The organism is Nocardia wallacei (assembly GCF_029868745.1).
GTDB classification, from domain to species: domain Bacteria; phylum Actinomycetota; class Actinomycetes; order Mycobacteriales; family Mycobacteriaceae; genus Nocardia; species Nocardia wallacei_B.
The window spans coordinates 1-40,986 of record NZ_JARWOP010000291.1 but is presented as its reverse complement, the minus strand read 5'-3'; the positions used below and the strand labels follow the sequence as shown (position 1 = coordinate 40,986).

Annotated in this window: 33 protein-coding genes; 16 read left to right on the top strand and 17 right to left on the bottom strand. The window is 71.5% G+C overall.

Annotation, left to right across the window (positions count from 1 at the left end):
* Positions 1-496 precede the first annotated feature (496 nt).
* Complete coding sequence (locus QH470_RS26430) at positions 497-1,462, bottom strand: 5'-3' exonuclease (RefSeq protein ID WP_280275056.1); 966 nt, start codon at positions 1,460-1,462, stop codon at positions 497-499.
* 112 nt (positions 1,463-1,574) lie between these two features.
* On the opposite strand from QH470_RS26430, the gene QH470_RS26425 reads away from it, so the two are divergent.
* The gene (locus QH470_RS26425; protein ID WP_280275055.1) at positions 1,575-2,702 is read left to right on the top strand and encodes a M24 family metallopeptidase; all 1,128 of its coding nucleotides are present in this window, start codon (positions 1,575-1,577) and stop codon (positions 2,700-2,702) included.
* A gap of 192 nt (positions 2,703-2,894) precedes the next feature.
* On the opposite strand, the gene QH470_RS26420 is transcribed toward QH470_RS26425, so the two are convergent.
* Positions 2,895-3,302, bottom strand: a complete 408-nt coding sequence (locus QH470_RS26420; RefSeq protein ID WP_280275054.1) for a PPOX class F420-dependent oxidoreductase — start codon at positions 3,300-3,302, stop codon at positions 2,895-2,897.
* 70 nt (positions 3,303-3,372) lie between these two features.
* Between QH470_RS26420 and dprE2 the strand changes: the two genes are divergently transcribed.
* The 4 genes from dprE2 to QH470_RS26400 all read left to right on the top strand — a co-directional run bounded on the left by dprE2 (position 3,373) and on the right by QH470_RS26400 (position 7,124).
* Positions 3,373-4,134 (top strand): decaprenylphospho-beta-D-erythro-pentofuranosid-2-ulose 2-reductase, encoded by a 762-nt coding sequence (gene dprE2 / locus QH470_RS26415; RefSeq protein WP_280275053.1) that lies wholly within the window; start codon positions 3,373-3,375, stop codon positions 4,132-4,134.
* Between the two features lie 304 nt (positions 4,135-4,438).
* Positions 4,439-5,671, top strand: coding sequence for a precorrin-6y C5,15-methyltransferase (decarboxylating) subunit CbiE (cbiE, locus tag QH470_RS26410; RefSeq protein WP_280275058.1), 1,233 nt, complete (start codon positions 4,439-4,441; stop codon positions 5,669-5,671).
* A 110-nt stretch (positions 5,672-5,781) separates the two neighbouring features.
* Positions 5,782-6,384: a DUF456 domain-containing protein gene (locus tag QH470_RS26405; protein WP_280275052.1), complete on the top strand. Its 603-nt coding sequence runs from the start codon at positions 5,782-5,784 to the stop codon at positions 6,382-6,384.
* Positions 6,385-6,386: 2 nt separating this feature from the next.
* Entirely contained in the window at positions 6,387-7,124 is a 738-nt protein-coding gene (locus QH470_RS26400) for a cobalt-precorrin-6A reductase (protein ID WP_280275057.1), read from the top strand.
* Here the strand turns inward: QH470_RS26400 and QH470_RS26395 are convergent.
* The 5 genes from QH470_RS26395 to QH470_RS26375 all read right to left on the bottom strand — a co-directional run bounded on the left by QH470_RS26395 (position 7,115) and on the right by QH470_RS26375 (position 12,110).
* On the bottom strand, positions 7,115-7,657 hold the full coding sequence (locus tag QH470_RS26395; protein WP_280275051.1) for a PadR family transcriptional regulator: 543 nt from the start codon (positions 7,655-7,657) through the stop codon (positions 7,115-7,117). The genes QH470_RS26400 and QH470_RS26395 overlap by 10 nt on opposite strands.
* A 393-nt stretch (positions 7,658-8,050) precedes the next feature.
* Complete coding sequence (locus QH470_RS26390) at positions 8,051-9,853, bottom strand: precorrin-2 C(20)-methyltransferase (RefSeq protein WP_280275050.1); 1,803 nt, start codon at positions 9,851-9,853, stop codon at positions 8,051-8,053.
* Positions 9,850-10,485 (bottom strand): precorrin-8X methylmutase, encoded by a 636-nt coding sequence (locus QH470_RS26385; RefSeq protein WP_280275049.1) that lies wholly within the window; start codon positions 10,483-10,485, stop codon positions 9,850-9,852. Before QH470_RS26385 ends, QH470_RS26390 begins: the two co-directional genes overlap by 4 nt.
* Positions 10,486-10,545: 60 nt before the next feature.
* Positions 10,546-11,736 (bottom strand): precorrin-3B synthase, encoded by a 1,191-nt coding sequence (gene cobG, locus QH470_RS26380; RefSeq protein WP_280275048.1) that lies wholly within the window; start codon positions 11,734-11,736, stop codon positions 10,546-10,548.
* 125 nt (positions 11,737-11,861) lie between these two features.
* On the bottom strand, positions 11,862-12,110 hold the full coding sequence (locus QH470_RS26375) for a hypothetical protein (RefSeq protein WP_280275047.1): 249 nt from the start codon (positions 12,108-12,110) through the stop codon (positions 11,862-11,864).
* A gap of 101 nt (positions 12,111-12,211) precedes the next feature.
* On the opposite strand from QH470_RS26375, the gene QH470_RS26370 reads away from it, so the two are divergent.
* Positions 12,212-16,408: a cobaltochelatase subunit CobN gene (locus QH470_RS26370; RefSeq protein WP_425302786.1), complete on the top strand. Its 4,197-nt coding sequence runs from the start codon at positions 12,212-12,214 to the stop codon at positions 16,406-16,408.
* Between the two features lie 124 nt (positions 16,409-16,532).
* Complete coding sequence (locus QH470_RS26365) at positions 16,533-16,922, top strand: PPOX class F420-dependent oxidoreductase (protein ID WP_280275045.1); 390 nt, start codon at positions 16,533-16,535, stop codon at positions 16,920-16,922.
* Positions 16,923-16,937: 15 nt separating this feature from the next.
* On the opposite strand, the gene QH470_RS26360 is transcribed toward QH470_RS26365, so the two are convergent.
* Both QH470_RS26360 and QH470_RS26355 read right to left on the bottom strand, forming a co-directional pair.
* Positions 16,938-17,321, bottom strand: a complete 384-nt coding sequence (locus QH470_RS26360; protein WP_280275044.1) for a PPOX class F420-dependent oxidoreductase — start codon at positions 17,319-17,321, stop codon at positions 16,938-16,940.
* A gap of 9 nt (positions 17,322-17,330) precedes the next feature.
* Positions 17,331-17,921, bottom strand: a complete 591-nt coding sequence (locus QH470_RS26355; protein WP_280275043.1) for a PadR family transcriptional regulator — start codon at positions 17,919-17,921, stop codon at positions 17,331-17,333.
* A gap of 107 nt (positions 17,922-18,028) precedes the next feature.
* Between QH470_RS26355 and QH470_RS26350 the strand changes: the two genes are divergently transcribed.
* Entirely contained in the window at positions 18,029-18,724 is a 696-nt protein-coding gene (locus QH470_RS26350; protein ID WP_280275042.1) for a VOC family protein, read from the top strand.
* Between the two features lie 11 nt (positions 18,725-18,735).
* On the opposite strand, the gene map is transcribed toward QH470_RS26350, so the two are convergent.
* Positions 18,736-19,503: a type I methionyl aminopeptidase gene (map, locus tag QH470_RS26345; RefSeq protein ID WP_280275041.1), complete on the bottom strand. Its 768-nt coding sequence runs from the start codon at positions 19,501-19,503 to the stop codon at positions 18,736-18,738.
* Positions 19,504-19,579: 76 nt separating this feature from the next.
* Between map and QH470_RS26340 the strand changes: the two genes are divergently transcribed.
* A complete protein-coding gene (locus QH470_RS26340) occupies positions 19,580-19,843 on the top strand; it encodes a helix-turn-helix transcriptional regulator (RefSeq protein ID WP_280275040.1) in 264 nt (87 codons plus the stop codon).
* Between the two features lie 28 nt (positions 19,844-19,871).
* On the opposite strand, the gene QH470_RS26335 is transcribed toward QH470_RS26340, so the two are convergent.
* The 6 genes from QH470_RS26335 to QH470_RS26310 form a co-directional block, all read right to left on the bottom strand.
* Positions 19,872-20,912, bottom strand: coding sequence for a S1C family serine protease (locus QH470_RS26335; RefSeq protein WP_280275039.1), 1,041 nt, complete (start codon positions 20,910-20,912; stop codon positions 19,872-19,874).
* A gap of 329 nt (positions 20,913-21,241) precedes the next feature.
* On the bottom strand, positions 21,242-22,066 hold the full coding sequence (locus QH470_RS26330) for an ESX secretion-associated protein EspG (RefSeq protein ID WP_280275038.1): 825 nt from the start codon (positions 22,064-22,066) through the stop codon (positions 21,242-21,244).
* Entirely contained in the window at positions 22,066-24,666 is a 2,601-nt protein-coding gene (locus QH470_RS26325) for a hypothetical protein (RefSeq protein WP_280275037.1), read from the bottom strand. The genes QH470_RS26330 and QH470_RS26325 overlap by 1 nt, the downstream gene beginning before the upstream one ends.
* Positions 24,663-25,085: a hypothetical protein gene (locus QH470_RS26320; RefSeq protein WP_280275036.1), complete on the bottom strand. Its 423-nt coding sequence runs from the start codon at positions 25,083-25,085 to the stop codon at positions 24,663-24,665. The genes QH470_RS26325 and QH470_RS26320 overlap by 4 nt, the downstream gene beginning before the upstream one ends.
* A gap of 147 nt (positions 25,086-25,232) precedes the next feature.
* A complete protein-coding gene (locus QH470_RS26315) occupies positions 25,233-26,645 on the bottom strand; it encodes a TldD/PmbA family protein (RefSeq protein ID WP_280275035.1) in 1,413 nt (470 codons plus the stop codon).
* A gap of 55 nt (positions 26,646-26,700) precedes the next feature.
* Complete coding sequence (locus QH470_RS26310; protein ID WP_280275034.1) at positions 26,701-28,230, bottom strand: TldD/PmbA family protein; 1,530 nt, start codon at positions 28,228-28,230, stop codon at positions 26,701-26,703.
* A 196-nt stretch (positions 28,231-28,426) separates the two neighbouring features.
* Between QH470_RS26310 and QH470_RS26305 the strand changes: the two genes are divergently transcribed.
* Positions 28,427-29,107, top strand: a complete 681-nt coding sequence (locus tag QH470_RS26305) for a TetR/AcrR family transcriptional regulator (protein WP_280275033.1) — start codon at positions 28,427-28,429, stop codon at positions 29,105-29,107.
* A gap of 15 nt (positions 29,108-29,122) precedes the next feature.
* On the opposite strand, the gene QH470_RS26300 is transcribed toward QH470_RS26305, so the two are convergent.
* Positions 29,123-29,890, bottom strand: a complete 768-nt coding sequence (locus tag QH470_RS26300; RefSeq protein WP_280275032.1) for a TSUP family transporter — start codon at positions 29,888-29,890, stop codon at positions 29,123-29,125.
* 61 nt (positions 29,891-29,951) lie between these two features.
* Here QH470_RS26300 and QH470_RS26295 point away from each other — a divergent pair, with 61 nt between their 5' ends.
* The 6 genes from QH470_RS26295 to QH470_RS26270 all read left to right on the top strand — a co-directional run.
* Positions 29,952-31,160 carry a sensor histidine kinase gene (locus tag QH470_RS26295; RefSeq protein ID WP_280275031.1) on the top strand — a complete coding sequence of 403 codons (1,209 nt, stop codon included), beginning with the start codon at positions 29,952-29,954 and terminating at the stop codon, positions 31,158-31,160.
* Between the two features lie 28 nt (positions 31,161-31,188).
* Entirely contained in the window at positions 31,189-31,848 is a 660-nt protein-coding gene (locus tag QH470_RS26290) for a response regulator (RefSeq protein ID WP_280275030.1), read from the top strand.
* A 97-nt stretch (positions 31,849-31,945) separates the two neighbouring features.
* Complete coding sequence (locus QH470_RS26285) at positions 31,946-32,428, top strand: FxsA family protein (protein ID WP_280275029.1); 483 nt, start codon at positions 31,946-31,948, stop codon at positions 32,426-32,428.
* A 57-nt stretch (positions 32,429-32,485) separates the two neighbouring features.
* On the top strand, positions 32,486-34,081 hold the full coding sequence (locus QH470_RS26280; RefSeq protein ID WP_280275028.1) for an amidohydrolase: 1,596 nt from the start codon (positions 32,486-32,488) through the stop codon (positions 34,079-34,081).
* A gap of 480 nt (positions 34,082-34,561) precedes the next feature.
* Complete coding sequence (gene lnt, locus QH470_RS26275; protein ID WP_425302787.1) at positions 34,562-36,265, top strand: apolipoprotein N-acyltransferase; 1,704 nt, start codon at positions 34,562-34,564, stop codon at positions 36,263-36,265.
* A gap of 350 nt (positions 36,266-36,615) precedes the next feature.
* Positions 36,616-40,986: amino acid adenylation domain-containing protein (locus QH470_RS26270; protein WP_280275026.1), on the top strand; the 4,371-nt coding region annotated here is incomplete at its 3' end.

Here is a 40,986-nt window from a genome sequence, read left to right as displayed (position 1 = left end):
GCCGCGCCGGTGGTGGAGGCCCGCGCCCACGGCGCCCCCAGCGGCGGCGGGCGGGGGGGGAGCCACGAAGTGCCCCCCCGGCGGCCCAGGGCGCCCCCCCCCACCTTCGGGGGGGCCCCCCTCTCTCGCCCCCCCCGCCCCCCCCGCCCCCGGGGGGCCCCGCGAACTGTCATGAGCCCCTTGCCCTTTTCCGATCCGCCGCTGACCGACGGCACCGTGATGCTGCGCCCGTGGCGCGCCGCGGACCTGCCCTGGCGATTCGAGTCGTTCTCCGATCCGCAGTGCCTGCGCTTCTCCTGGCCGCTGACACGGGTCATAGCCTGGCCGTCGTGCGGGATGGGGTGCGACGACGCTTGTGTTCGGGCGCGCAGGATGGTGGCGAGTAGCCGCTCCGTGCAGAGCACGGTCGGAGCGAGCGACGCGAAGAGGTTGCGGGGACCGGGTATTCAGGCCGGTGCGGCGGGCGATGACCTTCGCGGGTGCGGGCGGGAGACTGTCACACGGGGCGGGTCTCCAAGGCTTTGACCAGGCGCTTGATCGGGCTTTCGGCGTTGTAGGCGGCGGCCAGGGTGTGCAAGCCCTCGGGGTCGGCGGGGGCGGTGGGGAGCAGGTCGGAGCCGGAGAGGTGGACATCCGCGTCGCGGACGACACGGACGACCGGCGCCGCCGCCTTCAGGTAGTCGTCGGCGGCGCGGAGTTTGGCCCGGATTCCCTGTGCCAGATCGGCATTCGGGTCGTGGACGGCGGCTATCAGGGCGTCGAGGCTGCCGAAGCGGGAGATCAGGGTGGCGGCGGACTTGTCGCCGATGCCCGCGACACCGGGCAGGCCGTCGGACGCGTCGCCGCGCAGGGTCGCCATATCGGCGTAGGCGGGACCGGCATTCTGTTGCGGCACACCGTACTTCGCCGCCACCTCGGCCGGGCCCCACAGCTCCGCCTTGGCCAGGCCGCGGCCTACATAGAACACCCGGACCGGCGGTGCGGGCTCGTCGCGGACCAACTGCAGCAGGTCGCGGTCGCCGCTGACCACGATGGTCGGGTCGGTGCGCTCGCGGCTGGCGAGGGTGCCGATCACGTCGTCGGCCTCCAACCCGTCGGCGCCGCCGGTCGCGATGCCCGCCGCCGCGAGCACGCCGAGGATCATGTCCACCTGCGGGGTGAGGGTGTCGGGCACCTCCTCCGCGCCGGGCTCGGCATCGTCCGCGGCGTCGAGGCGGTGCGCCTTGTACGACGGCAGCAGGTCGACCCGGAACTGCGGCCGCCAGTCCAGATCCAGGCACACCACCAGCCGTGCCGGGCGGTGCCGGGTGATCAGCGCCGCGACCATATCGGTGAATCCGCGCAGCGCGTTGACCGGCTGCCCGTCGGGCGCGGTGATCTTCTCCGGGATGGCGTGGAAGGCCCGGAACCACAGGCTGGCCCCGTCGAGCAGCAGCAGCGGACCGGCGGCAGGTGAGCTCATGCCCGAGACGCTAGCCGATCGCCCCGACATACCGGCGCGAACTCCGCGGACCATGCGGTGGGTGCGGCGGACGGTGGGGAACGGTAGTGGTTTTGGCGTACCGTCGAGGACTATGAGCGCGCAATCGGAGGCACGGTTCACGGCGGACGTCTACGGGAAACGGCTCGAGCGGGCGGCGGAGCTGACACGGGCCGCGAAGCTGGACGCACTGCTCATCACGCCGGGCCCGGACCTGCGGTATCTGCTCGGGTCGCGGGCACAGTCGTTCGAACGGCTGACCTGTCTGGTGATTCCGGCCAGCGGGGAGACGCCCTCGGTGGTGGTTCCGAAGCTGGAGCTGGCGTCGCTGTCCGGGTCGGCGGCGGGCGAGCTGGGGTTGCAGGTGCTCGACTGGACCGACGGCGTGAACCCGTACCGGGTGGTGAAGTCGGCGCTGAACGCCGGCGCCCGGGTGGCGGTGGACGACACCATGCCCGCGCTGCACCTGCTGCCCATCGCCGACACCCTGAACGCGCTGCCGGTGTCGGCCACCCCGGTGCTGCGGCGGCTGCGAATGCGCAAGGACGCCAGCGAGATCGAGGCGCTGCGCCGCGCGGGCGAGGCCATCGACCGCGTGCACGCGCGGGTGGGCGAATGGCTGCGTCCGGGCCGGACGGAGGCCGACGTGGCCGCCGACATCACCGCGGCGATCGTGGCGGAGGGGCATACCGGCGCCGAGTTCGTGATTGTCGGCAGCGGCCCGCACGGCGCCGACCCGCACCACGCGGTGTCCGATCGCCTCATCGAGGCCGGTGACGTGGTGGTCGTCGACATCGGCGGCCCGGTCGAGCCGGGCTACTTCTCCGACTCCACCCGCACCTATGTCCTGGGCGAGCCGGATCCCGAGATCGCGGCCCGCTGCGCGGTGCTGGAGCAGGCGCAGGCCGCCGCGGTCGCCGCGGTGCGCCCGGGCGTGACCGCCGAATCCATCGACGCTGCGGCGCGAAACCCCTTGGCGGAGGCCGGTTTCGGCGACAACTTCATCCACCGCACCGGCCACGGCATCGGCCTGTCGGTGCACGAGGAGCCCTACATCGTCGCGGGCAACGACATCGTGCTGGAGCCCGGCATGGCCTTCAGCATCGAGCCCGGCATCTACTTCCGCGGCGAATGGGGCGCCCGCATCGAGGACATCGTCGTCGTCACCGAAGACGGCTGCGAGTCCATGAACAACCGCCCGCACGGGTTGACCGTGGTGTGAGCCGCGGCTGGGACAGGTTGACCACGGTGTAAGCCGCGGTTCGGATGGGCTGACCGTGGTGTGTGCTACGGCTCGGACGGGCTGGGGTGATATCTGGCCGGACGACATCGCCCGCCGAGGTTTGTCCCGGAGGGTCGTTCGACCATGGCTGCGTTGCCGGGATCGTGCGTCTCAGGGGGCGGTGAGCGACCGTCAGTCGCGCAGCCTGCTGCTGGTGAGAGCGCGCGTCGCTCGGATGGCGATGACGACTCGCTGCGGATTTTCGCGCGGGGTTCGGTAGCGCAGGGCGTAGCGGCGTTCGCCTTCGGTGACGTCGGCGGGGTCGGTGAGCACCTCCGCCGGGCCCTCCAGGGTGAGCCAGCGGGCGCCGTCCACCTGACTGACGGCGGCGTAGCCGCCGCGCCGCGCGTTGCGGGCCTTGACCGTGTCGCCGGACGTGATGACGCGCGCGATTCCCGCCTCGGGGTCCCAGGTGAAGCCGACGGCGACCACGTGTGGCGTGCCGTCGGCCCGCAGCGTGGTCAGGGTCGCGAGGTGCCGCTCGGTCACGAACTCGAGGGCGGTGGGGGACAGTTCGATCCGGATGTCGGCGCTCGTCATGACCGCGACGCTAGCAAGCGCGAGGGCGGGTGCGGACGGCCGGATCGCCCGGTTTGGCAGACTGTGGCCCATGAGTACGCGCGGACGCGAAGTCGACGAGGGTGCGGTGCTGCTGCTGGGCGGCCGCAGTGAGATGGGACTCGAGATCGCGGAGCGACTGGCGCCCGGCCGGGTGGTGATCCTGGCGGCGCGGCGCAGCGGTGATCTCGCGGAGCCGCGGTCGCGGCTGGAACGCGCCGGTGCGGCCGCGGTGCACCAGGTCGAATTCGACGCCGACGAGGTGGCGAGCCACGGACCGCTGCTGGAGGAGATCGCCGCCGAACACGGACGCCTCGGCGTGGCGGTGCTGGCGTTCGGCATCCTGGGCGACCAAGCCCGTGCCGAGGCCGATCCGGCGGCGGCCGTCGCCGTGGCGCAGACCGACTATGTGGCGCAGATCAGCGTGCTCACCACACTGGCGAATCTGCTGCGCGCGCAGGGCAGCGGCCAGATCGTGGTGTTCAGCTCGGTCGCCGGGATCCGGGTGCGGCGCGCCAACTACGTGTACGGCTCGGCCAAGGCCGGACTCGACGGTTTCGCCAGCGGCCTCGCGGATGCCTTGCACGGCAGCGGAGTTCATCTGTTGCTGGTGCGTTCCGGGTTCGTCATCGGCAAGATGACCGAGGGCATGAAACCGGCCCCGTTCTCCAGCACCCCGGTGCAGGTGGCGGAGGCCGTCGTCGCGGGCCTGCGCCGCCGCGCCGAACGCCTCTGGGTCCCGGGCATCCTGCGCCCGGCGTTCGCCGTCGCGCGTCTTGTCCCGCAGTCGATTTGGCGGCGGCTACCCCGGTGAGCCGGGCATTCGAGCAGGTGAACAGTGGCCGAGCGAGGCGGCTCGATACCGTGACGGCCCGAGGCCGCTGGTCGACAGGCGCCCACAACCTGCAACGCGCGCCCGTCGTGCCGGACTATGCCGACCCGACCCGGCGTGTGCATCCGATATCGGATGCGGCCCGGGTGACACCGTCACGACATGCGCTGTCCGGTAGCCGGAGTAGTGGGCGAACGCCACGGCCACGGCTGTTCGTCGGGATTGTCGGGGATCGATCGTCGACGCTGCGACTGCGCGGGGTTCGGCGGTGACCGCACCCGCGACGATGCCCTGGCCCGCGGAAACGCCGATCGCCGTGGTGGGGATCGGGGCCGACGGCTGGCGCGGGCTCGGTGCGGTGAGCCGCGAGGCGGTCGCGGACGCCGAAGTGCTGTTCGGGTCGGCACGACAGCTGGACCTGGTGCCGGACGAGGTAGCGCGTCCGCATCGCGTGACATGGCCGTCGCCCCTGCTGCCCGCGTTGCCGGAATTGCTCGCGGCACACCGGGATTCGCGGGTCTGCGTGCTGGCCAGCGGGGATCCGATGTTCTACGGGATCGGCGTGACGCTGGCGAAACTCTTGGGGCCCCAGGCACTCCGGGTGCTGCCGCAGCCGTCGTCGGCGTCACTGGCGTGCGCCCGGCTGGGCTGGAACCTGGCGGAGACGCCCGTGGTCAGCGTCGTCGGCAGACCTCTCGAAACGGTGCTGCCGGAACTGGCGAGCGCACGCCGGATCCTGGTACTCGCCTCGGACGAAACCACCCCGACGCGGCTGGCGGATCTCCTGGGCCGCAACGGATTCGGTCCGTCGCGGCTCACAGTGCTCGAACAACTCGGTGGCGGGGCCGAGCGGACCGTCTCCGGCATCGCCGCGTCGTGGGCAGAACCACCGGGCGACCCCCTGAACATCGTCGCCGTCGAGTGCGCCGCCGACCCCGCGGCCCCGCGACTGACCAGGGTGCCCGGACTGCCGGACGCCGTCTACGGCGGCGACGGCCAGCTCACCAAGGCGGAGGTGCGTGCCCTGGCCCTGTCCGCGTTGGCCCCCGCGCCTGGCGAACTGCTGTGGGACGTCGGCGGCGGCTCGGGCACCATCGCCATCGAATGGTGCCGCACGCATCCGGCCTGCCGCGCGGTGAGTTTCGAACGGTCCGAGTCGCGCCGTCGCCAGATCGCCGAAAACGCCGCCGCCCTGGGCGTTCCAGGCATCGACGTCCGCGGCGAGGTGCTCGGCGCACTGCGCGCCGCCGACCTCCCGGCTCCCGACGCGATCTTCCTTGGCGGCGGCCTGACCCAGCCGGAGCTGTTCGAAAGCTGTTGGGACCGTTTGCCGTCCGGTGGGCGGCTGGTCGCCGACGCCGTCACGGTGGAATCGGAAGCCCTGCTGGTGCGTTGGTCGGTCCGCCACGGCGGCGCGCTACGCAAGATCCAGATCCAGCGCGCCGAACCCTTGGGCGGCTTCACAGCGTGGCGCCCGCAGCTGCCGGTCACCCAGTGGTCGGTGACAAAGAACCGATGAAGCGGCACCCGCCCCCAAGCCTGGGGGTGAACGGTCAACTGTCCAACAGGTATTGTCGGTCTCCGGATTCCGATTCTTTGTCGGAAGTTGTTTTCCTGATGGGGAGATAGATGAAGTACAAGAAGTTCGCCGCCACCGCGCTGATCGCCATCGCGTCCACGGGTATCGCGGCCGGCACCAGCTACGCGCAGCCCGCCGCTCCGGCTCCGGGCCAGGTCGAGCAGTCCGCACCGGCGGTGCGGGGCGAGGACCGTGGCGTCGGCTACACCACCCAGCTCGACGCCGCCGCCAAGTCCGTGGTGACCACGGTGACCGGTGGCGCCTTCACCGTCGACCACGACGCCAAGGTGGTCAGCCTGACCAACGGTGCGGGCGAGAAGATCATGGAGTACCCGCTGGCGGTGCAGTCCGGCGACCAGAAGACCGAGGTCGCCGCGGCGATCGACGAGGACGGCCGTCGCCTCACCCTGACCCCCACCGCGGGCTCGGTGGCCCAGGTCAAGGACATCTCCGCGCAGGACTGGTTCTTCGCGGAGCTGCAGCACGCGTCGCTGGGCGCGGCTGTCGGCGCCGTGATCGGCGCCCTCATCGGCTTCTTCTTCCTCGGGTTCGGCCTCATCCCCGGCGCGCTGATCGGCGCCGTCATCGGCCTGCTCGTGGCGGGCGGCCCGTCGCTCATCGACGCGGGCCAGGCCTACTTCGCGGGGCAGTAGTTCTGAAGGTCCTGATTCTCGGCGGCACCCGCGAGGCGCGGGAGCTGGCCGAGATCACCACCGGCGAGCGAGGATTCGAGATCGTCTCCTCGCTCGCCGGTCGCGTTCGCGCACCGGTGCTGCCCGCCGGTGCGGTGCGGATAGGGGGTTTCGGGGGCGCCGAGGGCCTGCGAGCCTGGTTGACGGACAACGACATTCACGCGGTCGTGGACGCGACGCATCCGTTCGCGGGCACGATGTCCGGCCACGCGGCCGCTGCCGCTGCGGCCGCGGGCGTCCCGATCATGCACCTGCGCCGCCCCGGCTGGCGGGAATCGTCCGGCGACCGGTGGACGCGCGTGCCGGACCTGGACGCCGCCGCGAAAACCGTTGCGGCACCGGGCCGGCGAGTGTTTCTCACCATCGGCCGCCAAGGCGCGGGCGCCTTCGCTCAGGTCACCGGCTCGTGGTTCCTGATTCGCGCCATCGACCCGCCCAACGGCCCGCTGCCGCCCGATCACGAGATCCTGCTCGCCCGCGGCCCGTTCACCGCCGACGACGAACTGCGGCTGCTGACCGACCGGCGCATCGACGTACTGGTCACCAAGGACAGCGGGGGAGACCTCACGGCCGCCAAACTCACCGCCGCCCGCACCCGCGAGATACCGGTCGTGATGATCGACCGCCCACCGCTGCCGCCCGGCGCGGCGACGGTGGAAACCGTTGCCGCGGCCAGGGATTGGCTGCGCGCTCAGGCCTGACGGACCGGCCGGTCCAGCAGCGCGGGCAGCCGGTCGAACCATTCCAGAACGGCTCGTTCGTAGCCGATGCCGAAATCCAGCGTCGCCCGCTCGCACCGCGACATCTCCTCGTCGGTGCTCTCGAGGTATCCGGCCAGGCGCTGCTCGTGGATGCGGCGATTGGCGGCGATGATCCGGTCCAGGCGCTCGGGTTCCACGAACTCCCCGAACGACAGCGTCAGCAACAGTGGCACCCGGATAGTTTCGGCGCCCGGATCGCGAGCGATCCACTCCGCGAACGCTTCCCGGCCCGCGTCGGTGAGATGGTAGGGAGTGCGGTCGCGCGCGCCCGGCTCACCCTTCTCGACCAAGCCCGCCTTGTCCATCGAGCCCAGCTCCCGGTACACCTGGCTCTGCGTGATCGTCCAGAAATCCCCGATCCGCTCCTGGGCGAGGTTCACCAGATCCCATCCCGACATCGGCCCCTCGTGCAGAAACCCCAGCAGCGATGCCGCGGTCGAGTTCAGCCCCCGCTTCGACGAACTCTCGGCCACACCAGCCCCTTCCCACGACAACCTTCTACATTGGAATATTAGCCGTGCATAAGCCGGGCCGCAGCGTACCCGGTGCACTGCGTGACGGTGTACCCGTTGCGAGCGGTGCCGGAACCCGCGCGGCTCGGGCCCGGCCGGGGGTAGCCCGTTGGCGCGGGTGGGTGCAGTCGGCGTGCCCGGGGGTGGCCCGGTTGGCGCGGGGTGTGGTCGGCGTGCCTGGGGGTAGCCCGTGCGCGCGGGTGGGTGTGGTCGGCGTGCCCGGGGATAGCCCGTGCGCGCGGGTCGGTGCGGTCGGCGTGCCCGGGCTCGGCCGGTGGTGGCGGCGCGGCGGCGGGTTTGCTCCCGGCGCGGGCCACGGTACCGGACCTGTCCGGCCCGGGCGCTGGGCGGTGCTCAGTGTGTGCCGTAGCGGCGTGAGGTGTAGACGCGGGTGCCGGTCGGGGTGTCGAACGCGGTGGTGGTGGAGGCGCCGACGATGAGCAGCGTGCGCATGTCGACCTGGGCCGGATCGAGGTCGGCGAGTGGCACCACACGGACCGATTCGGCGGGCCCGCCGACATCCCGGCCGACGATCACGGGGGTGTCCGGCTTGCGGTGTTCGAGCAGCAGGTCACGCATGGCCGCCACCTGCCAGGTGCGCTGGGTGGAGGCCGGGTTGTAGACGGCCAGGGCCATATCGGCGGCGGCGACGGCCGAAATGCGCTGTGCCACCACCTCCCACGGCTTGAGCCGGTCCGACAGCGAGATCATGGCGAAGTCGTGGCCGAGCGGTGCGCCGACCCGGGCGGCGACCGCGCCGGCCGCCGTCATGCCCGGCAGCACGCGCACCCGGACGCCGCGCCACCGCGGCTCCGCGGACTCCTCCACGACCGCCGCGGCCATGGCGAACACACCCGGATCGCCGGAGGACACCACCGCCACCCGGCCGCCGCGCGCGGCCAGATCCAGTGCCATGGCGGCGCGTTCGGACTCCACCCGGTTGTCGCTGGCGTGCCGCCGCTGCCCGGGGCGCACGGGTACACGGTCGATGTAGGTCGTGTAGCCGACGAGGTCGGTCGCCTGTGCCAGCGCCTCGGTCACCTCGGGCGTGGTCCACTCCGCCGCGCCCGGTCCCAAACCCACCACCACGACCTCTCCGGAGGTTGCGAACGGAGCTTCGGCCGCGTCCGGCGAGTCCATCGACTCCGGAAGCGTGCCGGGGCGCTGCGCGCCGGAGCCCGAATTGTCCTGCGCGGTCGCGACATCGGAAGCTGTGGCGTTGTCGGTACGGGGTAGCGCGATATGTCCGGCGGCCGTTGTGGCGTCGGTGCCTGGTGGCGTGACAAGTTCAGCGGTTACGGCTCGCGGGGAACGTGGGTGGGACTCGGCTGCCGGACTGCTCGCCGCGGGTACCTGCGCCGTCGGGTGCGGTGTGCGGCTCGCCGCGAGGGTGGCGGCGGGCGCGGGGGACAGGGGGATCTCGGTGGTCGGCGCGGGGCCGGGCACGACGGCGATGGCGAAGTAGGGCACCTCGGCGTCGTCGACCTCGGCGGCGCGCAGCACTCGCTGGCGTCCGCTGCTGGCACGTTCCACGTAGTAGGCGTCGGACAGCCGGCCGGAGTCGGAAAGGGCTTGGCGCACACCGGGATACGTGCGGCCGAGCTTCATGATGGCGGCGGCCTCGGTGCCGGCGAGGCGGCGGGTGAGTTCGTCGGCGGGGAGCGTGCCGGGCAGCACGGTCAGTACCTGCTCGCCCTCGACCAGGGGCGTGCCCAGCGCGGCGGACGCGGCGCTGACCGAGGTGATGCCGGGCACGATCTCGGCCTCGAAACGGTCCGCCAGCCGCCGGTGCATATGCATGTAGGAGCTGTAGAACAACGGATCACCGGCCGCCAGCAGCGCGACCGTGCGCCCCGCGTCGAGATGGGCGGCGAGCAGCGCGGCCGAGCGTTCGTAGAACTCGTCGATGGCGCCCTGATAGCCGCCGGGATGGTCGGTGGTCTCCGTGGTGACCGGGTAGATCAGGTGCTCCTCGAGCTGCCCGGGGCGCAGATAGGGCGCGGCGATCCCGCGGGAGATGCTGCGGCCGTGCCGGGCGCTGTGGAACGCGACCACGTCGGCCGCGCCGATGAGCCGCGCCGCCTTCACCGTCACCAGCTCCGGATCGCCGGGGCCCAGGCCGATTCCCCACAGTTTGCCCTTGGCCGTGTCGCTCATTCCTGTTCGCTCGCAATCGCATTGAGCGCCGCCGCGGTGATGGCGCTGCCGCCGCGACGGCCGTGCACGGTCAGGAAATCCGGGCCGCCGTACTCGGCGAGGGCCTGCTTGGATTCGGCCGCGCCGATGAAGCCGACCGGAATACCGAGCACCGCCGCCGGCCGTGGCGCACCCGCGTCGAGCAGGTCGAGCAGGTGGAACAGGGCGGTCGGGGCATTGCCGATCGCGATCACCGCGCCGTCGAGGCGGTCGCGCCAGAGTTCCAGCGCCGCGGCCGATCTCGTGGTGTGCAGCGATCGCGCCAGGTCGGGCACCCGGGGATCGGCGAGCAGGCAGAGCACCTCGTTGTCGGCGGGCAGGCGCTTGCGGGTGACGCCCGACGCGACCATGGTCGCGTCGCACAGGATCGGCGCCCCGGCCCGCAGCGCCGCGCGCGCCTTCGCCACCACGTCCGGGCTGTGCGCCACATCGGCGGCGAGATCGACCTGCCCGCACGCGTGAATCATCCGCACCACGACCTGGGCGACATCGGCCGGGAACCGGGCCAGATCGGCCTCGGCCCGGATCGTCGCGAACGAGCGCCGATAGATCTCGGCCCCGTCGGTGAGGTAGCTGGTGCGTACATCGGACATGGCGACCAGCCTAAGCGGCGGCCCACCGGCACCGACGCGCCGCCCTGAGCCCGGTCGAGTTCAGCGCGCTGTGCCGGGTGGGGTGCGGCGGTAGCCGCCGGGTTCGGCGACGACATCGGTGACGAGGCCGCGGGGCCGGCCGCAGCGGCGGTCGCAACCCGACCAGTGCTGGCGGCCCGAGACCAGGAGGTCGCGGGCGGCGAGTCCGGCGGCCGGGGCGGCGGGCGCACCGGGCCGGACCCGATTCTCGGCGATCGCGGCCGCGGCGTCGGCGCGGATGTCGGTGCGTGACTTGGCGCAACCGGGCTGCCCGGCGCAGGCGGTCACCAGCAGCCAGGGGGAGTTCGCGTCGAAGATCAGCCCCATCGGCGCGAGGACCCGCAGCACCTGATCGGCGGCCCACTCGTCGAGGTCGGCGAGTATCAGGCTGCGCCACGGCGTCACGTGGATCGGCCGCTCCACCGCGGCGAGGAATTCCGCGGTCCGCGCGGGCAGGCTGCCGAGCGGCACGCCCGCGCCGAGCGCTACCCGGTCGTCGGACTGGACGAACCAGCCGATCGGAACCTCGTGGCGCGCACCGAGTTCCAGAGGTTCGGCGGTGGCCTCGAGACCGAGACGCCCCGCGACCCGGGCGGGGCCGTCCTCGATCTCGTGCAATCGCCAGCGTTCTCCGCGCAGCTCCTGAAAACCGTGCGCCGCCGCCAGCAGCACCTCGACCGCGTCGGCGACGGGGAGCCGGATGCCGGAGTCACGGCCACCCAGGACCAGCGCGTAGTGCTGGTCGGAGACCGCGTGGACGCCGAGGTCGCCACCGAGACCGCTGACATCGCCGCGCCCGTCGTCCAGCGTGAACAGCACCCGCCCCGGCAACTCGGCCAGCGCGGGACTCGACCGCAGCCCCTCGTCGAGCGCCGGAACCAGCGCACGCACATCGGTCCGGCCGCCCACCCGTCCCGACAGCGGCGACGCGACGATATTGCGCACCCGCTCGTGGGTGGGAGCGGGCAGCAGCCCGGCGGCGTCGAGGCGATCGGCGAGGGCGGCGGCATCGCGCACCCGCCGCAACTGCACATTGCCGCGCGAGGTGAGTTCCAGATGATCGTCGCCGAGTTCCCGCGCCGCCGTGGCGAGCGTCCGCAACTGATCGGGCCGCACCGCGCCGCCGGGCAGCCGGATGCGGGCCAGTGGCCCATCGGCGGCCTGATGCAGCCGCAACACACCGGGGCAGGAATCAGGCGCGGAGCGAGTCATGATCCATCCAGCCTACGATCCGCGCCGCTGGACGGAATCGGGTGGCGGGTCCGGGACACTCGCGCGTTCGGGCACACAGGTGCCGCGGCCGGGCGGGCGGCCCGGCCGGAGTATCCGGCCGACGGTCAGCGTGGACTCTCGTCGTCCTCTTCCCGGGCGGGAATCTTCCAGGGCGGCTGCGGAGCGAAGCAGTCGTCGAGCAGATGTGGCCGTTCGTGGTGGTCGAGACGGTCGCGGCGCGAGGTGGACTGGAAGGACAGCAGACCGAAGATCGCCACCGCCGCACACATTCCCGCGGCGATCAGCAGCAGATCGCCTCGATTCCCGGCCGCGGCCGCCAATGCCATTGCCAGCAATGCCACAGCAATCATCATGCAAACAATTCCTGACCAGGCGGCGAAGCGATTCCGCCTGACCCATCCTGGTGAGTTCGGCATATATCGAGCGTACGCCGCCGCACCTGCGTGTGACACAGATGAACCCCAGGTCGTTGCCGGTTCGATGCAGAGTTCGCCGCCGCGGTGGATTGCCAACGCGCCGAAGCGCGTCCGCGCATCCGTTCGCATGCCCCGGCGTGCAGGCCGCGCGACACCCACGCGGTAGCATCCGGGGGCTCGCTCAGCATGAGGAAACCGGTGCAATTCCGGTGCGGTCGCGCCACTGTGACAGTCAGACCCTCCTGCCGGGCGCCAACTGCCGCATGGGCGCGTCACCCGAGGAAGGCCGAACCGTGATTCTGCTGCTGTCCACCTCCGATACCGATCTGCTGTCCGCGCGTGCCAGCGGCGCCGACTACCGGCTGGCCAACCCGGCGCGGTTGCTGGCCGACGATCTCCCGGCGCTGCTCGACGGCGCGGACCTCGTGGTCGTGCGCATTCTCGGCGGCCGCCGGGCCTGGGAGGAGGGCCTGGACACGCTGCGCGCGAGCGGAATTCCGATGGTGGCGCTGGGCGGCGAGATGGCCCCGGACGCCGAACTGATGGAGTGCTCGACGGTACCCGGCGGCGTGGCGGCCGACGCGCACAACTATCTGGCCGCGGGCGGGGCCGACAACCTGCGGCAACTGCACCACTTCCTGTCCGACACCGTGCTGCTCACCGGGCACGGCTTCGAACCCCCGGTGCACCTGCCCAACTGGGGCGAACTGCGGCGATCGGCTCGCGAGGTGGACGGCCCGACGGTCGCCGTGCTCTACTACCGCGCTCAGCAGCTGGCGGGCAACACCGCCTACGTCGACGCGCTGTGCACCGCGATCGAGGACGCGGGCGCGCGCCCGCTGCCGCTGTACTGCGCGTCGCTGCGCACGGCCGAACCGGAGCTGATCGAGACTTTGCGGGCCGCCGACGCCCTGGTGGTGACCGTTCTCGCCGCGGGCGGCAGCAAGCCCGCCGCGGCGTCGGCCGGTGGTGACGACGAGGCCTGGGACATCGGCGCACTCGCCGACCTGGACGTGCCCATCCTGCAAGGGCTGTGCCTGACCAGCGGCCGCGCGCAATGGTCGGACAACGACGACGGCCTGTCCCCGCTGGACGTCGCCACCCAGGTCGCGGTGCCGGAATTCGACGGCCGCATCATCACGGTGCCGTTCTCGTTCAAGGAGTTCGACGCCGACGGCCTGGCCGCCTACGTGCCGGATCCCGAACGCGCCGCGCGGGTGGCGGGCATCGCGGTGCGCCACGCCCGGCTGCGGCACATCCCGGCCGGGCAGCGCCGCATCGCGCTCATGCTGTCGGCGTACCCCACCAAGCACGCGCGCATCGGCAACGCCGTCGGGCTCGACACGCCTGCCAGCGCCATCCGCTTGCTGACCGAGATGCGCGCGGCCGGTTACGATCTCGGCGCTCCGGGCGAGATCCCGGGGCTGGCGGAACGCGACGGCGACGCGCTCATCCACGCGCTCATCGCCGCGGGCGGCCAAGACCCTGACTGGCTCACCGCGGAACAGTTGGAGGGCAACCCGATTCGCATCGGCGCGCAACAGTACGCCGCGTGGTTCGAGACGCTCCCGGCCGCGCTGCGCGACGCCGTGATCGAGGCCTGGGGACCGCCGCCGGGCGAACTGTACGTCGACCGGTCGGCGGATCCGCCCGGTGAGATCGTCATCGCCGCACTGCGTTTCGGCAACGTGGTGCTGATGGTGCAGCCGCCGCGCGGGTTCGGCGAGAATCCCGTCGCGATCTACCACGACCCCGATCTGCCGCCGAGCCACCACTATCTGGCCGCGTACCGCTGGCTCTCGGCGGACGAGACCGCCGGGGGCTTCGGCGCGGACGCCATGGTGCATCTGGGCAAGCACGGCAACCTGGAGTGGCTGCCGGGCAAGACGCTCGGCATGTCCGCGGCGTGCGCCACCGACGCCGCACTCGGCGACCTGCCGCTGATCTACCCGTTCCTGGTCAACGACCCCGGCGAGGGCACACAGGCCAAGCGGCGCGCGCATGCCACCCTGGTCGACCACCTGATTCCGCCGATGGCCCGCGCGGAGACCTACGGCGACATCTCCCGGCTCGAGCAGTTGCTCGACGAGCACGCCAATATCTCCGCGCTGGATCCGGCGAAGCTGCCCGCGGTCCGCCAGCAGATCTGGACGCTGATGCGGGCCGCGAAGATGGACCACGACCTGGGCCTGACCGAGCGGCCGGACGAGGACTCCTTCGACGACATGCTGCTGCACGTCGACGGCTGGCTGTGCGAGATCAAGGACGTGCAGATCCGCGACGGCCTGCACGTGCTGGGCCAGGCGCCCGCCGGTGCGGGCGAGCTGGATCTGGTGCTCGCGATGTTGCGGGCCCGGCAGCTGTGGGGCGGTGAGATCGCGGTGCCCGGCCTGCGGGAAGCGCTGGGGCTCAGCGAATCCGGGGACGAATCGCGGGAACGGGTGGACGCCGTGGAGTCCCGAGCGCGCGCCCTGCTCGCCGCGCTGCAAGCGGCGGACTGGGCGCCCGGGGCGGTCGACGAGGTGCTGGCGGAACTCGTCACGGTCGAGGAGTTCACGCCCACCGCCCAGGGCGTCGCGGCGGACATCGCCTCCGCGGCGGACAATGCCGGTGCGCCGGGAGATGTTGTCGGGCGTGGTGCCGACAAGGCCGTGGTGCCGGGAGACGTTGCGCCCGTGGCTGGGCGTGCTGCGGACGAAGCCATGGTGTCGGGGGATGTTGCATCGGTGGCTGGGCGTGCTGTGGGCGAGGCCGTGATGTCGAGTGACGTTGCGTCTGCCGGGCGCAGTGCCGACGAAGTCGTGGTTTCCGGAGGCGTTGCGCCCGTGGCTGGTTCGGCGCTGGTGGAGGATGGCCCCGGGAGTGCGCGGATCGTGGTCCCGGCTGATCGGGTCGACACTCTGCGGGCCGTATTGCGTTTCGCCGCAACGGAAGTGGTGCCGCGCCTGCGGGAGACCGGTGTCGAGATCGACCGCATCCTGCACGCTCTGGACGGTGGCTTCATTCCCGCGGGGCCGAGTGGCTCTCCGCTGCGCGGGCTGATCAATGTGCTGCCGACGGGGCGCAACTTCTATTCGGTCGATCCGAAGGCGGTGCCGTCGCGGCTGGCGTGGGAAACCGGTCAGGCCATGGCGGATTCGCTGCTGCAGCGCTATCTGTCCGACCACGGCGAGTATCCGCGGTCGGTCGGACTGTCGGTGTGGGGCACCTCGGCGATGCGGACCTCCGGCGACGACATCGCGGAAGTCTTCGCGCTGCTGGGCGTGCGGCCGGTCTGGGACGAGGCGAGCCGCCGCGTCACCGGCCTCGAGCCGATCGCGCTCGCGGAGCTGCGCCGCCCGCGCATCGACGTGACCGTGCGCATCTCCGGATTCTTCCGCGACGCGTTCCCGCACGTGCTGGCGCTGCTCGACGACGCCGTGCGCCTGGTCGCCGGACTGGACGAACCCGCCGACTCGAATTACGTTCGCGCGCACGCCCAGTCGGATCTGGCGGGGCACGGCGACGAACGGCGCGCCACCACCCGCATCTTCGGCTCCAAGCCCGGCACCTACGGGGCGGGACTGCTGCAGCTGATCGACTCCAAGAGCTGGCGCACCGACGACGATCTGGCCGAGGTGTACACGGCCTGGGGCGGTTTCGCCTACGGCCGGGGTCTGGACGGCATCCCGGCGGCCGACGACATGCGCACGGCGTACCGGCGAATCACGGTGGCGGCCAAGAACACCGACACCCGCGAGCACGACATCGCCGACTCCGACGACTACTTCCAGTACCACGGCGGCATGGTGGCGGCGGTGCGGGCGCTCACCGGCAGCAACCCCGAGGCCTACATCGGCGACAGCACCCGCCCCGACTCGGTGCGCACCCGCACACTCTCGGAGGAGACCACCCGCGTATTCCGCGCCCGCGTGGTCAACCCACGATGGCTCGAGGCGATGCGCCGGCACGGGTACAAGGGCGCCTTCGAGATGGCGGCGACCGTCGACTACCTGTTCGGCTACGACGCCACCACCAATGTCGTCGCCGACTGGATGTACGAGAAGCTCTCGGAGAGTTACGTTTTCGACGACGTGAACCGTAAGTTCATGGAGCAGTCGAATCCCTGGGCGCTGCACGGCATCGCCGAACGCCTGCTCGAGGCCGCCGAGCGCAAGCTGTGGGAGCATCCCGAACCGGAGACGCTGGAGCGGCTGCGGCAGGTGTACCTGGAGACCGAGGGCGAACTCGAGTAGTTCGCGCTCGTGTCGACCGTCGGCGGTCGGCCTGTGCCGGGCGTCCGCCTACGCGCGCAGGCGTAGGGGTCCGTGCGTCCGGGGACGGATGTGGCCGGGGCCGCACCGCCGTAGTGTCTTGTCCATGACCTGGAACGATCTCGCGCAATCCAAGTACGCGCTGCTGACGACCTACAAGAAGGACGGCACCGCGGTCGGCACCCCGGTCTGGGTGGCGCCCGACGGTGACCGCATCGTGGTGTGGACCAACCCCAAGACCTGGAAGGTGAAACGGATTCGCCGCAACCCGTCGGTCACGCTCCAGGCGTGCGACAACCGCGGCCGGGTCCAAGACGGGGAGGTCGTGGCGGGCACCGCGGAGGTACTCGACGCGGCGGGCACCGACCGGATACGGGGGGTGATCGGGCGCAAGTACGGCGTGCTCGGCACCCTGGCCGTGCAGGGGCACAAGCTGATCCTGGGCAAGGACCGCTCGGTCGGGCTGTCGATCAGCCGGGAGGTTCCGCCCGAGTAGCGTGCCCCGCTCCGCTCAACTACCGGTGGCGATCTCGATACCGACGGTGCCGCGCCGCCCCCGCCGCAGCACACTGCCGGTGACGACCAGCCAGCCCTGCACGGAGTACTTGCGCTTGATCAGCTTGCGCACCCGCTCGCTGCCTTCGTCGTCGAGAATGCTTGCGGTGCCTTCGATTACATCGCCGCGCGGTGTACCGGTGGCGCTGCACGGTTGCAGCGTCACCGCGGGATTGCGGCGGATGCGCTTCACCTTCCAGCTGTCGGCGACCGTCCAGACATACAGCTTGCCGTCGTCGAGCGCCGCCCACAGCGGTGTCCCGACAGGGGTGCCATCCTTTTTGTAGGTGGTCAGCAGAACGTAGTTGGCGGTGCCGACGGGGCCGAAGGGATTGTCCACCGGGAGAGCCTAACCGGCCGTGTCCGGGTCGTCGCCCGTCGGCCGAGGGGGATCGTCGGCCATGCGGTACTCGCCCGCCGCCAGGCGTCGCAGCAGCCGGTCGGTCCATCCGGTGAAGTTGTCGAAGACGCCGCTCCAGAGTTCGAGCAGGTCGGGCGAGTAGGGCGCGTCGTAGCGGCTGGGAAACTCGGACCGCATCGTCAGCAGGCCGTCGCGGATCTCGGCGGTGGCCCGCTGCTGCGTGGTGAGCAGGTCGACAACCTGCTGTCGCGGCAGCGCGTCCATGAACGCGATGCCCGCGCCGAGTTCCTCCATGTCGACGCTGACCAGCGCGGCCCGCAGGCTCGCGAAGAACTCGTCGTCGCCGGCCGCGGTCAGCTCGAACAAGGTGCGGCCGGGGCCCTGGTCGCTGTCCTCGGTCCGCACCGCACGCAGCTTGTCCTCCGCGGTGAGCTGTTTGAGGGCATGGTAGATCGATCCGGGCCGGACATTGGTCCAGGTCTCGGCTCGCCACGACAGCAGTTCCCGGCGCACCGCGTACCCGTAGGTGGGCTGATGCAGCCGGATGACTCCCAATACGAGCAGGCGCACGGCGGACACGAGGCTCCTTTCGATCGACCACCATGCTAGTCAAATTTGACTTCCCCTCGCCAACCGACTTACCGTGAGCTAGTCAAATTTGAATACAGCAGGAAGGGAGGGGATGGGTGGCCATCTCGATTCCGGTGCTCTGGAGCGGCGATCTGCCGGTCACGCTCGAGTTCTATCGCGCGCTCGGGTACAAGGTGACCGACGAGCAGTCCAGGCCCTATGCCTACGCCGTGCTGCATCGCGACGGATATCAGATCCATCTGGGACCGACGCCGCCGCAGGCCGGGAGCGCCGAGGAAGCGCACGTGGGCTGCCTCGTGCTGATCGATGACGCCGCGCATCGGCATGCGGAATTCAGCGCGGCCCTGCGCGAGCATTACGGCCGGGTCCCGGCGCGCGGCGCGCCGCGGATCACTCGGTTCCGGCCGGGGCAGACGCGGTTTACCGTCGTGGACCCCGCCGGCAATTCGATCATCTACATCGAGCACGACGAACCCGACATCGAGTACGGCGGCTCGCGCGAACTCACCGAGCTCGCCCGGGTGCTCGACAACGCTCGGATCCTGCGGGACTTCAAGACCAACGAGGCCGAGGCGATCCGGGTGCTGGAGGTGGGGCTGCGGCGGTTCGACCGATCCGCCACGCAGCTCGAGCGCGGCCGCGCCCTCGCGATGCTGGCCGATATGCACTCGGCCGCAGGCGATGTGGAGCGGGCGGCCGAGCGGCGGCGGGAACTCGCGGCCCTGCGGTTGGCCGCCGACGATCTCGACGCGCTGCGCGCCGAGTATCCCGGCGTTCGCGAACAGGGCTGAGATCCCGTGGTTCAGTCGGCGAGGGTCAGCACGCGCGGGCCATCGTCGGTGACGGCGATGGTGTGCTCGGAGTGGGCGGTGCGGGAACCGTCGGCCGAGCGGAGCGTCCATCCGTCCGGATCGGTCACGATGCGGTCGGTGCCCGCGGCGAGCCACGGTTCCAGGGCGAGGGTCAGGCCCGGGCGCAGGCGCATGCCGCGGCCGGGGCGCCCGGCGTTGGACACGTGCGGGTCCTCGTGCATGGTGCGGCCCAGGCCGTGACCGCCGAATTCGGTGTTGACCCGGTAGCCGTAACCGTGGGCGACCTCGGCGATGGTGGCGGAGATGTCGCCGATCCGGTTGCCCGGCAGGGCCACCTCGATCGCGGCGGCCAGCGCCTCCTCGGTCGCGCGGACCAGGCGACGATCCGGTTCGGCGGCGGTGCCCACGATGACCGTGATCGCCGAGTCGGCTACCCAGCCGTCGATGCTCACCGCGAGGTCGATGCTCAGGACGTCGCCGTCGCGCAGTGTGTAGTCGAACGGAAGCCCGTGCAGCACCGCGTCATTGACCGACAGGCAGACGGTGTTGCGGAACGGTCCGCGCCCGAAGGAGGGTGCGTAGTCCCAATAGCAGGAGGTGGCGCCGCGTTCGCGGATGCGGTCGCGCACGTGCCGCTCCAGGTCCAGCAGATTGACTCCCACCTGTGCGCGTTCGCGGAGTTCGGCCAGGACTTCGGCAACGAATCGGCCGGTCACCCGCATCCGTTCGATCTCGGCGGGTGTTTTCAGTTCGACCACGAGCATCCTCCAGTTCGGTATTTAAATACCACCGTAGCGCTTGCGGTATTTGAATACCAACCCGTAGGGTAGCCGCATGGTTCGCCTACCCCTTACCCCCGCTCAGGTCGAGGCCGGTCGACGGCTCGGCGCCTACCTGCGCGCGGCACGGGCGCAGCGAGACCCGGCCGCCGTGGCGCGCGAGGCGGGCATCTCCCCGGAGACGCTTCGCAAGATCGAGTCCGGCCGCTTGCCCAGCCCCGCCTTCGGTACGGTGGTCGGTTTGAGCCGCGCCCTGGACATTCCGCTACAGGAGCTGGCGGAGGTCTGGCAGTCGGCGGCCTTGGCCGAATCGGCCTAGCGCCGGCGGTTTTCGGCAGGCGTGCCACTCATTCGGCGGTGAGTTCGGTCGGTATGGCGATCACGTCCACCATCGCGCCGTTGCGCAGCACCGTGACGGGGAGGGCGCGGCCGATGGCGTCGGCGAACAGGTGGCGTTGAATGCCCTGGGCGTCACGGATTTCCGCGCGGTCCACGGTGAGGACCAGATCGCCGCGGCGTAGACCGGCGCGATCGGCGGGGCCGTCGCGCACCACTTCCACGACGCGCAGCGCGGCGCGGCGTCCGACGCGGGCGGCGAGCGCGGCGGGCAGTGGGGCGGGAGCGCCCACCACCCCGAGGTAGGCGCGCCGCACCCGGCCGTCGGTGCGCAGGGCGTCGACGATCCGTCGGGTGGTGGAATTGATCGGGATCGCCAGGCCCAGTCCGATACCGGCGACGGCGGTGTTCACCCCGACCACATGCCCGGACGAATCCGCCAGCGCGCCACCGGAATTGCCAGGATTCAGCGCGGCGTCGGTCTGAACGACATCCTCGATCACCCTGGTGCTGCGCCCGGCGCCGACCGGGACGGCCCGGCCGAGCGCGCTCACCACACCCGCGGTCACCGACCCCGCCAATCCGAGCGGGCTACCCACCGCCACCACGAGTTGACCGACAACCAGCCGGTCGGCATCGCCGAGCGTGGCCGCGTCGGGTGCGTCGCCCCGGGCGTACAACACGGCCAGGTCCGACAACGGGTCCACCCCGGTCACGTCGAACGGCGCGGCGCTACCGTCGGCGAACTCGACGGTTCCCGCCCGCGCCGACCCCACCACGTGAGCGTTGGTGAGCAGGTATCCGTCCCCGCTGACCACGACCGCGGAACCACCACCGCGACGGGTCTGCACGCTCGCAACGTGCGGAGTGACCTGCCGGGCGACCGCAACCACCGTGCGTGAATACGCGTCGAGTGCCACCGCTTCCGCCTCGGCCGCCTCATCCGCCTCCCGGTGCACAACCGGATCGCTCTCCGGACCGGCCTGCCCGTCCGAGCCGGCGCCGCCGCCGAGCCTCCCCGCGATCGCATCCTCGTCCACGACGATCACCATCCCGCTTACATGATTACACCGCTATCCCTCCAGCATCCGCCGAATCCAGGTCCCCGCCCAGCTGTTCGCCCCAGGCGCAATCTGCCTGTCGAAGACGAGACGTTGACAGTGCTCGCGCAATCCGAAATCACCCGCGCTCGGCGAAGCGCCCAGTGCCTGACCTCGAGAGGGTTCGTCCATACGGAGCGGCACGCCCCGGCGGCTCTGGAGACCGTATGCGCTTCACCGCCATGGCGATTCAACCCGTTCAGTTGCCCGGACGCTGCCCACTCCCTGACGCGAGGCACTTGTTCGGTCGGTGGAGTAGGTGGTCGGGCAGGGCAGGAAGCTCAGGGACGGAGGTGCGGGGTGGCGGGTGGGGCGTCGATGACTCGTTGGGGGGCCAGTTCGGCGGAGTCCTCTACGTAGTCGCGGAATTCGAGTAGGGCGTGGTCGAGTAGGCGGGTGACCGCGCCGCGGAGGGTGGAGGAGTCGGCGGGGCGGACGGTGATGGTGCGGCTGCCCGTCTCCATGTAGCGGCCGTCGTCTTCGATGTCGTACCAGCGCACGGTGCCGACCTTGCGGGGTGGGCGGAGGCCCTGGCGGCGGGGGCCGCGGAAGATGGTGACCACTCCGGCGCCGGTGGCGGGGCGGCGGATGAGTTCGCGGTAGCGCTGGAGCGGGGTCGATTCGCCGGTGTAGCGGAGGATCGGCTGGCGTTCGGGGTAGAGGTCGGCGGCGACGAAGGCCTGGGCGGGGCGGGTGCCGGGCGGCTGTTCCGGGAGGAGCATGGTCAGACGGTCGGGTAGTCGGTCGGCGGCGGTGATGGAGAGTTCGATGCGGCCGCGGCGGGTGAACTGCATGGCCAGTGCGGCGTGGCGGTCGTGCCGGGCGGCGGCGACGCGGATCGGGCCCGCCTGGTCGGACACTCCGTGGATCTCCGCCCACACCTCCGGCTCGGTGAGCACCGTGAAGGCGCGGCGCAGCAGGTCGGCCTCGTTCCAGTTCAACCGGCCGCGTTCGGAGTACTCCTGCCGCACTCGGGCCCAGAATCGGTCGCGCTCGTTGACGTGCCCGAACCGGGACAGGTAGTCGAGCGGGTACAGCATGCGGTCGTTGGCCGGCCCGAACCACAGGGCCGCGAACTCCTCTTCATCGAACGACCAGGACGCCATTACTCACCTATCACGGGTGGAACATTGCGGTAGTTGTCCGGGGCGGTTGCGGTGCTGCGGGGATGAACGGTCTCCACCGGTACGGATCCGATAGTGCCGGAACGGGTTTGGTCACCGCCAGAGTCCGGCGCGCGGTCGTGCGTGTGAGATTCCTCGCCCTCGGCGACCGCCGTATCCCCGGCGGGCCGTGATTCGGCGGTACCGGAATCCGCCTCGCCCGTGGTCGGTGCGGGCGGGTCGGTGGCGGACGTCGGCTGTGAGCTGGGCGGTGTTTCCGCTGCGCCCGAACGGGTTTCGGGAACGCCGCTGCCGTCGGGCTGTGCCGGGGGTGCCGTGATGAGGCCGCCGGCAGAACCGGGTGCGTCGCTGTGGGAGAGAGATGCGCCGGAATCCGCCTCGCCCGTGGTCGGTGCGGGCAGGTCGGTGGCGGACCTCGGCTGTGAGCTGGGCGGTGTTTCGGCTGCGCCCGAACGGGTTTCGGGGACGCCGCTGTCGTCGGGCGGTGCCGCGGGCGCTGTGATGAGGCCCTCGGCAGTGCCGGACGCGTCGTTGTGGGAGGGGGACGCGTCGGGTTGCGGCGCGCTGGTAATGACCGAATCGTTTTCTCTGCTCGTCTGTGTGCCCGAGTCCTTGACGAGTTCGCTTGCGCCCGCGGTGGGATGGTGTTCTCCCGTGCCTGTTGCGGAAGCGCGCGGGTCGTTACCCCCATCAGCCGACTCGGCATCAGTGGAAGGGTTCTCCGCGTCGATGGCGGCGGGATCGGCTTCGTCGGTGTCGGTTTCGTGGTGCTTGTCGAATCGGAGGCCGTAGCGTTCTCGGTCACCCACGTAGCGGCGCACGCGGGGCATCCGGTGCACCGGATCGTCGGCGGTCTGCGCGAGTTCCGCGGCAGCCGTGCCGCTGATCGCCGTCGCGCCCGCTGCGGTGTACGGCGTGAGGTCCGGGCTCGCATTCGGGACGGCCGGACCCGCGAAGCCCGGAATTTTCGGTGTCGGCGCGGGCGGAACCAGGGGCGGGGCAGGCGGATTTGGCATCGGAGCGGGCGGCGGTACCGGCTTGCCCAACGGTGCGCCCGGCGGCGAAGCCGGGGCACCTGGCTGCGGAGACGGCGGAACGTTCGGCGCGGGAGCAGGTGCACCGGAGCTCGGTGCCGGAGGGTTCACCGGCGCGTTCGGCACAGAGGGGCTCGTGGGCGCGTTCGGCACTGGGGGACTCATGGGCGCGTTCGGCGCAGGCGCGGGAATGGGCGCGCTGGGAAGGGGTGGCGGCACGGGAACCGGCGGCACTCCCGGTGCGCTCGGGACGGGGATCGAGGACAGCGGGCCGGGTGCGGCGGGGATCGGCGCGGAGGGCGCGGACAACGGGCCGGGGGCTGCCGGCGCGGACGGTGGTGGCGTGGGCGCCGTCGGCGCACCGGGAGACTGTGGCGACGAATGCGACCCGGGCACAGAAGGATTCGACGACTGCCCCGGCTGTGCGCCCGCCCCACCGGCCGTTCCCGCACCACCGTTACCGGTAACCCCCGCGGTACCTGTATGCGAGCTGCTTGTAGTGGCCGGACCGTTGGAACCGTCGTGCGCCGAATCACCGTGTGTCGCAACCGTTCCCGGCCCTGGAGCCGGACCCGGACGCGGATTCTCGGGAACGGCATGGTCGACCGGTTTCGGCTCGCTCGTCTCCGACGGCCCCGCGGGACCGGGCCGCGGCTTCTCCTCACCCACCGGCCGTTCGGGCCGTGGCGGCGGAGCGTCGTGCCCGCTGTGACTACCGGCCGTCCCCGATGGCCGACCGCTGGAGTTCGGAGTCCCCAGCCCGCTGCCCACCGGTCCGTGATGGTTCGGTTTCGGCCGCGTGCCCGGCGAACCGAAAAGCGACGAGCCGGACTCGGGATCCGCCGAGGCGCCACTCGACAGCCCCGGCACACCGCTGAGCAGCGAACTGACCGGTCCGGTATTCGTCGCGGCCGTGGCGCCGTTGACGGGTATGCCGCTCGACGCCGCCGTCGTCGCGCTGCCGGTGAGCGACCACCCACTGCCGGACAGCAAGCTGTCGAGGGGCCCCGACGACGCGTCCGCGCCGGCGAGCGACACCGCGGCGGGGAAGGCGGGCAGTCGCGCGTCCTGATCGAGGAACGGCAGCACGTACCGCTGTTGCATCACCTGGCGGGCGTCGTCCTGCGCCTGCTGCGCCGCGCGAGACTGGCCGTCGTAGCCGGTGGGGTCCTCGGTCTGGTCGGCCGTCACCGGAACCGGTGCGGGCACATAGGCTTTGGTGGTGACCGCGGCCAAGGCCGTGTTCGCGACGACCTGGCCGGTCTGCTCGAACAGCTCGGCCAACTGCCCGGCCCGGGTGCCGTAGTCGGACAGTGCCTGCACCGCGGTGTCGGCGGCCACCCCCGTCCATCGGCCGTCGACGGCCGTGCGGACGGCCTGGACCAGCCGGCCGGTGGATTCGCGCCACTGGTCGCGCGCCTGCTGCCAGGTCGTGACGACCTCGGCGGTCTGATCGTTCACGGTCTGGAAGGCGTCGTAGATCTGCTGGTGGGTCAGCGCGTCCACGTTCTCCGGGTTGGTGATGCCCGGCTGGTCGTATCCGGTCACTGCGCGCCCCCGGTCGTCGGTCCCGGTGTGATCGCCTGGAATTTCGCGGCGAACTCGCTGTCGGTCTGCTGTAGTCGCTCGCGGATGGTGCGGAACAGGCTCTGCACTTCGTCGGCGACCTGCCAGTGGCCCTCGAGCGCGTCGTAGGCGCTGGTCGCGCCGCCGGCGCCCTTTCCACGCAAGCGCCCCACGAGGGTCTGGGCCGAGGTGAGGACGGCGGATTGCTCGCCGACGCCCCACGATTCGTGCTGGTTGACTTGCTGCACCAGCTGCTGGATGGCGCGGATCTCGGTCTTGCGCTGCTCCATCGCCTGATCGAGCGCCACGAACGCCTGCGGGTCCACGTGCAGCGCCACCGCACCCGTCCTGGCCTGCTCGATCAGCGGGCCGAAGACCTCGTGACCGCTGTCATCTACCATGCTGCCCCCGTACGACTGCGTGCGTGCCTGTGCTGAATTCGACGCAGCCGCACTCGTTTCGGTTCCCTCGATCTCGGCTGCGGCGTTCGGACCGGCCGTCCGGTGGGGCGATTGTGCCACACCCGCCCGGGTGCGGACAGGGTATCGCTAGGTGGCCCGGCTCACCGAGGACATGTGGAAGTCGGGAATCCGCAACGGCGGCATGGCGGTTCGGGTGAACCAGTCCTTCCACTCGCGGGGCAGGGTGATCTCGGTGCGGCCCGCCTCGCCGACCCGGCGCAGCAGATCCAGCGGGCTCTCGTTGAAGCGGAAGTTGTTGACCGCCGCGGTGACCGCGCCGTTCTCCACCAGATACACCCCGTCCCGGGTGAGGCCGGTGAGCAGCAGCGTCGCCGGATCCACCTCGCGGATGTACCACAGGCAGGTGAGCAGCAGCCCGCGCTCGGTGCGCGCGATCATCTCGTCCAGCGTCGCGCCGGAACCGCCTGTCATGAGCAGGTTCTCGCCGGGCACCGTGACCGGGGCGTCGAATTCCGCGGCGGTGGCGCGCGGGTAGACCAGCGATTCGACGACCCCGTCGCGGACCCAGTCCGCCCGGCGCGCGGTGAGGCCGTTGTCGAACACCGACATCGCCTCCGAGGACGCCGGAGTCGCCACGAACGGGCGGTACTCCAGTCCCGTGGCGTCCGGGTCCGAGTACAGCGTGAGTGGAATGTCGGTGAGCCGCTCGCCGATTCGGGTGCCGCCCGCGCGGGCGAACGCGGTGTGGCCCTCGTGGGCGCCGCGGCCCTCCATGGCCCACATCATGTAGATCATCAGATCGGCGACCGCCGACGGCGGCAGCAGTGTCTCGTAGCGACCGGCGGGCAGCTCCACGCGGCGGCCGGACCAGTCGAGGCGGCGCGCCAGCTCGGTCAGCAGCGCGGGCATCTCGACATCGGTGAAATCGGTGGTGCCGGTGCCGACCCAGGCGCTCGCCAGGTCCGCGCCGGCGCCGCGCTTGCCGTTGATCTCCACGGAGCCGGTCGGCTGCACCCAGCGGCGGCGCACCCCCGTGGAGGTGCCCAGCCAAGTGGAATGCAGCTGGTGATGGGCGAAACCGTAGAGCCGGTCGGCGCCGTCGAATCCGGTGGCCAGGTCGCGGGCGAGCGGCTCGAAGACCTCGATGCCGGTGGTTCCGGGAGCACCGGTCCACGGCAGTTCGCGGTCCGCGCCCGCGGGGCCGAGGGCGTCGGGATCCAGCAGCGGCACGGCGTCCGCGGCGGGCTCGGCGGTGCGCGCGGCCTCCTCGCTCGCGCGCACCACGGCCTCGATGTCGGCGGGATCGACGCTGGTGGAGGCGACGCTGCCGACCCGCGCGGACCGCGGCCCGTCCCGGAAGATCGAGACGACCGCCCAGTCCCGCGCCACCGACGATCCGTTGGTGGTCATGGAGTTCCCGGCCCAGCGCAGCGACGTGTCGTAGGCGTCGGTGACGAGGACGATGGTCTCGTCGGCGCGGGCGGCCCGCAGCGCGCGGTCGACGACCTCGGCCGCGGGGATGACTTCGGCTGCGCTCACGGCATTACCTCGGGGGCGGTCGGCGGGGCGGGCTGGATCCTCGTTGTGCGGCCGCTCACGACTGCCCGGCCTCGGAGCGAGTGTTGAGCACGTTCACCCCGCGCACCAGCACCGACGGGCAGCCGTGGCTGACCGCCGCCACCTGGCCGGGCTGGGCCTTGCCGCAGTTGAACGCGCCGCCGAGCACCCAGGTCGACGGCCCGCCGACCGCTTCCATCGCGCCCCAGAATTCGGTGGTGGTGGCCTGGTAGGCGACATCGCGCAGCTGTCCCGCCAGCTCACCGTCGCGGATGCGGAAGAATCGCTGCCCGGTGAACTGGAAGTTGTAGCGCTGCATATCGATCGACCACGACTTGTCGCCGACGATGTAGATGCCGTTCTCGACGCGGGAGATGAGGTCGGCGGTCGTGGTGTCGCGCACCGGATCCGGTTGCAGCGAGACGTTCGCCATCCGCTGGATCGGCACGTGGTGCGGGGAGTCGGCGTAGGAGCAGCCGTTGGAGCGGTCCAGCCCGAGGCGCGGGGCGAATACCCGGTCGAGCTGGTAGCCCACCAGGACGCCGTCGCGTACGAGGTCCCAGCGCTGGCCCGCGACGCCCTCGTCGTCGTAGCCGACCGTCGCCAGCCCGTATTCCTGGGTGCGGTCGCCGGTCACGTGCATGACCGGGGTGCCGTAGCGCAGCGTGCCGAGTAGGTCGGGGGTGGCGAAAGAGGTTCCGGCGTAGGCGGATTCGTAGCCGATGGCGCGGTCGTACTCGGTGGCGTGGCCGATCGACTCGTGAATGGTCAGCCACAGGTTGGTGGGGTCGATGACGAGGTCGGTGGGCCCCGCGACGACACTGGGCGCCTTCACCTTCTCGGCCAGCCACTCGGGGATCCGCGCGAGTTCACCGTGCCAGTCCCACACGCCGTCGCTCCCCGCGACGTACTCCCAGCCGCGCCCGGCGGGGGCGGCCAGCGTGCGCATGGTCTCGAAGACGCCCGCGGCGGGATCGACGGTGATCGCCTCCAGATGCGGATGCAGCCGCACCCGCTGCTGGGTGATCGCCGAGCCCACGGTATCGGCGTAGTAGGTCTGCTCCTTGACCTGGAGGACGGCCGCGGTGACGTGGTCGACCCCGTCGGCGGCCGCCAGCCGCCCCGAATACTCCTGCAGCAGCGCCACTTTCTCCGGAGTCGGCACCGTGAACGGGTCGATCTCGTAGGACGAGACCCAGGTGGCGTCGCTGTACACCGGTTCGGGCGCGAGTTCGACCCGTTCGCGGTTGAGCGACCGCAGTGTGGTCGCGACCGTCACCGCGCGGCGCGCCACCTCGGCGGCGGTCGCGGGGGAGAGGTCGGCGTGGGAGGCGAAACCCCAGGTTCCGTCGACGACGACGCGGACCGCGATACCGAGATCGGTGGAATTGCCGACGGCCTCGACCCGGCCGTCGCGCAACCGGATCGACTGCGTCACCAGCCGGTGCACGCGCAGATCGGCATGCGTGGCGCCGGCGGCGCGGGCCGCGGTCAGCGCCGCGTCGGCCAGCGCGGCCAGCGGCAGGGCGCGGAACTCCTCGTCCACCACCCGGTTTGCGATACTCACCCCCGACACGCTAATCGGTTGCCGACCGGTCGTTCAACCGTCGCCCCCGGAATGCCGTGCGGCCCAACGCGACACGCCGTGCAACTCTGCATCGAGTGCAAACACGCACGACATGCGGGGTGGCACCGGGTGCAGCGCACGCGCCGACGCGCAGCCTGCCGGGTGTTTCGTGATCTATGCCGTACCGTGTGCCCGCGTGCCGCCATCCGCACTCCGTGACCGCAAGCGGGAACGCACCCGCCGTGCCCTCCTCGAGGCCGCCGTCGACCTGTTCGAAACCCGTGGCTACGAATCGACCACCGTCGCCGACATCGCCGCGACGGCCGAGGTGGGTACGAGAACCTTCTTCAACTATTTCGAGAGCAAGGAGGAATTGCTCTTTCCCGAGCCCGACGAACGCGTGCGCGCCGCCGTGCACGCCATCGCCACCCGGCGTCCGGACGAACGGCCCGTCGAGGTGTTGTTACGGGCGTTACGCGCGGCCGGGGACAACCCCGGCGACCATCTGGGCGACGATCTCGCCGCCCGCATCTCGGTCCTGCGCGCCCAGGTTTCGCGCACGGTGCCCGCGGTCAGCGGCCGCGCCGCGCACGCCCAGCTCGCCGCGCAGCAGGAGATCGCCCGGCAGCTGCGGGCCGCGTTCCCCGAGGAACTCGACGAGGTCGGGGCCGCCGCGCTGGTGGGCGCCGTCGTCGGCGCCGTCTCCGGGGCACTGACCGTGCTGTTCTCCGGCCGCCACGCGCTCGAGGACGGCGAGCGGCTGCACCACAAGATCCGGGAGACCACCTCGAAGGTGCTGGCGCCGTGGCTGGCCGAGCCCGCGCCCGCCGCCGAGGCCCGCTCGATCCGGCACATGATGGCCGAGGCGCGCTGCTGACCCCGCGCGCCGCGCTCAGCCGAACCGCTGCCAGCCCAGGCGGATCACCATCCCGACCACCACGACCAGCAGCACCACGCGGACGAAGCCGGCGCCGCGGGCCAGCGCCATGCGCGAGCCGACGACCGCCCCGGCGATATTGGCCGCCGCCATCGCCAGGCCCAGCGTCCAGATGACGTGCCCGGTGGCGCCGAGGAAGATCAGCGAGCCGAGATTGGATCCGCAGTTGATCACCTTCGCCATCGCCGCCGCGCGGACGAACTCGGTGCCCAGCAGCGTGGCGAAGGTGATGATGAGGAACGTCCCGGTGCCCGGCCCGAGCAGCCCGTCGTAGCAGCCGATCAGACCCGCCGCCAGCGCGACGACCAGGATCGTCTTGCGCCGGGTGGGCGGATCGGTGGCCAGGGTGACGCCGATCGAGGGCCGGGCCGTGACGAACAGCGCGACGCCGATCAGCACGACCATCACGATCGGGATGAAGTAGTCGCGGTCGATCAGCGCGACCGCCGCGGAACCGGCCGCCGCCGCCACCGCGGCGATCACCGCGCCCGGCAGCAGCAGCCGCCAGCGAATCGGCACCTTGCGCGCGAAGGTCACCACCGCGGCGGTGGTGCCGGAGAACGCGGCGATCTTGTTGGTGCCCAAGGCGGTCTGCGGCGCGATGGCCGGAGCGACCAGGAACAGGATCGGCAGGATGATCAGCCCGCCGCCGCCGACCACGGCATCGACCCAGCCCGCCACCGCGGCCGCGGGGAGCAATACCGCCCAGTCTGCGAGTTCCACGGGCCGAGACAACCAGACGTCGGATGATCCGGCAAATCCGGTCCACACCTAGGCTGAGCAGGTGCGTCGATTCAGTCTGTGGCTGCGCGGGAAGCCGATGGTGGCCGACTCGATGCTCGCCCTCGCCCTGCTGCTGCTCGACCTCGCGGTGATTCGCGACAAAGAGCAACTCCCGCTGCACCTGACGCTGGCGCTACTGGTCCCGCTGCCGGTGGTGTGGCGGCGGGCCTACCCGCGCGCGAGCGCCGCCGCCCTGCTGGCGCTGGCGATCGCCACCACCGCGATCAGTCACGTGACCCACGTCGATCTGGCGCCGCCCGCGCTGCTCGCGGTGGGCATCATGCTCTACACCCTGGTCGCCTACGTCGGCCGGCGCGAAGGGTTCCTTTATCTGGCGGCACTGGCCGTCGACGGCACGCTGTCGATCACCGTGCTGCACCAGACCGTCTGGTCGACGGCCGGATTTCTGGTCATGTACTACGCGCTGTGCTGGACGCTGGCCGAATTCCTCGGCGCCCGCCACGCCTACGACCGGGAGGTGGCCGCCCGCCTCGCCGTCGCCGACTACGACCGGGACCGCAGCGCGCACGAGGCCGTCTCCATCGAACGCACCCGCATCGCCCGCGAACTGCACGACGTCGTCGCGCACGCGGTGAGCGTGATCATCGTGCAGGCCGACGGCGCCAAATACGCCCTGCGCCGCGACCCCGACGCCGCCGAACAGGCGTTGAGCACCATCGCCGCCACCGGCCGGGACGCCCTGCGCGAACTGCGCCGCACCGTCGCGCTGCTGCGCACCGAGCACGCGCCCGAGCAGTTGCCCCAGCACGGCACCGCGGGACTGGCGAAGGTGGTCGGAATGATGCGCAGCGCGGGGCTGGCGGTGGAACTCGAGCTGACCGGCGAACTCGACGATGTCGCGCCGGAGGTGAGCCTCGGTGTCCATCGCATCGTGCAGGAGTCGCTGACCAATACCTTCCGCCACGCCGGGCCCGATCCGAAGGCGTGGGTCCGGGTGCGCCGCCGCGACGAGGATGTCCTGGTCGAGGTCGACGATCTCGGTCACGCCGCCGAGGCCGCCCATGCCACCGGCGCCGCGCGCACCGCCGATCCCGCTGTCCGCGCGGCACTGACCGGCAGCGGCCTCGGCCTGGTCGGCATGCGCGAGCGGGTCGCGGTCCTCGGCGGCACTCTCGAGGCGGGCCGCCGCGCCTCGGGCGGGTGGCGGGTGCGAGCCACGATCCCCCTGGAACGCGAGCCGATGGAGTAGGGCGGACGGCGGCCGATAGATTGGGGGCGTGCCGATCACCGTTCTCGTCGTCGATGACCAGGAACTCATGCGAGCCGGACTGAAGATGGTGCTCGGCGCCCACCCCGATGTGGAGGTGGTGGGGGAGGCCGACAACGGCGCCGCCGCGGTGACCCGGACCCGGGAGCTGCGCCCCGACGTGGTGCTCATGGATGTGCGGATGCCGGTCGTCGACGGCGTCACCGCCACCAGTCAGATCCTCGAATCCGGTTGCGGCAGCAGGGTTTTGGTGATGACGACCTTCGACCTGGACGAGCACGCGCTGGGCGCGCTGCGGGCCGGGGCGAGCGGGTTCCTGCTCAAGGACACCCCGCCGGAGGACCTCATCTCCGCCATCCGCAGCGTCGCCGCGGGGGACGCGGTGGTATCGCCGAAGGTCACCAAGCGGCTGCTGGACCGGCTCATCGCCGACGACCCGGCACACATGCGCGACCCGGCGGTGCTGGACGTGCTCACCGCCCGCGAACGGGAGGTGCTCGGCCAGATCGCCGCCGGGCGCTCCAATGCCGAGATCGCCGCCGCGCTGTTCCTCTCCGAGGCGACGGTGAAGACGCACGTCGGCCGCGTACTGACCAAGCTCGACCTGCGCGACCGGGTCCAGGCGGTGGTGCTGGCCTACGAGACGGGACTGGTCCGGCCCGGAGCGTGACACCCGGATCCGCCTTTCTCAGCAGGAATTCAGCGTCGACGGGAGAAATCCGGGCGCGCCGGACGTTGCACGGGTAGATCGTTTCGAAAGGATCGCCATGCCCGCCCTCTTGTTCGCGCTCTACCTCGTCGCCGAGATCGCCGCACTGGTCGTGGTCGGCCACCTGATCGGCGTTGTGCCGACGATCCTGCTGCTGATCGCCGGGTCCGGACTGGGCATGATCCTGGTGCGCTCGCAGGGCCGCCGGGTCTTCGACCAGTTCCGCCGCGCCGGTCGCGGGGAGATCGCGCCCGGCACCGCCGTGGCCGACGGTGCGCTGGTCGCCCTCGGCGGCGTCCTGATGTTCGTGCCGGGCCTGATCACGTCGCTGTTCGGCCTGCTCCTGCTGCTACCCACCCGTGCGCTGCTGCGCCCGGTGGTGTCGGCCTTCGCCACCCGCCGCATCGATCGGCTGTCGATGGCGACCGGCTATCACGGCGTGGTCGTCGAGCCCAGCGGCGACGTCGTCGACGGGACGGTCGTGCACCAGTACTACGACGACGGTCAGGGCGAGGCCCGCCCGATGCTCGACGGGCGCTGACACTTCTCGCTCGGCCCGGGCGAACCCCCGTTCCGGTATGCGGCACACTGGACTGCCGTGAGTACCCAGTTGCTGGTCGGCGGACGCATCTACAGTTCCAGTTCACCCGACGCCACGGCGATGGCGGTGACCGACGGCACGGTGGTGTGGCTGGGCGCGGACCGGCCCGGACGGGCGCTCTATCCGGATGCCGAGATCATCGAACTGGACGGGACATTCGTGGCGCCGGCGTTCGTCGACCCTCATGTGCACGTCACCGCGCTCGGCCTGCAACTGACCGGACTGGATCTGTCGGGGGCCACCTCGCTGGCGCACTGCCTGGCACTCGTGCGCGACTACGCCCTGGAACATCCGGGCGCCGTGCTCGGCGACGGCTGGGACGAGACCCGCTGGCCCGAGGGCAGGCCGCCGACGGCCGCGGAGATCGACGCCGCCGCCGGACCGGGCCGTTCGGTGTATCTCGTTCGGGTGGATGCACATTCGGCCGTCGCGTCCACCGCGCTGCTGGACGCCGTGCCCGCGGTCACCGCGGCGGCCGGATTCACCCCGGGCGAGCCGTTGCGCGCCGAGGCCCATCACCTGGTCCGTGCCAGCGCCCTCGGCGGACTGGATCGTCCGCAACGCGACCGCGCCCGCCGCGCCGCGCTCGACCACGCCGCCGCGCACGGCATCGCGGCCGTGCACGAATGCGCCGGACCGCAGATATCCGGCCGCGCGGACGTCACCGAACTCCTCGAATTCACCCACGGCGTGCAGGTACGGGCCTATTGGGGCGAGGCCGTCCGCAGCGCCGGCGAGGCGCGCTCGCTGATCGAGGAACTCGGGGTGCACGGACTCGCCGGAGATCTGTTCGTGGACGGTTCGATCGGCTCGCACACCGCGTGGCTGCGCGCCCCCTACGCCGACCGCGACACCACCGGCGTCGGCTATCTCGACGCCGACGCGGTCGCCGCGCACGTGCGGGCCTGCACCGAAGCGGGCATCCAGGCCGGTTTCCATGCCATCGGCGACGGGGCGCTCGAGGCGGTGGCCCAAGGGTTTTCGCGGGTCGCCGCCGAACTGGGCGGCCCGGCCGTCGCGGCTCGCGGGCATCGCGTCGAGCACGCCGAACTGCTCGACGCCGCACAGATCTCGGCGCTGGCGGCCTGCGGCGTGATCGCCAGCGTGCAACCGGGATTCGACGCCGAGTGGGGCGGCCCTGCCGGCATGTACGCCGCGCGGCTGGGTGCCGAGCGCGCCGCCGCCCTGAACCCGTACGCCGCGATGGCCGCGGCCGGGATCTCCCTCGCGATCGGGTCCGACGCCCCCGTGACCGCCCTGAATCCGTGGGAGGCCGTCCGCGCGGCGGTCCACCACCGCACCCCCGGCCACCAGATCTCCCCGCGCGCCGCATTCGCCGCCGCCACCCGCGGCGCGTGGCGGGCGGGCAGCGTCCGCGACGGCGTCGCGGGCACCCTGGTCCCCGGCGCCCCCGCCTCCTACGCCCTGTGGGACGCGACCGACCTGGTGGTCGCCGCCGCCTCCGATAAGGTCCAGCGCTGGTCCACCGACCCACGCTCCCGAGTCCCCGGCCTCCCCCCACTCGACCCGGGCGCCGCACCCCCGCGCTGCCTCCGCACAGTCCACCGCGGCACCACCATCTACGAAGCCTGATCAATCCGACGGACCGGCGGCCGCGTCGCCGAAGTCCGGCACGGCGTCCCCGGCGTGGGTCCGCCCGGCCCGCGTCCGCGCTGCATGCGCACCATCCACTGCGGCGGCATCGACCACGTGGCCTGACCGGTTCGCCGGTCCGGTCGGCGCGTCGCTGTCGGTAGGTACGGCTTCGCCGCTCCGCCCGCGTACCGGACCCTCACGCTGCCTGCACTGTCCGCTGCGTTCCACCCTGTGGGCCTGGCCTGGCCGCCGATTCGGTCCGCCGGTCGCAGAGGCCCGGTATGGCGGCCCCGGCGGAGGGTGGGTGGGTCGCGGCCGTAGCATCGACGCGGTGTCGAGCAGGACGTCGTGGGCCGTGCGTGGGGTCTTTGGTGCCGGTGGGCGTTCGGAGTTCGCGGGCGTCGTGTCGACGCGGCGCCGGGTTGTGGTGTTCGCGGAGGAAGCGTGAGCGGACGGTGGGGGGCGCGCCTCGCGACAATGGTGTCCGGGTCTGCTCGCGAACCGCGGGCCGGTGTCGGCGACGCCGCGACGGGAGGCCCGGAGCGGACGGGTCTGCGGGGCTGGGTCGCGGGGCATCCGGTGTGGTGGCGAATCGGCGGGGCAGTCATTGCGGGGTTGCTGATCTATGCGAGCTTCCCGCCGCGTACCTGCTGGTATCTCGCCCCGTTCGGGATCGGCGTGCTGACACTGGTGGTGCGCGGATCCGGCCGTCTGCGCGGGGGATTCGGGTACGGGCTGGTGGCGGGGCTGGCGTTCTTCGTGCCGTTGCTGCCGTGGACCGGGATCTATGTCGGCCCGGTGCCGTGGCTGGCGCTGTCGGCGGCGTGCGCGGTCTACGTGGGCCTGTTCGGGCTGCTGGCGCGGCTGGTCGGTACGGTTCCGGGCTGGCCGCTGTGGATCGCGGCGATGTGGACGCTCACCGAATGGGGTCGCTCGAGTTTCCCGTTCGGCGGATTCCCTTGGGGCCGTCTGGCATTCGGCCAGGGCGACGGCTGGTACCTGCCGCTCGCGGCGGTGGCCGGGGCGCCCGGCGTGAGCTTCGCGGTGGCGTTCACCGGAACGCTGCTGGCGGCCTTGGCGTTACGCGCCGCCGACCACCGAAAGCCCAGGTGGCTACCCGGAATTATCACTGTCGCAACGGCTGTGGCTATCATCCCGTGTACCGGAGTGATCCTCCGGACCGCGCTGCCCGCCCCGGACGACGGTGACCGGCCGATCACGGTCGCCGCGATCCAGGGCAGCGTGCCGCGGCTGGGACTGGACTTCAACGCGCAGCGCCGCGCCGTCCTCGACAATCACGTCCGCCGCACCGAGGAACTGGCCCGCGCCGTCGCCGCCGGACAGGCCCGGCAGCCGGATGTGGTGATCTGGCCGGAGAATTCGTCCGATATCGACCCGCTGCGCAACGCCGACGCCGCCCGCGAGATCGGCGCGGTGTCCGCCGCGATCCACGCGCCCATCCTGGTCGGCGCGGTACTGGTGAACTCCGACGACACCACCACGAACTCGGTGCTGGTGTGGAACGGCCTCGCCGGACCGGGGGAGCGGCACGACAAGCGGATCATCCAGCCGTTCGGCGAGTATCTGCCGATGCGCGGGTTCTTCCGGCACTTCTCCGAATACGCCGACCGGGCAGGCTATTTCGTGCCCGGCCACGGCGACGGCGTGGTGCACGCGCAACCCGCGGGCGGGGGACCGCCGGTCGCGATCGGCGTCGCCACCTGTTACGAGGTGGCCTTCGACCGCGCCTTCGAGGACTCCCTGCGCGCCGGCGCCCAACTGCTGACCGTGCCCACCAACAACGCCACCTTCGGCGACACCGAGATGACCTACCAGCAGCTGGCCATGTCCCGGGTGCGCGCCGTCGAACACGGCCGCGCCCTGGTGGTGGCGGCCACCAGTGGGGTCAGCGCGATCGTCACCGCCGACGGCGCGGTGGCCGAGCAGACCCCGAAATTCGTGCCCGCCGCGCTGGAGGCGACGCTGCCGCTGCGCACCGCCACCACACCGGCGACCCGGCTGGGCCCGCTGCCCGAACGCGTGTTGTGTATCCTTGCCGCGGCTGTTGTTGTGGCTGTGGCTATTCGGCGGCGAATTTCGCCGCCGGAGCATCCGGTGGATGCGGGCGCGCTCGGCGGCCGAGTGCGCCGCCGGTCGGCCGCACCGGCTCCCGCCGAGTAGCGAACACCTGGGCCACGGCCGGGCCGGTGCGAGCGTCACGCATCGGTTCGCGTTGCCGCACACTATTCGCCGAGTTATTGCGAGACACGACTTCCCTTGTCAGGGGAAGTGCTTGAACTGCGTTTTCTAAACATCTTTGTGGTTTGCGAAGAGGTAGCTGACCGAAGTTCCTCTCCGCCAATGTGGTTCGAAGTGCAACATCTCGAGATCGCTACCGATCCGCCCGACGCCATGCTCCGAATCATAGGGCGTGGATCACGTCCTACGGCGGGTGCGTGCGCGCACCCGCCGCAGCGTCGTTCTCGAGGGCTTGGGGGAGTTGCGTCAACAGCGGCAGAACGGAGTGATTGATGAGTTCATTGGCCACCGATCGCGTAGTCCAATGCACTTCCGGCGAATTCTCAGCACAGCCCTTTGATCTGTCGCCCGCGCAGACCGCGATCTGGTACGCGCAGCAGCTGGAACCGGACGTTCCGCTGACCGTCGCGCAGTACGTGGAGATCCACGGCGACCTCGACGTCGGCCGGCTGCTGTACGCCGTCGAGCGGTTCGGCGCGGAGGCTCAGGTCGGGCAGGTGCGGCTGCTGGAGGTCGACGGCATTCCGCAGCAGGTGGTCGATCCCGCGCGGCGGCCGGGCTGGGCGCGCGTCGACCTGCGGCACGAGCCGGACCCGAAGGCGGCGGCGCTGCGCTGGATGAACGAGCACGCCGGCAGCCCCATGGATCTCGAGCACGACCCGCTGACCACCAACGTCGTGCTGCGCCTAGGCGCCCGCGACTACATCTGGTACTCCCGCGGCCATCACATCGTCATCGACGGATACGGCGCGATGAACGCGCTCACCCGCACCGCGGAGATATATACAGCCCTGGAGAACCACACCGAGCCGGTCGCCTCGCGCGCCACCGCGCTGGCCGACCTCTACGCCGGTGAGTCGAGTTACCGTGAGACCAGCCGCTTCCGGGCCGACCGCGAGTACTGGACCGAGCAGCTGGCGGGCGTCGGCGCGCCGATGAGCCTGTCCACCACGAGCGTCGCCGCGCCCCCCGTGACCGGCCGCCGCATCGCCGCCGCGATGCTGCCCGCCTCGGTCGAGGCCGACCTGGCCGCGGCCACCGGCACGTTCGCGACCCAGAACTCCACCCTGTTCGTCGCGGCGCTGGCCTGCTACGTGCGAGCCGCCACCGGAAACCCCGATGTGGTGCTGAGCCTGCCGGTGTCGGCGCGCACCACGGTCGCGCTGCGCCGCTCGGCGGGCGTGGTGTCGAACGTGGTGCCGATCCGCATCCGTTTCGACCCCGGCACCACCGTGCGCGATGTGGTCAAGGCGGCCGAGTTGCAGATCACCGGCGCGCTGCGGCACCAGCGCTACCGGCACGACGACATCCGCCGCGACTGCGGCTATTCGCGCGACTCCCGGGGCTTCTTCGGCCCGATGGTCAACATCATGCTGTTTCACAGCGAGTTGCGTTTCGGCAGCCTGGTGGGCTCGCTGAACGTGCTGTCCACCGGACCGGTGGAGGATCTGTCGATCAACCTCTACAACGGCGCGGGCAACCGCATCCACGTCGATTTCGAGGCCAACCCCCAGCTGTACGGGAGCGCGGAGCTGGAGAGCCACCACGGCCGGTTCCTGGACTTCCTGGCCCGGCTCCTCGCCGCCGACCCCGCCACGCCCGCCGCCGCGGTGCCCGTGATCACCGTGGCCGAGCGCGAACTGGTTGTGCGGGAATGGAATTCGACGACTGTCGCGCGGCAGGAAGGCACGCTGGCGAGCCTGTTCGCGGCGCGCGCCACCGCGTGCCCGCAGGCCACGGCCCTCGAATTCGGCGACGAGACCGTGTCGTACGGCGCACTGCACGAGCGCGCCAACCGGTTGGCGCGCGTGCTCATCGAGCGCGGCGCCGGTCCGGACACGGTGGTCGGGCTGGCCCTGCGGCGCGGTATCGACCTGGTGGTCGGCATGTACGCGATCGTGCAGTCGGGCGCCGCGTACCTGCCGATCGACCCCGATCACCCGGCCGAGCGCATCGGGCACATGCTTGAGCAGGCCCGACCACTGTGCGTACTCACCCTGTCCGGCGACGACTGCGCGCTGCCGCCTTCCGCCGCGCGCTTCGACATCGATACCGCCGACATGGCCGCGGTCAGCCCGCTCCCCGTGACCGACGCCGAGCGCCGCACGCCGCTGCGGCCGGATCATCTGGCCTACGTGATCTTCACCTCCGGCTCCACCGGCAGGCCGAAGGGCGTCGGCGTCTCGCATGCCGCGATCGTCAACCGGCTGCGCTGGATGCAGCATGCCTATCCGCTGGACGAGACCGACGTGGTGCTGCAGAAGACGCCCGCCACTTTCGACGTCTCGGTGTGGGAGTTCTTCTGGCCCTTGCAGATCGGCGCGCGCCTGGTGATCGCCGCCCCGGACGGGCACCGCGATCCCGCCTACCTGGCCGCGCTGATCGCCGAGAAGGGCGTCACCACAGCGCATTTCGTGCCGTCGATGCTGTCGGTGTTCGTCAGCGACACCGACGTGCGCGGCTGCACCGGTCTGCGCCGGGTGTTCTGCAGTGGCGAGGCGCTGCCCGCCGCCACGGTGCGCGAGTTCCGCGCCGCCCTGCCCGCCGCCACGGTGGAGCTGCACAACCTGTACGGCCCGACCGAGGCGGCCGTCGACGTCACCGCGTGGCAGTGCGCGGGGGCCGAGGACAGCGTGCCGATCGGCGCACCCGTCTGGAACACGCGCACCTATGTGCTCGACGAGTACCTGCGCCCGGTCCCGCCGGGGGTGACCGGCGAGCTGTATCTGTCGGGCGTCCAACTGGCCCGCGGATACCTCTCCCGGCCGGGACTCAGCGCCGAACGATTCGTCGCCGACCCGTTCGCGGCCGGCACCGCGGGCCGCATGTACCGCACCGGCGACCTGGTCCGCTGGCGGCACGCGGAAGGCACGGGTGTGCTGGAGTACCTGGGGCGCAGCGACTTCCAGGTCAAGATCCGCGGCGTTCGCATCGAACTCGGTGAGATCGAGGCGGCCCTGGCGGCCGACGACCGGGTGGCCCGCGCGGTCTGCGTGGCCCACCGCGCCCCCGGCGGCGACGAACTGGTCGCCTACGCGGTCGCCGCCCCCGCCGCCACGGTGCGGGCCGCCGACCTGCTGTCCGCGCTGCGCCGCCGGCTGCCGGGCTATCTGGTGCCCGCGCACCTGATCCTGCTCGACGAACTGCCGCTGAGCCCCAACGGCAAGGTGGACCGGAAGGCCCTGCCCGCACCGGAATCCGGCCCGCGCCGGGGCCCCGGCCCGGCGACCGGACCGCGCACGGCGCTGGAGCGGCAGCTCGCGGCGATCGTCACCGAGGTCCTCGGCGGCGACGAGATCGGCGTGGAGGACAGCTTCTTCGACCTCGGCGGCAACTCGCTGTCGGCGGCTCGCGTGGTCGCCCGCGTCAACAGCGGTCTCGGCGCCGCCCTGACCATCCGGGATCTGTTCGAGTCGCCGACGATCGTTGCGCTCGCCCTCCGGCTGGACGCGCACGGCCCGGACACCGCCTCACCGGCCCTCGGCGCGGCGCCGCGGCCCGAGCACATCCCGCTCTCGCTGGCCCAGCAGCGGTTGTGGATCCTGAACCGGTTCGCCGAGCATCCGGCGGCGTACAACATGCCGCTGGCCGTCGAACTCACCGGCCCGCTGGACCTCGAGGCGCTGCGCGCCGGACTCGTCGACGTGCTGGAACGGCACGAAAGCCTGCGCACCACCTTCCCCGATGCCCCGACCTCCGCGACGGCCGCCGCGGTCCGAGGCCCGGTGCAGGTGGTGCATCCCGCCGCGGAGATCCCGCTGACACTGGAGCCGATCGACGCCACCGGCACCGACGCGCTCGCCTTGGCCACCGAATACGCGGGCTACGGGTTCGACCTGCGCAGCCAGGCCCCCATCCGGGTGGCGCTGTACGCCACCGGTCCCCAGTCGCACGTGTTTCTCATTGTGCTGCACCACATTTGCGGCGACGGCTGGTCCATCGCGCCGCTGGCCCGCGACCTGATGACGGCCGTCGCCGCCCGCGCGGCGGGATCGGCCCCGCGCTGGCTGCCGCTTCCGGTGCAATACGCCGACTTCGCCCTGTGGCAGCGCGAACTGCTCGGCGACGAAGACGATCCCGCGAGCGCGCTGTCGCGGCAGCTGGCGTACTGGCGGGGCGCGCTCGCCGGTCTGCCCGATCAGCTCGACCTGCCGACGGACCGGCCGCGGCCGATGCGGCGCGACGCGGCGGGCGCCACCGTCGAGTTCGCCATTCCGGCCGCCACCCGCCGCGACATCGCGGAGCTGGCCGCCGAGCGCGGCGTGAGCACCTTCATGGTGCTGCACGCGGCACTGGCCACCCTGCTCGCGCGGCTGTGCCACAGCACCGACATCGCGATCGGCACACCCATCGCGGGCCGCTCCGATCCGGCGCTCGACGACCTGGTCGGCATGTTCGTCAACACCCTGGTGCTGCGCACCGCGGTCGACCCGGCCGCCGGTTTCGACCGCATGCTCGACCGGGTCCGCGAAACCGACCTGGACGCCTTCGCCAATTCGGACGTGCCGTTCGAGCGGCTGGTCGAGGTGGTGAACCCGGCGCGCGGCCCCCGGCCCCCCCCCCGGTTACAGGTGATGCGATCCAAACAGAAGACCCCCGCGCTGCGCAACGCTCTGCCCCGCGTCGCGGCGCGGGGGGTGCCG

Excerpts from the sequence above, each read along its gene's own strand:
- QH470_RS26425 (WP_280275055.1), top strand. The coding sequence starts at position 1,575 with ATGAGCGCGCAATCGGAGGCACGGTTCACGGCGGACGTCTACGGGAAA.
- QH470_RS26430 (WP_280275056.1), bottom strand. The coding sequence starts at position 1,462 with ATGAGCTCACCTGCCGCCGGTCCGCTGCTGCTGCTCGACGGGGCCAGC.
- QH470_RS26320 (WP_280275036.1), bottom strand. The coding sequence starts at position 25,085 with ATGGTAGATGACAGCGGTCACGAGGTCTTCGGCCCGCTGATCGAGCAG.
- QH470_RS26370 (WP_425302786.1), top strand. The coding sequence starts at position 12,212 with ATGAACCCCAGGTCGTTGCCGGTTCGATGCAGAGTTCGCCGCCGCGGT.
- QH470_RS26335 (WP_280275039.1), bottom strand. The coding sequence starts at position 20,912 with ATGGTGATCGTCGTGGACGAGGATGCGATCGCGGGGAGGCTCGGCGGC.
- QH470_RS26405 (WP_280275052.1), top strand. The coding sequence starts at position 5,782 with ATGAAGTACAAGAAGTTCGCCGCCACCGCGCTGATCGCCATCGCGTCC.
- QH470_RS26365 (WP_280275045.1), top strand. The coding sequence starts at position 16,533 with ATGACCTGGAACGATCTCGCGCAATCCAAGTACGCGCTGCTGACGACC.
- QH470_RS26420 (WP_280275054.1), bottom strand. The coding sequence starts at position 3,302 with ATGACGAGCGCCGACATCCGGATCGAACTGTCCCCCACCGCCCTCGAG.
- QH470_RS26375 (WP_280275047.1), bottom strand. The coding sequence starts at position 12,110 with ATGATGATTGCTGTGGCATTGCTGGCAATGGCATTGGCGGCCGCGGCC.
- dprE2 (WP_280275053.1), top strand. The coding sequence starts at position 3,373 with ATGAGTACGCGCGGACGCGAAGTCGACGAGGGTGCGGTGCTGCTGCTG.
- QH470_RS26390 (WP_280275050.1), bottom strand. The coding sequence starts at position 9,853 with ATGAGCGACACGGCCAAGGGCAAACTGTGGGGAATCGGCCTGGGCCCC.
- lnt (WP_425302787.1), top strand. The coding sequence starts at position 34,562 with ATGGTGTCCGGGTCTGCTCGCGAACCGCGGGCCGGTGTCGGCGACGCC.
- QH470_RS26385 (WP_280275049.1), bottom strand. The coding sequence starts at position 10,485 with ATGTCCGATGTACGCACCAGCTACCTCACCGACGGGGCCGAGATCTAT.
- cbiE (WP_280275058.1), top strand. The coding sequence starts at position 4,439 with ATGCCCTGGCCCGCGGAAACGCCGATCGCCGTGGTGGGGATCGGGGCC.
- cobG (WP_280275048.1), bottom strand. The coding sequence starts at position 11,736 with ATGACTCGCTCCGCGCCTGATTCCTGCCCCGGTGTGTTGCGGCTGCAT.
- QH470_RS26285 (WP_280275029.1), top strand. The coding sequence starts at position 31,946 with ATGCCCGCCCTCTTGTTCGCGCTCTACCTCGTCGCCGAGATCGCCGCA.
- QH470_RS26330 (WP_280275038.1), bottom strand. The coding sequence starts at position 22,066 with ATGGCGTCCTGGTCGTTCGATGAAGAGGAGTTCGCGGCCCTGTGGTTC.
- QH470_RS26340 (WP_280275040.1), top strand. The coding sequence starts at position 19,580 with ATGGTTCGCCTACCCCTTACCCCCGCTCAGGTCGAGGCCGGTCGACGG.